Genomic DNA, 57,671 nt, shown 5'->3' with positions numbered 1-57,671 from the left:
ATTTACAATTGAAGGAACGAATGGTTCACCTGCTCCTTGAAGCAAGATATCGAGAAAACTATGATCAAATAACGCAGATCGCCAATCTACTGCGTTTTAATCTGCATTCCCCCCGTTTTGTAGCAGTTGTGAGGCTTGATTCCGTCTTAGAAAAAACTCTTAACCATTATGGAGCACATGAGCTTATTATCCCCCGTCTTGAGGAAGATCTAATCGGGCGGTTGGAAGCTGCGGAGCTTGTTGATAAAAATGATGTCTATGTTTTCAGGGAGAAGGAGCTTATTATTCTGAAACAGTTTCCGAATGATGCTATTGCTAGCGATTTTTATCTATGGGGCCATAAACTTTATTCTGTATTAAATAAAGAACAGCAATATAATTGTATAAAAACCGGAATCGGCAGCTTGACAACAACTCCCGCTGAATTATATTACTCTTACCAAGAAGCTGTTTTTACACACCAACATGCTGATGCCGATACGCCGGTTGCCTCTATCTATGATTATGACGTAATGTCGTCTTATCTGCTGGAAGTGCCCGGAGCAATCGAAAAATGTTTGGCCCTTAATTATGTCAGAAAAATTATAAAAAGCAAGCTTACGGCTAAATATGACATGGCAAATACCATTCGGATACTGTTAAGAAATAATCTGAATGTTTCGCTTGCGGCCAAAGACCTATATATTCATCGCAATACGCTTGTCTTTAGGCTTGCTAAATTAAAAGAACTAACCGGTCTTAGCCCCAGCCAATTTTTTAATCACGCTGTTTTGTGCAAGATCATTTTTAAATAACAAACGTTATAAAACGTTTTACGCTTTTTTATAACAGAAATGAAAGAAGTTTTGTTACATGAAGGATTATCTTTTATTCTGATATAAATTGTTATGTGGCAGGATTTTACACCAAAGATATGGAAAATTTTAAATTATGTTAAAATATTAAGTAAATTAATATGCAGATAGATACTTTACGTTTAGAAGCATAAAGAGTTTTTTGCCATAATCGATGGGGAGGAAACGCTGAATGAAAAGCCAGGATTTATTACAACATTTATTTGCCATGTTGCCTGTCATTGCCCGCATTTCCGGAGGATTCGCGACGATAACCGATGCGAATGGCCATAGATTAAAAACTGTGGATTCGACTGGGAAGGAAGAAGCAAATTGTATTGGGCAAGTTTATGATCTTGCCCTTAAAGCCGCGCAAATGGAGCTGCCTGTTTGTGGTGAGTCACAGTTTATTAAGGAGGCTGAAGCATGGGCAGTAGCTATTGGCGAATATGTTATTGCCTGCAGTAATATTGAACGTGTGGAAAGGGATAAGAAATTACTGGAATCCTTATCCAATGCCCTGCCGTTAATTGCCCGGGTCGCAGGCGGCGAAGCCGTCTTGTTTGATAAGCTTGGGCGCAGATTAGACAGTGTAGATCATAATGGCGTACATAAGAATAAGTTTAATGGAAAAGTCAGTGAAAGTGCTTATGAAGCTATGGCAACGCAAACCCCCATAATTGGCGCATCCATATCTGTGCCGGGAGCGATGGCGGTACGTATTCCTATTACGAAAGCATATGGATTGGGTTTTAATAATGAGGTATTCGTTTCACAAAAGCACAAGCTTGTTGACGAAATGAAAAAATATCAATATGCCCGTTACACTTTCGATGATATCATCGGCGAAAGTGACAGTATCAGACGCTGTAAAAACATGGCAAGGTACATTGCTCAGAATATCTCCTCCGTACTTATTCATGGTGAAACCGGCACGGGTAAGGAATTGTTCGCTCAAGCCATTCACAACGTCAGCGATCGCCGCGATCAGCCATTTGTGGCCATTAACTGTAGTGCTCTGCCCGCCTCGTTAATTGAGGGAAATTTATTTGGCTATGTTGAGGGTTCGTTTACCGGTGCTAAAAAAGGTGGCAGTCCGGGGATTTTTGAGGGTGCAAATCATGGAACGGTTTTCCTGGACGAAATCAGTGAAATGAATCTCGATCTGCAGGTAAAACTGCTGCGTGTTATTCAGGAACGCGAGGTTACGCGTATTGGCAGCACGAAATCAATTCCTATTGATGTTCGTATTATTTGTGCAACAAATAAAAATTTGCGCCGCCTTATTGAGGAAAAAACCTTTCGCGAGGATTTGTTTTACCGTATCAATGTTGTCGAGTTAAGAATCCCGCCGTTGCGGGACCGGGCTAAAGACGTTATTTTATTGGCTAAGTATTTTATGAAAAAGTACAATCAAGTTTTGGGGAAATATATTGCTAAAATTTCTCCGGAGGTAGCTGATATATTTTGTTGTTATAGATGGCCCGGAAATGTCAGGGAATTGCAAAATTGTATTGAAAGCGCGCTGAATATGGCAAGAGTCGGTGATAAAGCGTTAACTGTCAGCCTGCTTCCCTCGCAATTTCATTCTACTCAATATTTTACTAATCCCACTACCGCTAAAAGGGCGGATGTGAATTTGCGGATAGCGTTGAGAAATGCCGAAAAGCAAATTATTACAGGTGTTCTGCAGGAGGAAAACGGCAATCGTACCCAAGCCGCCAAACGCCTGGGAGTCAGTATAACGACACTTTGGCGGCGAATGAAAGATTTGGGATTGCAGGATTGAAATGATTATCCTGTAAAAGGACAGGTTTTTTAGACAAAAATAGCAAATTTAGTGATGTGGTTTTCAGATTTGAAAAGAATAATTTCAATATTGAAAAGTTTACAATTTTTTGGCGGTGCACTTGCTAATACGGATTAGCGGCGCCGCTATTTTTTTTATATTATCAGCAAATATAAAATCTTTCTGATAATAAGTAAGAATCCCTGGGGCTTCTGCCGGCACCCGGCGAGACTTGGTACAAGCCAGGTCTTTTTTACAATTTTCCTGCTGTAAGCTAGCTGTTTATTATAAGTTTATAAAAATTTTTTCTGGGTTATTGGCATGATAAATGCTTAGTCCCTAGGGTAAGCAGACTTGACAATTTATGAGGAGGCGAACAGTTTTTCTAAAAATACAAGAGGAGTGATTCTTTATGAGCTTCATATAGGTAGCTGATGATTGGTAATCAATGAGTACATCGGGTCTATTGGGCAGTTTAGGATTCTACAGAGATTCAACTCAGTAAAAACTTGATTGAGGTGTTATTATGAACAATTTTGGAACACCGGTTACAGTAGCGGCAAAACTTGATAGGCTGCCACTTTCCAGATTTCATTATAAGTTACTAACCATAAATGGCTTTGCCTGGGCGTTTGACGCCTTTGATGTTGGTCTGATAACTTTTATCGCCACCGCCTTGATTCAGGCTTGGCATTTAAGCCCCGCTCAAGTCGGAGTTTTACTTAGCTCGGGATTGTTTGGCATGATGGCTGGCGCTTTTATCTCAGGTCCGGCGGCAGACCGTTTTGGGCGAAAAGCGGTTTTCCAATGGACAATGTTGATATTTTCGGTTGCCTCCTTAGCCTGTGCCTTGGCTTGGGATTTTACATCACTAATTTGTTTTCGGTTTTTAGTTGGTTTGGGACTTGGTGGAGAAACTCCGGTTGTTACTGCGCTGATGGGAGAATTTATTCCCAAGGGGGACAGGGGAAAAGTTCAGGGATTAATCAATACCTTCTGGGCAGTTGGCTGGCTGGTCGCCGCCGCTCTTTCCTATTTTATTATTCCGGGCGTTCAGGAAGGTTGGCGCTGGGCCTTTGTTGCCGGAGCTGTACCGGCGTTATATATTTGGATTGTTCGCCGGCACTTGCCCGAATCTCCCCGCTGGCTTGCCCTGCAGGGACGAGACAAAGAAGCTTTGGAAATTGTTGAGCAGATTGAAACTGAGGTCGCGAAAACGAATACGGTCCCGCCGGTAACGGAAGCCGATATGGCGGCAGTTTCGATAGCAGGAAAAAGTTCGCTGGGAACGTTGTTTTCGCAAAGATACTGGCAAACGACAGTGATGCTCTGGGCTTTGTGGTTTTTGGGAATGTTCGGCTATTACGGGCTTTTTGCCTGGTTACCCTCATTATTGGTTAAAGCGGGGCATAGTATGGTCAAGTCGTTCCTGTATGTGGTTATCATGCAGTTTGCTTATATACCCAATCAAATTTTATGCGCTTACGGCATGGATAAATATGGGAGAAAACGTTTGCTGACCGTTAACCTGCTGTTTGCCGGCATCGCTACCGTCTTGTTCGGCTGGGCATTGGGGTATGGTGCTTTAGAAATTGGCCAGGTTGTACTGTTAGGAGTAATCACGTCCTTTTTTGTGTCAGGAGTATGGGGGATAACTTATACGTATACACCGGAGCTTTATCCTACCGGTATAAGAGTAACAGGAACAAGCATGGCAGCGACTTGTTCGCGACTGGGTTCCATGCTGGCTCCGCTAGTCATCGGCTATGCCCTTACTGCTGTTGGCGTTACCGGCGCAATCGCCATTGTTGCCGGTGCATTTATCATTGCCTGCCTGGCAGTCGCTATTTTGGGCAGGGAAACGCGGGGACAAAGTTTGCAATGAAGAAAAGAATAAGTTGAATAGTTGATAATAATCATGCCGGCGGCGGGAAAGTAATGCAGCTGATGGCCGATAAATGGCCGGCGGAGTCAACTGATAAGGGGTAGATTATATATGCGAGACAATAAGACTTCTCAGGCAGCAAATGAGTATGACGCAAACGTCCACAAAACGTTGCCGCGGTATCATTTGTTTCACACGGAAACTCTTGATTTAGTTAAAACAGTTGTGCCTAAACCGCAAGCCTGGCTGGATAGCGGTTGTGGAACAGGAACCCTTGTTTTACAAGCGATTGAATGTTTCGGGAAAATGAAAATTGTAGCCGCAGACCCGGCCGAAAGTATGCTAAGTATGGCCAAAGAAAAGTTGGCGAATTATGAGATCACATATATGCCGGCAGGCAGTGAAGAGTTATGCTGCCCAGATAGCTTTGATGTTGTGACCGCTATTATGTCTCATCATTATTTGCAGGATGAGCTGCGGATCAAGGCAACAAACAATTGTTATAAGCTGCTGAAGCGAGGCGGTGTTTACGTTACCTTTGAAACAATTAGACCAATAAGCAAGCAAGGAATACAAATAGGTCTTGAACGTTGGAAAAATGCTCAGTTGTTAAGTGGAAAAAATGCTGCTGCCGTAGAAAAGCATATAAGTCGCTATGGAATTGAGATTTTTCCCATTACTATTCAAGACCATATCAATATTTTACAGGCAGCCGGCTTTTCGACTGTCGAGATTTTGTGGGTTTCTTGTATGCAGGCAGGATTTTATGGTATAAAATAATGTTTATTTTTAGATATACCCTATACCTGCGCATACCGACAGAAAAAACTCAAATTATTGCAAAATTGAAATACTTTTACGGTAATTTACGATGTTTTGTTACAGAAATATAACAAAAGCGATACTATCTTTCATAATTGAAAAGAATCCTTTTCAATTATGAAAACATTGCAGATTTTTTTGCAATGTGGCTGGCAATGAAAGCAATGGTAAGCAAAATTTTTTTACTTACAAAAACTTCGATTTTAGCCTGTTTGGCATATTGAAAAAACGGTAATCGTCTATTGCGCTATTACTTGGCATGAAAAATGCTTAAGTATAGAATGACAGGTCAATATGGAGAACTGGACCTAAATTCGCAAGGAAAGTGTATGCTTTCCCAAACATAAAAGGAGTGATGTTTCATGGCAACCGTAGTAACCAACATTGGTATCCTTGTATCAGGGGACATCAATAATCCCATTTTAAAAGGAGATACCATTCTTATTCAAGATGGTAAAATTGCGGCAATTGGCGATAAAACGCTGCTGGATCAGGTTAACGGTGAAAAAGACGTTAAGAAAATTGATGTTGGCGGTATGGCAGTAATGCCGGGGTTTATTGACTCTCATGTTCACCCGGTTATTGGTGATTTTACACCCCGTCAAAACATGCTCGATTATATCGGCAGTGCATTACATGGCGGCGTGACAAGCATGATTTCAGCCGGCGAATGTCATACTCCCGGCAGGCCAAAAGATCCGGCGGGGGTAAAGGCTTTAGCCATTTTGGCCCATAAATCGTTTGCTAACGCAAGACCGGCCGGAGTCAAGTTGCATGGGGGGGCTGTTATCCTGGAAAAAGGGCTCACGGAAGCGGATTTTGTGGAAATGGCGGCAGCCGGTGTATGGCTTGTAGGCGAAGTTGGCCTGGGAGCAGTTAAAAAACCGGCAGAAGCTGCGCCGATGGTTAAATTAGCTCAGAAGCACGGCATGAAAGTTGCCATGCATACCGGGGGAACTTCTATTCCGGGAAGTTCGACCGTAACAGCAGATGACGTAATGAAAGTTAACCCGGATGTTGTTTCCCACGTAAATGGCGGACCTACCGCTATTTCTCCCGCGGAAATTGATAAACTTATCAACGAAACCAATCTAACGCTGGAAATTGTTCAATGCGGTAATAGCAAGATTGCCGATATGGTGGTGAAAAAGCTTGCTGCGAAAAAACAATTAAACCGCGTGATTTTTGGCAATGATGCGCCTTCCGGAACAGGGGTTATTCCCCTTGGCATCGTCAGAAATATCGCTCAGATTGCGGGTGTATCCGGAATTCCGGCAGTACAGGCAATCGCCATGGCAACCGGCAATACCGCTAAGACTTTTGGTTTGAATACCGGCCTGATTGCCGTAGGCAAAGAAGCAGATTTGGTTATTGCCGATAAGCCGATGGGCTCAGTCGGCGGTAATGCGCTTGAGGCGCTCGAAGCGGGTGACCTGCTGGGAATCTCGATGGTACTGATTGATGGAAAAATTATGTTTGCTAAAAGCCGTAACACACCTCCGGCCGAGCGTAAGGTAACGGTACTGTAAAATAGCTAAAAACAGTACGGAAATGCAAAACCATAAATTTAATAAACTAATTGGAGGTTTTACAATGAAAATTCGCAAGATCGTAACGATTGTGGAAGAAGTAAAAACGGAAATGGCTCAACCTTTGCCAAAACCATTACGCAAGGCAGCCGCAGTTGCTGTTTTTGAAAATCCGTTTGCCGGCAAATATGTTGAAGATCTCACCCCGCTTATCGACGCCAGTGTTGAGCTTGGTGACATGCTTACTAAGAAAGCTGTCGCTGCCCTGGGGATTGCTCCGAACGAAGTTGAAAGTTACGGTAAAGGCGTAATTGTTGGTGAAAATGGTGAGTTGGAACATGCTGCAGCTTTAATGCATCCCAAACTTGGCAAACCCATGCGGGACAATATTGGCGGCGGCAAAGCACTTATCCCTTCCGCTAAAAAAGTCGGTGGTGTTGGTACCGCTCTTGATGTGCCGCTTGGCTATAAAGACGCTGCTTTTGTGCGCAGCCATTTTGATGCCATGGAGGTTAGGGTTGCGGATGGGCCGCGTGCTAATGAAATTGCCTTGGCTGTTGTTGTTACAAGCGGTGGACGTCCGCTGGCACGCGTTGGCGGCTTGAAAAAAGAAGAAGCTAAATGTGAAGACGGGCTGCGCTGATTCATGTACTTATTTCTATTTGATGGGGGTACCTTATGCTAAAAGTTGGATTTGTCGGACTGGGCGCGATGGGCCGGCCAATGGCCAGTAACATCTTACAAGCAGGCTATTCTTTAACTGTATATGATATAGGCGCCGCCGCTGTTGAAGCTATGAAGGAGCAAGGCGCAATAGCTGCTGCTGGACCGCGGCAGGTAGCACAGAATAGTGATATGGTTATGATTTCACTGCCCAATAGTACGATCGTTGAAGAAGTGGTCAGTGGTAAAGAGGGGCTGTTGGCAGGAAGTCATCCGGGACAAGTCTTTATTGACCTGAGCAGTGTTACGCCGGGTCATACGAAAAAGATGGCTGCACTGGCAGCCGCCAAAGGTGTGGGGTATCTTGACGCACCGGTAAGCGGCGGCGTAGCCGGTGCTGCCGCCGGTACCCTTACAATTATGGTCGGTGGCGACAAAAGGGTTATTGATCAATGCCAACCGGTGTTGCAGGCAATTGGTAAAAAGGTTTATCACGCCGGACCGGTAGGGTCGGGTGATGCCGTTAAACTTGTTAACAATTTGCTGTTAGGTGTAAATATGGCAGCAGTCGCGGAAGCGATGACGCTGGGTGTAAAAGCGGGGCTTGACCCGGAAGTGCTGCTTGAAATTATCGGCAGCAGTTCGGGCCGCAGTTATGCATTGGCAGCAAAATTGCCCAATTTTGTACTTAAAGGCAATTTTGAGCCGGGATTTACCATTAATCTTCAGTACAAAGATCTGGAGATGGCCGTACAAACCGCGAAGGAATTGGGCATCCCGCTGGGAATGGCTAATTTTGCCCAGCAAATCTATGAAACCGCCAGGGCAAAAGGGCTTGGGCAAAAAGACATAGCGGCGGTTATCACCATCAATGAAGAATTGGCCGGAATTAAAGTAAGGGAAAAGAAGTAGGCGCCAGACTAGGCATACGAACCCGGGGTGCGCTTGATTCTTCATCTGCAATCAAGCGCAGCAAACGGTTTTGCAAAGTACTAGCGAAGTTAGGAGGCTGCAATATGGAGAAATTGATCAATTTAGCCCGGCAAAAAGGTTATCCGCTCGGCGGGTTTACTCTTGGACAATGTATTGACTTAGCCAGTGAACTCAATATGCGTGTTAGTGAGGTTGTCATTGCTGAGGCAGTTGTAGTGAACAAAATGACCAGAGAAGAAGTATTGTCAGCAATCATGTCTGTATTCAGCCATAACCTGTATGCTGTCGAGGTAGGTGCTACGCGGGGTGATAGTTTTCTTCTCGGGCGGGTAGGGCAAGAGCTTGCCGAAGGGGATATCAAATTAAATGAGGATCCCTTTATCAACAGAGCGCTCAGCTATACCCTGGCAGCGCAGGTGGGAAATCATTGTGTAGGTCTGCAGCCGTGCGCCGGTACCGGCGATTCTTGCCCTTATTCCGGGTTGGTCCGGGCGATGCTTGAAACCATAGATAGTCGAGAAACGGTAGCTTGTTTAACAGCACTTATGCTAAAAATAGGGACCATTTTCCGGGTAGGCAAAACTAGTACCGGTTGCAACCTGGAGGGGTTTGGCGCCGGTTCGGCGGCTACGGCAGGCGTGATGGCCGAGATGTTTGGCGGCACCCCCGAACAGGTTGGCAAAGCAATCGTCCTGGCATTATCGCCGACAGTAGCGGTCCCCTGCACACCAAGGGTTATGGTTGCCGGTTTATGTGCAACGCACATTGGCGGCGCAATTTTGAATGGCAACTTGGCAGCAAAACTGGCGGTAAAAACATCGATACCTGTAAATGTACCAGTGGACGTCATGGTATCTATGGCGGTAGCGGTACATCCCGAATCCGCAAAATATATAGTTCCGGTTGTTATTAAATATATGGAGCCTTTCTTCAGAACAAATGAGTCTGTTGAGGATTATGTTTCAGAGCAAGTAAAGGCTAAGGAAGCAGCCCAAATAAAAGCAACCATTGCCGAAGCTACGGCAGAAGCGCAAGATTTAGCTTTAAAGGCCAATTCCATAGTGAAGCCGTTCGGCGATGCCGTTGTCGGCGGCAGCAGCCAGGCGGTAGGCTCGCCAACCAATACGGCGCGTATAGCGCATGAACTGGTTAAAGGAGAAATTACCGGTGTAAAGATTGAACTGTACCCGGAATTATTTGCCCGCCGCGGTATAAACGTGCCGGGAATCCTTATGGCGGCAATATACGGTGCCGGAACGGACAATGCCAATTTATATCGGTGTATTATGGATAAGGTTAAAGAGCGGAAGCTCAAGATCGAAATCAGTGAGGTTAAGGAATATCAACTGCAGCGCATTACTGTTTTTGCCAGTGAAAAGGATGCTTTTGTGGAGGCTTTGAACCGGGGCGGCGGCAGGTTGGTTCTGCGCAGCGCTTCCTGTTCTATTGACGAAGCTAAGTCGATAGCCCGGAAACTTAATATTGACGTTGTCGACTAGAAGGGGTGGGAGCATTGAATGAAATTGAAAGGCATTTAGCACGGGCGGCCGGTGTGGACACTGTACAGGTAGGCCAGGATATTACCATTCATATCGACTTGGCCGCCGCCCACGATGTTACAGCGCCAATGGCTATTAGTCAATTTGAGAAAATTGGCGTAGATAAGGTATTTGATGAGAAAAAAGTTATGCTGGTAATTGATCATATTTTCCCGGCCCCTTCTATCCCCGCGCGTCAAAATCATCGCCAGTTACTGGCCTTTGCCGATAAGTATCATGTACGCTGCTACGGTAAGGGCGAAGGTGTTATTCACCAGCTAATAGCCGAACAAGGCGGTTTAACCAGGGGAGCAGTGCTGATCGGGGCGGATTCGCATACTTGTACTGCAGGTGCCTATGGAGTCCTGGCATTTGGCGTTGGTTCGACGGAAATAGCAGCCGCCATGGCTACCGGCACGCTTGATATCGAAGTGCCGCCGGTTCAGTTGATACGGCTGGAAGGCGAGACATCGCCGGGCGTTTATGCCAAAGATATTATCCTGTATCTTATTGGCAAGTTTGGTACGGACGGCTTTACTGACCAGGGTATCATCTTTGCCGGCAGCTGGGTAAAACAGGCTGACATTGAGGAAAAAATGACAATTAGCAATATGGCAATAGAAATGGGGGCCATGCTCAGTTATTTTTCGGAAAATGATGAGGTAGGTTCAGTAAGGGAATGTCATCTTATCGAAGTAAATAAGCTGGTACCGGTTATGGCCTGCCCATCTTCGCCGGGAAATGTTAAACCGATTGCCAAAGCTTTGCATACGGCGGTCAATCAGGTAGTCATCGGCAGTTGCACTAACGGACGGATAAGCGATATGCGGGCCGCGGCCAAGGTTTTTAGCCGGGCCAAGGTACATCCGCAAGTTACCTGTATTGTGCTGCCGGCTTCCAATAAGGTAGCTGAAACTATGGAAAAAGAAGGATTGACACGCATTATGCGGGCCGCGGGAGTAACGGTGATGAATCCGGGCTGCGGCCCTTGCTATGGTGGGCATATGGGGATTGTTACCGCCGACGATGTCGTTGTTGCCACCACGAATCGCAATTTTCCCGGACGGATGGGTGCCAAAGAAGCCAAGCTTTATTTGGCATCACCCCGTGCTGCTGCCGAAGCAGCTGTTTGCGGTCAAATAGTTGTTCCTGGTACGGCAGTACCATTAGGGGGTGAATGAGTATGGATGGTAAGCTGACTGTTTGCGGGCGCGTATGGTGCTTGGGGGATAACATTGATACTGACCAGATACTGCCTGGTTATGCTATGGCTTATCCGCAAGAACAACTTAAGTTTCACGCTCTTGCCGGCAGTGCTATTCCCGATTTTGCCAGCCGAGTAAACGCCGGTGACATTATTATTGCCGGAAACAACTTTGGGGCGGGTTCCAGCCGTGAACAGGCACCGGTGGCACTGCAAGCGGCAGGGGTCGGGGCGATTATCGCCCGGTCATTTGCCAGGATTTTTCGCCGCAATTCAATAAATATAGGACTCCCAATCATGGCTGCTGACATTATCGGCAAGGTAAAGAATGGTGACGAAATTATTGTAGATCTTGCGGCCGGTGAAGTTACCTTGCCTGATAAAACCGTTATCAGGGGACAGCGTCCGGGTGATAATGTGCTGGCTATCTTACAGGCCGGGGGGCTGATACCGAAGGTTAGACAGCAATTGCAACAAGAACGGGAGGAGTAGAACAAATGCAGAAAAAAACAAAAGAAATTATTATTGCCGATCAAGAACGCGTGCGTGCCTATGAGAAAGTTTTTCAGGTACCTATGCCGCAGGTGACTAAAAGCGGCGATGTAACCGGTCTGCCTTTAGCCTACCCGCGGATTGTAGCCGGCGTAGAACGCAGCGGTTATCGGATTTGGGAGTTGGCGCAAAAGGCGGCGCAGACAGGTATTCCCGTAATGAACCCCATTCTTGGCCGTAATTCCGCAGAGGAAACCTATAAAGAATCGTTGGCTATGTACGAGGGAGCCGAACAGTTCGGCGAGACGATCTTCCATTTTGTCCATTCGGAAGCTACCCGCCACATCGACCCGCTTGACGGGGAAGAACTCATTGAGCAGTCGCGCGGTAAAGGCGGCATTACGCCTGCAGGGGAACGAAAATTGGTACAATTGGGCGGCGGCAGCAAACATCCGATGAGGATCAACGCTACCGGCGATACACCGCATTTATCGATTATTAATGCTCTGATTGCCGGCTTTGACGGTACAGATATCGGTCCGGTAATTCACGTCCATTTTGGCGGACGGGGAATTCACGATTATAAAACAAAAGTTCTTAATGGTTACCGGGCGCTGCAAATTTGTGCGGAAAACAATATCTTTGTCCAGACCGATTCCCATAAACATTTGAATAATATCGGCGGGACAGACGGTATGGCTTTGGCCATGTGCCTATTGTCGGAAGGATTGGCAGTTTTGGCCGGCTTGCCCAAAGAACTGAGCGCCTTACAGATGAATGTTGCCGGTATTAATCTGTTGGCCGATCTTGCGGTGATGCGGGCTTTTAAAGAAACTATGTGGAGCGGTTCGTTGGTCGTCGTTCCGGAAACATTCCAAAATCCGCCGGCAGATCTTGTAGCCGAGCAGGCGCATTTTGCCCGTATGGCGATCAGTGCGCGCTTAGGCGGTGCTAATTTCTACCGCCCGAAAGCAGCGGAGTCTGTTGGTATACCGACAGGTGCTTCCATGGCCAAGGCCATTTGGGCTTCTCACAATGTGTTTACTAATACAGCCAGTATTGATATCCAGCATCCTGCTATCGATGCGCGGAAAGAAACAATCATTACCGAGGCAATGGCGGTGCTATCTGCTGTATTGCAGCGGGATGGAATGCTGGCCCCCCAAGATATTACACCGGATTTTTGGCGTAACTACGCTGCTGACGAGCTGATTGGCCTCATTGTTTCCGCAGGCAAAAATGGCATAATGGATGCACCGCGGGCCGGTGGCTGGGATCTTAAACGCGGCGTGCGTACTCACCGGGACAAAGATGGCATTCGCCGGTATGTGCCCGGTTATGGCCCAAACAGTATCGACGAAACCTATCTTACGTTTACAACCGAGCCGGTAGAGGTTGACAAGCCGGTACAAGTGAGCAAAAAGTCCAAGATTGTATTAGCAACAGTTGGGGCTGACGCCCATGTAGTTGGCATAAATACGATTCGCGAAGCGTTGGCAAAGGCCGGTTTCGAAGTGATTTATCTAAGAGGCATGAATTTGCCGGAAACAGTGGCGGAAGTTGCCGCGGAAGCCAAAGCCCAGGTTATCGGTGTGACAAACTTGCTTGGCTTGGGAACGGCGCTTTATCCACGGGTTAATGCCAGAATGGAACAGCTTGGTATAAGAAAAGAGACCGCCTTAATTTCCGGCGGACGAATTGCTGAAAAAGAGGAAGAACATGAGGCGGTAGAACAGAAAATTAAGCAGGAAGGTACCGATTTCCTGGGGGTGGATGCCTATTTTGGTCCCGGAACGGATCCGGCTGACGTTGTTCAATGGGTGCAAGAACATGTTGAGGAGGCAGATAAATAATGGGTCAGACGATGAAAGTACCATGTGTAATTTTACGGGGCGGCACCAGCAAAGGCATCTATCTGAAAGCCGCCGATTTGCCAAAGAATAACTGTGAACGGGATGACTTAATTTGTAAAATTTTTGGCAGTCCTGATGTCCGGCAAATTGACGGATTGGGCGGCGCTGACCCGCTTACCAGCAAATGCGCCATTATCGGCCCGCCTTCCCGTCCGGATGCGGATGTCGATTATACCTTTGGCCAGGTCAGCATTACTGCCAAATATATTGATTACAGTGGAAACTGCGGCAATATTTCCGCCGGGGTAGGTCCGTTCGCCATTGATGAAGGTCTGGTTACTGCCACGGAAGGCGTTACCAGGGTTCGCATCCACAATACCAATACCGGTAAAATTATTGTCGCCGAGGTACCAACGGTGGCGGGCAAGGCTGCGGTAACCGGCGAGCACGTGATTGCCGGTGTGCCGGGAACAGGAGCAAAGATTATGCTTGACTATTCCGATACCGCCGGCGCGGTTACCGGTAAATTGCTGCCCACCGGCAATAGTACGGACGTGCTTGTGGTAGAGGGGTTTGGCCAAGTGGTTGCCAGTATCGTTGACGCGGCTAATGTTGTTATTTTTGTAAGGGCGAAAGACATCGGCCTGACCGGAATCGAGACGCCGAAGGAACTGGGCAGCCGGCCGGATATGCTTAATTTGCTGGAAAAAATCCGCGGCACGGCGGCGGTAAAAATTGGCATGGCTAAAAATCTTGAGGATGCCTTACAACGTATTCCGGCTTTTCCCATGCTGGCTTTTGTCAGCCCGGCAACGGATTACCAGGATTTTACCACCGGTCAGATTATCAAAGCGGCGGAAATGGATTTTGTTTCCCGGTTAATGTTTATGCAGGTTATGCATAAAACCTACGCCGGGACCGGTACGATTTGTACGGGCGTAGCGGCCAAGATTCCCGGCACGGTTGTTAATGAACTTGCCAGCGCTAGTAATAAACCGGTTATCAAGTTTGGCCATCCGGCCGGTATTATTGAAGTTGAGGTTGCAACCGAAAAACGGGAAAGTAACTTAGTATTGACGCGGGCGGCAATGTCCCGGACGGCAAGGCGGATTATGGACGGCAATGTATATGTAGGTAGATAAGCGGGGGCTATGATGAGTATAGTGAACGAAAAGCTGATTGATACAATCTTGTTTGATGTTGGCAGTACTTTTACCAAAGCGACCGCAATGGATAATGTAGCGGGCGAATTGGTCTGGCTGGCCAGAGCGCAGGCCCCTACAACCGTAAAAGATATTAACCGGGGTTTGGGCGCGGCCTTGGACGGGCTGGCGGCGGCTCTTAACGCCAAAACCATTACGGCCCGTAATGTCCAGGCGACAAGCAGTGCGGCCGGCGGCCTGCGGATGGTAGCCATGGGTTTTATGCCCCGGGTTACGGCTAAAGCGGCGAAAGAAGTGGCGATGAATGCCGGAGCCAGGGTCTTAGAGGTCATGTCATTTGAAGACAAGCCGGAAAATAAACTGGAAATGCTATGTGAGATTCGTCCGGACATTATTCTGTTAGCCGGTGGTACTGACGGCGGCAATCAAGCATCTCTCCTGGAAGATGCGCGGTTGATTGTGGACAGTAAGGTTAACGCGGTAGTTGTGCTTGCCGGCAATGTCAGCATACAGCCGCAAGTCGAGGCGATTCTTCAGCAGGCAGGGATTCGTACAATTCGTGTTGCCAATGTTATGCCCACGATTCACAGCTTAAACGTTAAGCCGGCGCGCGAGGCTATTCACGAGCAGTTTATCCATCAGATTACGGAAGCCAAAGGGCTTGGCAAGTTAATGGAGCGTTTGACGGTTAAGAAGGTGATTCCTACCCCGGGAGCGGTGCTCTTAGCCACAGAGCTAATGGCGAAAGGCACGCGCGAGGAAAAGGGCATCGGTAATCTGGCCGTTGTTGATCTAGGCGGAGCAACCACCGATATTCATTCTGTTTTGCCTTATTTGGAAGAATTGTCGATAGAAGAAAAGGGCTTGATCGTCACCAATGAAAAGCAATTGTCCTATCGTACCGTGGAGGGTAACTTAGGGTTACGGGTAAGTGCACGGGGAATCCTTGAGGCTGCCGGGGAAAAGGCGATTCTCGCCCGTGCCGGCCTGGAAGGGGAGTCCTTGGAAAAATCTTTGCATGGCTATGCCGCTCAACTGGAGGCCAATCCGGAATACCTGGCTATGTCTAACCAGGATAAATTATTTGACCGGGCTATGGCCGGGGCGGCTGTGGAAATTGCCTTCAAACGCCACGCCGGTTATATCGCTCAGAGTTTTGATCCGGTCATGGGTATTGTACCGGGTACTCCGGTCGGGAGAGATTTGCGCAGAATCAAAGCAGTAATTGCGGTTGGCGGTATTTTTACAAGCTTATCAACTGACGAAGCAGCGGCCATTATCCGGGACGCTGTACATAATCCCGGCATATCTTTATTACCTAAGGAAAATATTAGGGTAATCATTGATAAAACTTATTTGCTATATGCAATCGGCTTACTGGCTGAATACAGGCCTACGCAAGCATTGCGTTTGGCCAAGCGGCATTTTGGACTGGCAGACTAAGCGATATAGAGGAGAAAAGTATGAAAAAAACTACACAATTACGACAATTATTAAGCAGAAAACAAATTCTTATCGCCCCGGGAGCGCATGATGCTCTAACGGCTAAAATTATTGCGAAGGTTGGTTTTGAGGCGATCTATTTTACCGGGTATGGTCAGGCGGCAAGTCATCTAGGGATGCCTGACGTCGGACTTTTGACCATGACGGAAATGGCCGAACGGGTCCGCAATTTTGTGCACTCGGTAGATATACCGGTAATCGCCGACGGCGATACCGGTTTTGGCAATGCCGTAACCTTAATGCGTACTGTCAGCATGTACGAGGAGAATGGTGCGGCCGCTATTCAACTGGAAGATCAGGTAGCTCCCAAAAAATGTGGCCATATGACTGGGCGTCAGGTTATACCCAGCGAAGAAATGGTTGGAAAAATAAAAGCCGCAGTGGCGGCCCGCAGGGATCCGGACTTTGTTATTCTCGCGCGCACTGACGCCAGGACAACTCTGGGTATCGAGGAAGCGATACGCCGGGGGAAGGCTTATGAAGAAGCCGGCGCCGATGTTCTGTTTATTGAATCACCGGAAAATATAGAAGAGATGAAAAGCATTACGTCCAGTTTCCAGGTTCCGGTATTGGCCAATATGGTTGAGGGGGGCCGTACACCGCTGCTGAATACCAGTGAACTGGAAAAGATCGGCTATAATCTGGTAATTTATCCTACGGCATCAACCTATGTTACGGCGCAGGCGATGTTTAATTTGATGAACGAACTGAAAGATAAAGGAACAACGCAAGAATTTATTGATAAAATGATTCCCTTTAGCCAATTTAACGAACTGATTGGTTTGCCGAAAATTCGTCAGCTGGAAGATGAATACTTACCTAAGCTTACTAAGTGAGCTTGTTTCAGCAAAGCTGAAACGTCGGGGGTTCAGGTGGAGAGGCAATTCCACCTGAACTGACGCCGTCTATAGAGGCGGGAGTCTTGACTCGCCGATTATGATGAAGAAGCTGTATACCATGGTGAAATGAGTAGCACTTTCTTACTGTCAGCTTTTCAATTATCTAATTATTTGCTATTGGAGAGGTGAAAATGGAAAAAAGCAAGATTAGTTTCAGCTTGAATGGTCAAAGGGTTTCGGCAGAAGTACCTACTGATCGGTTACTCGTAGACTTTTTGCGTGATGACCTCAATCTTACCGGCACGAAGAAGGGATGCAACGTCGGCGAATGCGGTGCCTGTACAGTGATTATGGATGGAAGTACGGTCAATTCTTGTCTGGTGCTGGCGGCAACGGTTGATGGGGCGGAAATTACTACGGTCGAGGGAATCAGTACAGGAGAAATTAGCGCCTTGCAACAAGCGTTTCTTGATTATGGCGCCGTACAGTGCGGCTTTTGCACTCCGGGAATGCTCATGTCGGCCAAGGCGCTGCTGGATAAAAATCCCCGGCCTACGCGGGAGGAAATACAAACAGCCATTTCCGGGAACCTGTGCCGGTGCACCGGCTATAAAAAAATAGTTGACTCTGTAGAAGCGGCTGCCAACGCTTAGAAAGGAGAATGATTAATGGAGGGAACGGGTGTTGGGGCTTCGGTTATCCGAAAAGACGCGCTGTACAAAGTAACAGGAAAAGCCATTTTTGCCGCTGATATTAAGCGCCCGGGCATGTTACATGCAAAAGTGCTGCGCAGCAAGGTCCCGCACGCTATGGTGGAAGCGATCGATACACGCCAGGCTGCGGCGTATCCGGGAGTAGTTAAAGTGTTGACGGCAAACGATATCCCGGGGACCAATAATAATGGAATTATTGTTAAAGATGAGCCGGTTTTGGTGAAAGACAAAATTTGTAGAATCGGTGACGCCATTGCCCTGGTTGCGGCGGAATCGGAAAAAGCGGCAGCAGAGGCTGTGAATTTAATTGAAGTTAAACTCAAAGAATTGCCGCCGGTGTTTGATCCGCTGGAAGCCATGCAGCCGGGAGCGCCTCTTGTTCATGCCAGCAATATTCTTTGTTTGCAAAAAATTCGCAAAGGAGATATCGAGGCAGGATTTGCCGCGGCAGATATCATTGTGGAAAATGTCTATCGCACGCAACAGGTTGCGCATTCCTTCATTGAGCCTGAAGCCGGCGTAGCGGAATACAATGGGACAGATATTACCCTGTGGGTATCAACCCAGAATGCTCATTACGACCGGGGCGAAGTTGCCCGGACAATGAACATGGATGCCAGCCGTGTGCGGATTATCCAGACCGTTACCGGCGGGGGATTCGGCGGTAAATTAGACATATCGGTGCAGTGCTATATCGCCTTGCTCGCTTACTATACGGGGCGTCCGGTAAAACTTGTTTATGACCGGGAAGAATCGATGATATGTTCCAGCAAGCGGCATCCCTACTATATGGAATATAAAACCGGGGCAACGAAGAATGGTAAACTTACGGCACTTAAGGCTAAAATTGTCGGCGATACGGGGGCCTATGCGTCGTATGGTCCCGGCGTCCTGACACGGGCGGCCGTACATGCTACCGGACCTTATGAAGTACCTAACGTATGGGTAGATGCTTATGGCGTTTATACGAATAATCCTATGGCGGGCGCGATGCGTGGTTTTGGGGTGCCGCAGGTAGCTTTCGCCCATGAATCGCAGATGAATCTGCTGGCCGAAAAATTAGGAATTACGCCTTTGGAGATTCGCTTGCGCAATGCCCTTGTCCGTGGCAGCCTTACGGCTACCGGACAATTGATGCAGGATAGTGTGGGGATCATAGAAACCCTTAAGCAGGCCGTGAAACAGGCAGGCATACTGAGTCCGGCGGTTAAGCAGGAGGGGAAGCCATGAAAAAAAGAGGTGTAGGAATTGGCTGTATGTGGTATGGCATCGGCAATACCGGGCTGCCTAATCCGTCAGGTGCCTACGTGGAATGGCATAGTGACGGGTCCGTTAATGTTTTGTCGGGTTGCGCCGATATAGGACAAGGATCGGATACCGTATTAGCGCAAATCGTCGGCGAAGAATTAGGCGTTCCCTACGACATGATAACCGTTATTTCTGCCGATACATTTGTGACGCCGGATGGCGGCGCGACATCGGCGAGTCGCCAAACTTACATTTCCGGCAATGCGGTTAGATTAGCCGCAAAAGAAGCTAAAAGAAATGTTGTCAGCGAAGCCGCGCAAGCATTAACGGTACGTGAAGCCGAAATTAGCTTTGCCGATGGCTATGTCTGTGTGAACGGCCATAAAACCGAATTACTAGTTAAAAATGTTATCGCGACATGCCGGAGCAAGGGGATTTTAACACTCGGCCATGGCTGGTTTAACCCCGATACAACCAGGCTTGATCCGGAAACCGGGCAGGGACGGCCTTTTGGTACGTATGCTTTTGCCACTCAGGTTGTGGAGATTGAGGTTGATACCGGAACCGGCAAGATTGATGTTACCAGAGTAGTGGCGGCCCATGATGTGGGGAAGGCCATCAATCCGCGGCAGGTTGAAGGGCAAATTGAAGGCGGCGGCTTGATGGGCATGAGCTTTGGTGTTCTTGAGGAAATTCATGTACAGAACGGCATGATAAAGAATGCCAATTTTGATTCCTATCTGATTCCGACAGCGCTGGATGCCCCGGAAATTGAAACCATTATTGTTGAAGAACATGAGCCATCCGGCCCGTTCGGCGCTAAGGGTGTGGGGGAGCCGGCACTGATTCCTACGGCGGCTGCTATAGCCAATGCAGTATATGACGCTATTGGCGTCAGAATTTATAGTTTGCCGATTACGCCGGAAAAAGTATTGGCTGCTTTGGCGGAAAAAGGGCGGCAACCTGGGAAGCACGATGAATGTTGAGTTAGAAATGCAATAAAAGGGGGAGAGAAAAAAATGGCAAGTGTTACACAACGTTTAGAAAACCTGCCATTAGGGAAATGGCACTGGCGTTTGTTAGGTATTATTGCTGTGGGCTGGGCATTTGATGCGATGGATACGGGGATTGTTTCCTTTGTGCTGCCCAAATTGATGGCAATTTGGCAGCTTAGTTCCGCCCAAATAGGCTTTATCGGCAGCATGGGCTTAGTAGGCATGGCCGTGGGTGCCGCTTTGGCCGGTACGCTGGCGGATTACATGGGGCGCAAAAAAGTGCTGGCGGCAACTTTGCTTATATACGGTCTGGGAACCGGCGCCTGCGGGTTTGCCTGGAGCTATGAATCCCTATTGGTATTTCGCTTTATCGTTGGTTTTGGTCTTGGCGGCCAGGTGCCGGTTGCTGTAACGTTAATGAGTGAGTATTCACCGACCAAATATCGCGGCCGGATGATTGTCTTGTTAGAAAGTTCGTGGGCGTTCGGCTGGCTGGCAGCGGCAATTATTTCCTACCTTGTTATTCCTAAATACGGCTGGCAGCTTGCCTTCTATGTCGGCGCGTTCCCAGTAATTTGGGTGTTTTATTTGTGGTGGCATGTGCCGGAATCGGCCCACTATCTTATCAAAAAGGGCCAACTCCAACAAGCACACGAATTAGTGTGTAGTGTTGAACGCTCACTGGGCGTGCCCTGCGGCGAGCCTCCGCAAGAATCCGACGTGGCGGCACCTGCTAAAAGTGTATTTTCCCTTGCCAAATTGTTTACGGGTCCTTATCTCAAAAAAACAATATGTCTGTGGATTTTGTGGTTTGGTGTCGTATTCTCTTATTACGGAATTTTCATGTGGCTGCCTACGCTGCTTGTTAAAGCGGGGCACAGTATGGTTCAGTCTTTCGAATTCGTATTGTGGATGACTTTAGCCCAAATTCCCGGCTATTTTACTGCGGCCGCACTTGTTGATAAGATTGGCCGTAAGCCAACGATATCGGCCTTCCTTATTCTATGTGCCGGTACGGCCTATATGTTTGGGACGGCAGCTACCTGGAACGAAATTCTGATTTGGGGCTGCCTGATGTCGTTCTTTAACCTGGGTGCCTGGGGGCTGATGTATACCTATACACCGGAATTGTATCCCACCGAGGCCCGTGCTTCCGGTACTGGCTGGGCCGGTGCGTTCGGACGTATTGGCGGTATGCTGGCACCGCTGGTAGTTGGTGCGATGTTTACCGGTCCGGACAAGTTCTCGCTGGTGTTTGCGATGTTTGCCGGTGTATTAATCTTTATTGCCTTAAATGTACTGGTCCTGGGTGAAGAGACCATGAACAAGTCCCTGGAAGCGACAGATCAGTCAAAATCTTGTTGAAAACATCAATAGTCTGTCTGGGCAGAGAAAAGATTCTCTGCCCAGCCTATACACACTATAGGAAATTACAAAGTTGATTCAGAGAGGAGCTGTATGATGTTAGTTGATAAAGAACTTTGTAAAGGCTGTGGAATTTGTGTAAAAAACTGTCCGGTGGGAGCCATTGGTCTTGTCGATAAAAAAGCGGAAATTTATGAAGCCTGTGCAAGCTGCGGTGTTTGTCTAAGGGTCTGTCCGGCTGGCGCTATTACTAGAAGGGAAGAGCCTGCTGCTCAGGCCGTCAAATGCCGTTCCTGTCCTGTTGAATGTGAAATTAAGCCGGAGTTTCAGGGCGCTTGTCGGCGTTATACTAATGTTGACGGTAGACTTGTTCGGAACAGACCGCTGGCAATTACGAATACAAATTCCGGCGCTGCGCACCCGGAAGTTCCGGCTAAGCCGCTCATCACGGCGGTCGGTTCCGGGACCGAATATCCGTGCTGTAAGCCGGCGCCGCACATTGTCGCCGATTCCGTGGACGGTGTCGAAGTGGTAACGGTCGTCACGGAAGCACCGCTGAGTTATAGCGGGATTAAGGTGAAAATTGACTGTAACCGTCATATTGGCGCTGAGGGGGCTAAGGTGCGTCGCGAAGGCCAAGTAATTGGCATGGTTGATACGGAAGAATATGGAGCAAAAATGCTGTCAATCGGCGGTGCCAATATTTTAAGTAGCGGCAGAGCCGGTTTCATGGCCGCCAGAACAATCGTACAAATTGCCAATGGTGAGCGGGTAACGCTGCAGGTTGAGCAAGGCAGCAAACTGGAATTGCAGGTCGGCCATGCGCCAATCATTGATGATATAGCCGAAGAAAAAATGCGGGTAGGCTGCGGCAGTGCGACAATTGGGATGTTTGCCGGCCAGTTGTCCAAAGTAGTGGATGAGGCTATTATTTTAGATTATCATGTCATTGGCTTGTTGTCCGAGCACCGTGCCGGGGAAGAAGTCGGGATGAAATTCAGCGGGGTTGTAGTCAATGGACGGAAAAGTACCCGCGGACGTTATTTTGGTGAGGCGGGACACGGCTGGGGCGGCACCCATATCGAGACTCCGATTCAGGCGGTTAAAGCCGTTGACATGCATCTAGCGCAGGCGGGCATGAAAATTCTTGTTACGGAAACTACCGGTCAAAAGGCGGGATTATTAGAAGTACAAGCTGACGGGTCGGTAAAAGAAGTCGCGATGACGTCTGATGTGCAGGCGGCTGTTGACCTAATTGCCGCTAATTGTGAAGATGCCAGAGTGGCCGCTGTTTATGTCGGCGGCACAGGCGGCAGTGCCCGGGCGGGTGTTACAAACTATCCGATTAAGCTGTCAAAAGCGGTTCACGCTAATGAAGCCAAGCTGACAATCGGCGGGGCACCGACATTTATTTTGCCCGGTGGCGGTATTAACTTTATGGTGGATGTGGAAAAGGTCGTTCCTAAGGCTTTTACCTGGGTGGCTACGCCGGCTACAGTTGTGCCGGTCGAATATACGCTCACCAAAGAAACGTATCAGAAAATTGGCGGCCATATGGGACATATACGCCCTGTGGGTGAGGTTGCAGCGGAGCAGAAAGAATGATCGAGACGCTAAAGTCCAATCTGGTAAAATTGGATTATGGTCCTATACAAATGACGATTCAAGCCAGTTGCCACGGACAGCCGCTCATTAAGCAGCAAAGGGTGGCTGCCCGCGAGGCGATGAGACTCCTTGATGAATTAGCTAAACATAAGCATATTGCAGCTCTGCCACAGGCTGAAGTCGGGGATATAAGCGAGCTTCCTGCCATTTTGCAAAAAATGGTAGCCGCCGTCCGGGAATCAGGGGATGAAACTCTTACGCCGATGGCGGCTGTTGCCGGTTCCTTTGCCGATCTTGTTGCGGATTATTTGGTTGCGCAAGGTGCTACCAAGGTAATTATCAATAACGGCGGCGATATAGCTGTCCGACTGCGGAACAATGAAAGTGTGGCGGTAGGCTTGGCGCCGGCGCTGGCGGCGCCCTTTACTCATGTTAAGCAAATAACTGCCCAGGATGGTATTGGCGGCATTACAACCAGCGGGCTGGGCGGGCGAAGTTTCACAAAGGGCATAGCGACCGCTGCTGTGGTCGCGGCAGGTTCGGCTGCTTTTGCGGATGCTTGCGCAACAAGTCTGGGCAATGCAACGTATGCGCCGCATCCTAATATTCAGAGGGTACTTGCCGAAACGCTTGATCCTAATATTGATATAAAAGGCCACTACGTTGTTGCCAGTGTTGGCGCTTTGCCGCAGGAAATTATAGAAAAATCCTTGCGCAACGGCTGGCAAAAGGCACAAGCGTGGCTTAGCAGAGGGCAAATTAAAGGAGCGGCAATTTTTATTAATCATTACGGAGTGTTTATTCCTAACGATTTTGCTCAGCCGGCCGAAAGAACAACTATAGGAGAGGTGAATCATGGAACCGAAAAATTATCTGGATTATTATCATTGCGTATTACCGATGATCCACACGCTTTTCGGCGGTCAAATTGGTGTAACACTTACTGACTGTGAACAAATACGCCTGTATCTGCCTGCTAACAAACTTGATTTAAAATGTCAACAGGGCGATAAACTTTTAGCCGGAACGGGAATTTACCGGGCGGTGCATGAAGGTCGCCGCGTAGTTGGTCATGTAGATAAGTCGCATTATGGTGTACCCTATACCACCATGTCGTTGCCAATCACATCGGAAACAGGAGAAATCATTGGTTCGATTGCCGTTACCCAGACGATTGAGCGGGAAGAATTACTACGGGATATGGCCGGAAAACTGGCAGAAAACCTTGAGGTATTAGCAAGCAATACCGAGGAAATTTCCGCGCAAACCGAGGAAATTTCCGCGGTTAGCTGTACACTTTCGCAAACGGCAAAAGATTCTCAGATTCGGGTCGGGGAAACTGATCAGGTAATTGGCTTTATTAAAGATATTGCCAGTCAAACGAACTTGTTAGGCTTAAATGCAGCCATCGAGGCGGCCAGAGTTGGTGACGCCGGCCGTGGTTTCGGTGTTGTTGCCGAGGAAATTAGGAAACTTGCGGCAAACAGTGCGGAGTCTACCAAAAACATTAGTACTGCGTTACAGCAATTACAAAAAGACAGTGGCAGTTTGTATGAACAGCTATCCCACGTCAATGACTTAATTGGACAGATAGCTCAGGCTTCCACCCAGGTTGCGGGGGTCGTGCAGCAAGTGAACGGCACAGCGCAGCAACTGAATGATCTGGCTGAAAATCTATTTGAGGAAGAGTAGATCAAGGCCGGGGCAGTGATTTTTATTGAGATAATCGGTCTACCAAGAAAAGTTTAGGAGGTAAGCATGGATGAAATTGCTGACTTACTATGCACCTAAAAATATCAAACAATTAACAGAATTCTTATCCACGAAAAAGACCGGAGCAAAAATTCTTGCTGGTGGTACTGACGTTGTAATTCAGTTGCGCGAGCATAAGATTGACCCTGAATGCATTGTTTCCTTGAAATTTATTCCGGAACTAAAAGGCATAACAGAGCAAGCTGATAAAATTATTGTTGGGCCAATGACCACCTTTACTGAATTAGCTGAATCCCCTTTAATTCGCTCCAAAGCCTTTTTACTTGCCCAGGCGTCGGCCTCTGTCGGTTCGCCGCAAATCAGAAACACCGGAACAGTGGGGGGCAATATAGCCAATGCCTCGCCGGCCGGGGATACGCTGCCGGCTTTAATGGCGCTTAACGCTGTGTTGACAATAACTAGCGATCACGGTGAACGGCAAATACCGCTTAAGGATTTTTATTTAGGTATTGGCAAAACGAAACTGGCAGCTGATGAATTTGTTAAATTGATTACAGTTGATGCGCTGCCTGCTACTGGCGGCAGTGCTTTTATCAAGCTCGGCCGGCGCAATGCCTTGGCAATTTCCCGCATCAGTATGGCAGCGGTAGTCGGGTATTCACGGGAAAGCAACACCGTTACCGATTGCCGGATTGCAGCCGGTTCAGTGGCTCAGAATCCTTTTAGATTGCATAAAGCGGAAAATGTTCTGGTGGGGGCTGACTTAACCACTGCCGCAGTAGCAAAAAGCGTACAGGCAGCATGTGAGGAACTTAGCGCAACGCTTGGCCAGCGTGCTTCGGCCGCATATAAGAAAACGGCGGGTCCTGTATTAGTGCACAGGGCGCTCAATCAGGCAATAAGTCAGGTATATGATAATTGGACGCAACAAGCGTGAACAAAATATGATAACGGATAAGGGTTAACCAATGAGAAAGCTGGTCGTTGTTAAAGGTGGCGGAGATATTGCAACCGGTATTGTGCACAGACTTTTCCGCAGTGGGTTTGACGTTGTTATTACTGAATTGACCAAACCGACAGTTATTCGCTATACGGTAGCGTTTGCCGAAGCAATCTATGCCGGGAATGCTTTGGTTGAAGGTATGGAAGCGAAACTTGCGAAGAAAGAAGACATAAGGAAACTATTGTCGTTGGGGAAAATACCCGTACTTATAGATCCCCAGGCAACCGTAGTGCGGTTGCTTAAACCGTGGGCAGTCGTTGATGCAATTTTAGCCAAGAAAAATACCGGAACCTTTCTTACTGACGCCGGTATAGTGATTGGAACCGGCCCCGGATTTGTGGCTGGTCAGGATGTTCACGCTGTTGTTGAAACGATGCGCGGACATGATCTTGGGCGAGTGATAACGCAAGGTACGGCTTTACCTAATACCGGCGTTCCCGGAAATATCGGCGGCTATACGCAGGAACGGGTCATAAAAGCTGCTACCGATGGCATATTTCAAGCCAAAAGAAAGATTGGCGACATCGTTAGCCCCAATGATATTGTTGCCTATGTGGATAAGATACCGGTTAAAGCAAAAATATCAGGTATATTGCGCGGCATACTGCATGATGGGCTAACGGTCAAGCAAGGAATGAAGGTGGGCGACGTTGATCCGCGTTGCCGTTTGGAACATTGTTTTAGCATTTCTGATAAAGCCAGGGCTATCGGTGGGGGTGTACTGGAAGCTTTGCTTTGGTTGGGGGGAAAGATATGAACTTATTTTCGCAGTTATACAACGCGGTCCAAAATGGTATAGCAGTGTCGTTGATTACGTTGGTCGCCTGTCCCCATTGCCGCAAAGGCAATGAAGGGCAAATGCTGCTGCTTTATGCCGACGGTAGAGCAGAAGGCCTGTTGATTAACGAATCCTTCACTGAGTATGTGGTGAGAACCGTGGAACAGCTTACCTGGAAACAGCCTACGGTTATTGATTTAGATTATGAAAACTTACAAGGTTATCAGCTCTTTTGGGATCAGCCTTCTAAAACGCATAAAGTACTGATTTTTGGGGCAGGCCATATAAGCCGCCACCTTGTAGAGGTTCTGGCGATGCTCAACTACGAGATAACCGTGGTAGATGATCGCCCCGATTTTGCTAATAAGCACAGATTTCCTAAAGCCAATCAAGTGTTGCTGCAAAGTTTTAAACAGGCGCTGGCGGAGCTTTGCCCTAATGTAGATGCTCATACGGCTATCATCATTGTTACTCGTGGTCATCAGTATGATTTGCAATGCTTGCGAGCCGCTATTAACACAAGAGCCGGTTATCTGGGGATGATTGGCAGTAAGTCGCGTGTAAGGGAAACACTAAGGCTTTTGTATGAAGAAGGCGTAGCGGAAGCAAGCCTAAAAAAAATCCGCGCGCCAATCGGTCTAGATATAGGTGCGCAGACTCCGACGGAGATAGCTTTGAGTATAGCAACCGAAGTAGTAAGTGTATTTAACTGCCGGCCAGGTAGGCCAATGAGCATAACCGGGGGGATTAGGCATGAATGGCAAATTGTTGCCGATAATCAATAAGCTTTTGTTGGATGGCAATAAGGCAGCGCTGGTTACTATTATTGCCAAAAGAGGATCGACTCCTAGCAAAGTGGGCAGTCAAATGCTGGTGACACCTGACGGACGTATCATTGGCACAATTGGCGGCGGATGTGCCGAGGCCGAGGCAAAACAGAGGGCGTTATTAGCCATGGATGAAGGGAAAGCGTCAAGTTGCATCGTCACTTTGCTTAATAGCGTTGCCGGTAATGAGGGAATGGCCTGCGGGGGAATTATGAATTTATTTATACAGTTAATCTGAAAAATACTGATAAACCGTGGAATATCATGATTAATCCCGCGGCGCAGCTTAATGGAAAATCCTGTTTCTATAGAAAGAAATATAGAAACAGGATCTTTAAAATTTTCATAGTATTCGCTTAATAACAGGCTTTGTCCGGTAATGGAGAAATTTTTTGTCTAATTAGTATTCAAGGCGTGAACACAATCTATCAAACAATTGATTGTGTTTATTCCACCACCTTTGTTAAAGCATCTAGATTTTTGATTTTTATGGAGGAGCGGTAATATTCAATCAGGCCTTCGTCACGCATTCTGCCCATTTCTCTAGAAAGAGCCGTCCGGGAAACGTTGAGAAAATCGGCCAAATCATTACGATTTAACATTATAGTAAAAGTCTGACTGGCCGTTAACTTGTACTGCTCAAGTAAATAGGTACTTATTTTTTCGCGCATGCCTTTAATTGCAAGATACTCAACCTTCCGATTTAGTGTGATTGCTTTTTCCGATACAATCGTTAACATATTGGAGATAATCTGTTTATGGTTTGCACAAACTTTAGAACAAGTTCCTATAATTTTTATTGACGGCCAAAACATTACTTGACATTCATCCTGACTAATAACTGATAAGGGCCAGATCTTGCTTGTGGAAAATACAAACATTTCTCCAAACATGTCGCCCGGTGTAAGCAGTGACATAACAATTCGGTTTCCTGCCGCATTTTCCTTTATTACTGACGCCTTACCGGTTAGCAGGATACCTAATCCGGTAAAACGCTCACCTTCAACAGTAACGTAACTGCCTTTTGAGTAGGTATAAACTTTAGGTTGTAGACAATGAATCACAGCTTCTAATGCATCAGCGGTAATACCATAAAATAATGGTGACTGCATAAGAACTTCTAAAAATTTCCTATTCAAAAATATCCCAACCTTATTTTGGTAGCCATGGCTACCGATTTTTATTCTATATTATAATACAATAAAATCAGAAAAAACAAGATCCAACTTGCTGGCATCATAAAACAGGTTTTGGTGGAATCCAGAGTGAACCATCAATAAATTTTGGAAAAGTATAGAAGACTGCTGAAAAAATTTCAAGCTTAGGGAGGAGAAAAAAATGTCAGACATGTTTTGTTTTCAATGTGAACAAACTGCCGGAGGTAAAGGATGTACTAAAGTAGGTGTATGTGGTAAAAAGCCCGAGGTGGCCAATAAGCAAGATGAACTTACGTGTGCACTTGTTGGCCTCGGACGTGCCGCCGTTAAGAAAACGCCTGATAAATTGGCTGATGAACTGATGATGTTAGGGCTGTTTGCTACGGTGACCAATGTAAATTTTGATAATACACGTATCTCCGAACTAGTTAATCTTATCAGGAATGAAAAGAACAAATTAGATGCCAGCGCCAAAGACTTTCCTGTGAACGAGTTATGGACAGGTAACGAGGACATTGTATCTTTGCGATCCACACTGTTGCTGGGATTGCGGGGCATGGCAGCCTATGCATGGCATGCCTATGTACTGGATAAAAAAAATGATGAAGTAACCGCATGGTTTTATAAGGGAATGCGTGCTCTCGGCGAACCCCATACCGCGGAAGAATGGCTGAATTTATTGATGGAGTTCGGTCAAATCAATCTAAAATGTATGGGCTTGTTGGATGAGGCAAATACAACGACTTTCGGACATCCAGTCCCGACTAAGGTTTCTACCCTTGTAGAAAAGGGACCGTTTATCGTCGTAACAGGCCATGATCTGCATGATCTCAAACAGCTTTTAGAGCAAACCGACGGAAAAGGGATCAACATATACACCCATGGTGAAATGTTACCTGCTCACGCCTATCCGGAACTCAAAGAATATGCGCACCTCAGAGGAAATTTCGGAACAGCCTGGCAAAATCAGCAAAAAGAATTTGACAACATTCCCGCGCCCATTCTTTATACCACCAACTGTCTGATGCCGCCCAAGTCATCTTATGCCGACCGTATTTTTACAACCGCCGTAGTTGGCTATCCGGGATTAAAACATATACCTGACGCGGCAAGCAATAAAAAAGATTCTACTTCGCTTATTGAGAAAGCTTTAGAACTTTTTGGACTTGCAGCCAAAGAAAGAGGTACGTCGCAAAAAGATTTTACGCCAATTATTAACAAAGCTCTGGAATTAGGTGGATGGAAACAAGATAAGCAATTTACCGGTATTAATGGCGGAACGGAATTAATGACAGGGTTCGCCCGTAATGCTGTACTAGGGGTTGCTGATAAAGTTATTGAAGCTGTCAAGGCTGGCGCCATTAAACATTTTTTCCTGGTTGGAGGCTGCGACGGTGCCAGACCGGGACGGAATTATTATACGGAATTTGTACAGCAGGCACCAAAAGATACGGTGATATTGACTTTGGCTTGCGGCAAATATCGGTTTAATGATCTTAACATTGGGGATATAGGTGGAATTCCCCGAATTCTTGATATGGGGCAATGTAATGATGCGTACTCAGCCATCCAGGTCGCTGTGGCGCTTGCCAATGCCTTTAAATGCGGCGTGAATGATTTGCCCTTGACCTTGGTCCTTTCCTGGTATGAACAAAAAGCAGTCTGCATATTGCTTACATTGCTCGCGCTTGGCATCAAGAACATCTATATCGGACCTTCTCTACCGGCTTTCTTGTCGGGTACTGTTTTGAACATCTTGGTTGATAAGTTCAATTTAAAGCCAATCAGTACACCAGAGGATGACCTCAAAACTATTCTTAGCCGCTAAAATAGCTTATAAGCTGAATTGCGATAGAAATTTTCTGAAACATAAACCGGCGGTGATTTTGTCACCGCCTTTTATGTTTAGCAAAATTTAAAAGTATTGTCGGTGTGGAGGTTGCTTGTTTTGATAATTCGTCGAATTATGCAATTTTATTTCTTAGTTTTATATTTGTGGGCAGGTTATCAATTTTATTCTTTAGTGGAATTAACTCTGGCTGGCAATACGGCTGACTTTTCGCTGCGCTTTCCGCTCATTGAGACTTTTTTACCGCTATCCGCTATGGTCGGACTCAAGCAACTGATCAGTACAGGCGTGTTTGATCAAGTTCATTCGGCAGGTTTGTCTATCTTGCTGATTGCTATTTTTTCGGCATTGATCTTGCGGCGAGGCATTTGCAGCCACATCTGCCCGCTTGGCACATTAACAGAGTTGCTGACGTACGGGCGGAATCATTTAGTAAAGTTTAGAGTCAAAATTCCCAGAAACGTACATTATTTTTTTATGGTGCCCAAATATATGTTGCTTTTCTTCTTTATCGAGGTTATTCTGGTGCAAATGTCAGGAGCAGATGCCGCGGCCTTTATTTATTCTTCTTATAATATTGTAGCCGATGTAAAAATGCTGACATTTTTTTTGAATCCTTCGCCACTTACAGTAAAAGTGGTCAGTTTATTGGTTGTTATGACAATCATAATTCCTTTTTTTTGGTGCCGTTATCTTTGTCCTTATGGTGCGTTACTTAATTTTGCTGCTGTTTTTTCGCCACTGCAGATTAGGCGGCAGCAGGCTGTATGCGATTCATGCGGAATTTGCGACAAGCAGTGCCCGACGAATATTCAAATATCAAGATCAGCAAGAATCAGTTCCCCTGAATGCACTTGTTGCCAGCGGTGCATAACTGCCTGTCCAACCCAAGCTATCAGTTTGCATAACCGTATTACAGCAAAGATACTAAAACCGGCGCATTATTCCCTGGCACTACTATTGTTGTTTGCCATTGGAATCGTGAGTGCTCAAGTCAGCGGTCACTGGAATTCACCAGTATTGCCACTTCTCTGGACAAAATATTTATCGCAGGTTTCTGTAATTGTTCATCCATAATGATTTTTCATAACAGAGGCTACGGTTAAAAGAACAAGTCGGTTTGGCGTAACCAACAATACGGAACGGAATGACCCGATTGCCAATGCACGAACGCTGACCGGTTTGACGCTATTTTCCAGTAATACTTCAGATGAAAATAATGCAGCGGCGCGGGTATTAATGGGAGCCGATCCTTCAGTTGGCGGGTTAAGTGCCGAAAATCACGGTATGTTGGCTGGACATGCCTTTTCGGTTATAGTATTTGCTTCCGAAGAGCGTACTGAAGAAGTGGTGAATATTCTAAAGCAAAATGGTGGTATGGTATAGTAAAAACGAGATTAGGCCGCAGCCTAATCTCATTTTTCAAATCCAGATTGAACAATAGATCACTTACAACGGGGTAACCGTACGTTAAACTCTTGGTTGGGCAATGCTTTGATACTTTGCGTAAGCCTATCTTGCTTTTATTTGTTTTTTCCGCTATACTTAGCGCTTGCTAATTCTGAGGCCTTATCTATTTTTGCATTGAACTGTTCGGTGACGGCGCCTGAATTCTGATAGTGTTTGCCTTCAAGCGCTTTAGCTGCGGTATCGGTCGCCTCATCCATCAGTTTAGCTGCATTCTTTTTTTCCGGCATAGTGAATCACCTCCTTGTTAAAAGTGTGCTCCGCTTTAAAATTCGTAAACCCGTTAAAATTTATATTATTGAACTTTTTTTGTATTTACCGCCTATATGTAAGTAGCTCGCTGAATATCTGTAGATAGAGATCTTGAAAAAGCCCATCGGGTAAAGAAGTTGGCTTTGTAAAAAAATAAAAAAGTTTTCCAATTAATATTTCAATTATTGACACGCGGGATTTTTATGCTATAATTACGCTTAATAGCAATTGACAAATGCAATGACTGAGAAAAGTAGGTTTGTTATGCTTTTCAGAGAGCCGGTGACTGGTGCGAACCGGTAAGCAGATTAACTGAAATACACTCATAAGCAGCAGGTTGAAAAGAAATGAGTAGACCGCGCCGGTGTGCCACCGTTAACAAGGCTAGGGTATCGGACGCAGTTCCCGTACCTGAAAAAGCGGCTTGCGATAAAGCAAGCAGGGTGGTACCACGGATTATTAAATCCCGTCCCTGTAGAAATACAGAGACGGGATTTTTGTATTTGTTCAAAATGGGTAATAGGGAGGAGAAAAATAGGTGCTAATAACGGAAATACTTTCTCAAAATGCGAGGCTATATGGTGATGATATTAGCCTGGTTGAAATTAATCCGGAACTACAGGAGCGGCAAATCGTTCCCTGGAGTGAATATGAACTTATTGAACCAAATCCGGCGGCAGGTTTTCGGCAAGAAATAACTTGGCGTGAGTTTGAGGAAAAGGCAAATAAATTTGCTAATCTTCTTATGAACAGCGGTATCAGAAAAGGTGATAAAGTTGCGATATTATTGATGAATTGTCTTGAATGGCTGCCAATTTACTTCGGTATTCTTAAAACCGGTGCTCTGGCAGTGCCTCTGAATTTTCGTTATACTACGGAAGAAATAAAATACTGCTTAGAATTAGCGGAAGTTACAGCCTTGGTATTCGGACCGGAATTTATTGAACGGGTGGAACCCATTAACGATAAAATTTCAGGAATTAAATTGCATTTTTTTGTAGGGGAAAGTTGTCCGTCATTTGCTCAAAATTATAAGCAGCTTGTGTCCGTGTGTTCTGATGAAGCCCCGCAAATTCCTATAACAGAAGAAGACGATGCGGCTATCTATTTTTCTTCTGGGACTACAGGTTTTCCCAAAGCCATTCTTCATTCCCAGCGGAGTCTCGTATCCGCTTGCTATACAGAGCAAAACCATCACAGACAGACCCGGGGGGATAATTTCTTATGTATTCCGCCATTGTATCATACCGGTGCCAAGATGCATTGGTTTGGTAGTTTGCTGGTAGGCGGTAAAGCGGTTTTGCTGCGGGGGGTCAAGCCCAAGTGGATACTAAAAGCTGTTTCTGAAGAAAAGATAACAATAGTCTGGCTCCTTGTTCCCTGGGTACAGGATATCCTTGACGCCATTAGCAGCGGCGAGGTGGATCTAAATGATTATAATCTACAGCAGTGGCGGTTAATGCATATTGGTGCGCAGCCGGTTCCACCCAGTTTAATTCAGCGCTGGAAAAAATATTTTCCCAACCATTTGTACGATACCAATTATGGCTTGAGTGAATCAATAGGTCCAGGTTGTGTTCATCTTGGAATGGATAACATTCACAAAGTTGGGGCAATTGGTAAGCAGGGATACAACTGGGAAGCCATGATTATTGACGGCGATGGTCATCTTGTGCCACAGGGACATGTTGGTGAACTGATTGTAAAAGGGCCGGGGGTTATGAAATGTTACTACCGTGACCCGGAAGCGACTGCTGCCGTATTGAAAGATGGGTGGCTTTTAACCGGTGATATGGCGCGAATGGACAAAGACGGCTTCATTTATTTAGTTGATCGTAAAAAGGATGTTATCATTAGTGGCGGTGAGAACCTGTATCCTGTACAGATTGAGGATTTTCTCCACAGATATGATGCAATTAAGGACGTAGCGGTAATTGGTCTGCCGGATCAGCGCCTTGGCGAAATTGCGGCGGCGATTATAGAGTTAAAGCCTGATTGTCTATGTTCAGAGAGAGAGATAAGGGAATTCTGTTCGTCGTTGCCGCGATATAAACGTCCGCGTAGGATTATTTTTGACGTAGTTCCGCGCAACCCCACAGGCAAGATTGAAAAGCCGAAACTTCGGAAAAAATTTTGCGCAAGCAATTTGGTAGCGGTTCAAACGCAAAATTGAAAACATCTGCTTATTTTCTCCAAAATGTCCCTTCTTGAGAAGGGACATTTTGGCATTTATGCCGTATGACATAATGGTTGCTTTGCTTAAAGTACTGCTTGGCTACAGTTCGTCAGAAGCAGTGCAAAATATAGCATAAAATGTTTTTTAGGTAGTGGTAAAAAACAAAAGGTAATTACTTCCAAATAATAGAATATGTATGTAAAAATATGGAAGGTGATTGCTTTGAAAATTACTAAGGTTGTTCCGATATGTCCAAGCTCTAAGACATATATAAGAAGTAAAAATAGCGAAATTTCTTATTCTCCGGGGAAAAAGGGAAGCACTTCTTTTGAAAGTTTGTTAAAAAAGGAACTGCAGTCTAAAGCGGATTCCAATATTAATATATTGTGTTAACTTCGACTGATGTCGAACTCTTAGGGGTTTCACCATTTACTCGGGGCTATGGCGGAAAGTATCATAGATTTTGCCGGCATCTAAACTTTTTTGTTGTCTACTTTTATGGATAAGTTTCTCCAATCCGGCAGCAAATTTTATATTATCTGACTGGGTACGTTTTTTAGGGCCTTTTGTCCGTCCACCGCTGCGACGGAATTTAGCCTTGATTTCCCGTTCTTCCAACAGAAATTCTATCTTTTCCGGGCAGTATTCTACACCGGTTGGACCAAGACAATAGGCTGACTTGGCTATTACTATTGCGGCAACTCCCCAATCTTGTGTAATGATGATATCACTTGGTTCAGTCAGATTGATAAGCTTAATATCAGCTTCCTGGGATGCATTGCCTACTGTTACATGATGATCCGATACAATATTATGGTTGAAGCTGGCAACTGTCCAAACCGGAATACCATATTTTTTCCCTGCTTCCAGGCATTGCCGTAGGGCTGCCTGCGGGCAAGCGTCGGCATCAATTAAAATTTTCATGCTTCTCCTTTATTATTTTATTGAACGCAAAATTGAAATTGATTTTTTGAAGGCTCTCTATTTATCTTGGGATAGAGGGCCTAACTTTAAGAAGAGAAAATTATCGGTGAGAAGCTTAAGAATTATTTTAATGGGGATAATAGTACTAATTTTTAAATGGAGGGAATGCTATGTTGAGCAATGCAATATGGTTCTTAATTACGGGAGCCGTAGCTGGATGGTTGGCCGGCCAATTACTTCGGGGACATGGCTTTGGCTTTTGGGTAGACATGATTGTTGGTGTGATTGGTGCCTATGTTGGCGGATTTTTGCTCTCGGTAATTGGGATTAGCACCTATGGGCTAATTGGGCAACTAATAGCGAGTGTGGTTGGTGCTGTAATTTTTGTTTGGATTGTGCGAGCGTTTAGCGGCAACCGGGCGGAAACTAAATGATTGTTGTATAAATTATAGCAGATAGAAAATAAAAGGAAGCACATAGCGGCAAGCGCGCGGTGATGCTTCCTTTTTATATTCTTCTTTTGACAGATAGTTTTTTTCATAAATTTCTCCATGAGGCAGGAGAAAAACAATATATGGCGTATATGTATTATGCAGAACACAATATATAGTGTTGAGATTAATGCCTATAAGTTATTATAACATACTCACCGGAGTAATCAAGGAGTGGGTGAATTTGCGTTGTCCGTTTTGTGGAGTAGCTGATAGCAAGGTTATTGATTCACGAGCCGCCGATGAGGGAAATTCTATCCGTCGACGAAGAGAGTGCTCTGCCTGCGCCCGTCGTTTTACTACCTACGAGGTCATTGAAGAAATACCGTTAATGGTTATAAAAAAAGACGGACGGCGAGAGATTTTTGACCGGAGTAAGCTGCTCGGCGGAATTTTAAAGGCGTGTGAAAAGCGGCCGGTTCCCATTAATGCAATTGAAACAGCTGTCAATAAAGTCGAACGGGATCTGCATAATAGTGCAGAGCGAGAAGTTTCCTCACGGCAGATTGGCGAGTCTGTGATGCAACACTTACGGGAGATTGACCAGGTTGCCTATGTTCGATTTGCTTCAGTGTATCGGCAATTTGCCGATATTAATAACTTTATGCAGGAACTAGAAGTACTTATGAAAACACAACACAAAGATTAATCAGCATGGGGGAAAAGAATGTTTGCAAGAATAAAGAAACGTGATGGCCGGGAAGTAGCATTTGATGAAAGTAAAATAACGGAGGCTATATATAGAGCGGCTAAGGCCGTCGGTGGAGCAGACCGGGAATTGGCATTAGAACTTACGCTTAATGTTTTAAAGTTTCTGAAGCAACAATATAACGGCGGTATATTTGGTGTGGAAGATGTTCAGGATGCAGTTGAAAAGATGTTAATTGAAACAGGTCATGCTAAAACGGCTAAGGCTTATATTTTATACCGGGACAAGCGTAATCGCATGCGAGAGGCAAAATCCGATCTTATGGATGCGGTGGGGGAAATTCTGGTAGAAACTAACCGTGAGAACGCCAATGTCTCTAATTCGCCGTCAGCTAAAATGCTACAGATAGCCAGTGCTGCCAGTAAGGCTTACTATTTAAACCGGTTAATTCCGGAAAAGATTGCCCAAGCCCATATAAAGGGTGATTATCACATTCATGATCTTGATTTTTACGGAAAAACACTGACTTGTGTACAAATTCCTTTGGGAAAATTACTTAATAACGGCTTTAATAACGGTCATGGTTATATTCGCTCTCCCAAACGTCCGTCGTCTGCCACTGCCCTTGCCGCTATTATTTTGCAGAGTTCGCAGAATGATATGCACGGAGGTCAGTCTTTTGCCTTTTTTGACCGTGATATAGCACCATTTATGGAAAAGGCTAGCAATGAAGAAATATACCAAGCGATGGAAGCTTTGATCTATAATTTAAATAGTATGCACTCCCGGGCAGGTGCTCAAGTGCCCTTTTCCAGCCTTAATATAGGGACTGAGACCTCACCAGCCGGACGCGCCGTAATAAAAAATTTGCTTTTGGCTTACGAGAAAGGTCTAGGGCGGGGGGAAAACCCTATTTTCCCTAATATTATTTTCCGACTTAAGGAAGGGATTAATTTTAATCCTGGCGATCCAAATTATGACTTGTTTAAACTGGCCATCAGAGTGGCTGCTCAACGTCTTAACCCTACTTTTAGTTTTATGGATTCATCATTTAATAAAGCCTATGGAGATCAAGTGGGGTACATGGGATGCCGCACCAGGGTGATGTCAAATCGTTGCGGCCCGGAAGTAACTGACGGACGCGGCAATTTAAGTTTCACTACGATCAACTTACCTCGTTTAGCGATCAAGGCCGAGCGTAATTTTATGAAATTTTATGAAAGCCTGGCGGAACTTATTGATTTAACCTGCGAGCAGCTTTATCACCGCTTTCAGGTGCAAGCTAAGCTAAGGGTTCGTGATATGCCGTTCTTGATGGGACAGGGGCTTTACATAGATTCGGACAAGCTTACTCCCAGTGATTATATTGAAGAAGTTATTAAACATGGGACATTATCAGTAGGTTTTATTGGCTTAGCTGAAACGCTTACTGCTTTGACAGGGAGCCATCATGGTGAAAATGAAGAGGCACAAATCATGGGAGAAGAAATTGTCGCTTTTATGCGGGATAAAGTCGATCGTGCCGCCGAACATTATGACTTGAATTATACGTTGCTGGCTACACCGGCTGAAGGCCTATCAGGGCGGTTTGTAAAAATGGATCGTAAAGAATATGGCATTATTCCCGGAGTTACGGACAAAGAATATTATACCAATTCTTTTCACGTTCCTGTTAATTTCCCCATAAGTGTATTTGATAAAATTCGTATAGAAGGTGTATATCATAAATATACGAATGCCGGCCATATTAGTTATGTTGAATTTGCCGCACCGCCTGTAAATAATTTGGGTGCGTTAGAAGAAATTATCCGTTATATGCGGGAATGCGATTTTGGCTATGCAGGTTTTAACTATCCGGTGGATTTTTGCGAAGGGTGTGGACATATTGGCGTAATTGATACCGATGAATGTCCTTCCTGCGGAACTACCAGCGTTCGTCGAGTTCGTCGCATTACTGGTTATTTAAGTACTGTTGACCGGTTTAATGACGCTAAGTTGAATGAATTAAATGAGCGTGTGCGGCATATTTAGGAGCGGAATTAAGGATGGATATTAGACTTTCGGGAATAACTAAGGAAAGTATTGTGGACGGACCTGGGCTACGATTAGTAGTATTCACCCAGGGATGTCCGCACAAATGTCCTGGATGTCATAACCCGGACACTCATGATATAAATGGTGGCTATTCTACAGATGCTGAAAGCCTTTTTCGCTATATTGTGGAAATTGCTACCCGGAATAAATTGTTAAAGGGAATAACTTTTTCAGGAGGTGAGCCTTTTCTCCAGGCTGAACCGTTATCTCTATTGGCTAAGCAATTAAAGTCTTTAGGCTTACATATTGTTACTTATAGCGGTTTCACCTTCGAGCAGTTAGCGGCAATGGCTATAAAGCGCAAGAGTGTTGGGAACTTACTTGAACAGACAGATCTCCTAATAGATGGTTTATATCAGGCAACTGAACGCGATTTAGGACTAGCCTTTCGCGGTTCCCGCAATCAACGATTGGTTGATGTAAAAGCCACACTCAGTGCCGGACGGGTGATAATTTGGGAAGACAGTTCGCAAAAGCTCTGGACATACGGCAATAAGTAACCCTAATCAGTTACTAGTATTATCCAGGCAAGCAGTTTGCAGCAATATGTCAGATGTTACAGGTGGATGTGATACAAATGTCGTGGCTTTTAAAAGAACAGCTACAAAAAGTTGTAGCTGCCGAGCGGGGAGCACTGGTTTACGCGCCAGGTTCCCGCCGCTCTATGGCTCTGGTTTATCCTAATACTTATCATGTGGGAATGTCTAATCTTGGCTTACACATTATCTATGAACAAATAAACAGCCGGGGCGATACCGCCTGTGAACGGCTGTTTTTGCCTGATAAAAAAACATTAGCTGAGTATGTCCGGACAAACACGCCTTTACTAACGTTAGAAACTCAGTTACCATTATACGAATTTCCCCTGATTGCTTTTGCTGTTTCTTTTGAAATGGATTATTTTAATCTGCTTACTATTCTAATGTTAGGTAAGGTTCCGGTCTTGGCGTCTGAACGGGGGGACGCTGACCCGCTGGTTATTATTGGCGGGCCTTGCGCCACCTTTAATCCCGAACCGTTGGCAAACTTTGTTGATGCCTGTATAATCGGCGAGGGAGAAGAAGTAATACAAGAATTTCTCGATAGTTATTACGATAGTTTGGAACAGGGGCTGGCAAAAGAGGAACTGTTACTGCGTTTAGCCCAAATAGAAGGGGTATATGTTCCTCGTTTTTATCAGCCGATTTATGATGATGACGGAACGATTGAAAAGTTTGAACGGCATTCGGCAGTACCAATTGACAAGGTAAGACGGCGGTATATTAAAAATCTGGAGAGATACCCCGGTCAGACAGTGATTGTTACCTCTGAGACTGAGTTTAGAAATATGTATTTGATTGAGGTTGCCAGAGGTTGCGGCAGACATTGCCGGTTTTGTATGGCCGGTTACTGTTTTCGTAATCCCAGGGTTAGACCGTTAACGCAAATTGCTGAAGGTGTGAAGAAAGCAAAAGAATTTAGAGCGAAGGTTGGCCTAATGGGGGCGGCTATCTCTGATTATCCTGAAATTGATCAATTATGCCAACTCATTTTACATGAAGGACTTACCATGTCGGTTGCATCCCTTAGGGCTGATTCGTTGTCGGCCAGTTTAGTAGATTCACTGGCTGCCAGCGGGCACAAAACCATAACGCTGGCGCCGGAAGCAGGCAGTGAGCGGCTGCGAAAAATAATTAATAAAAATATTAGCGATAAAAATCTGTTTGACGCAATAACGATTGCGACTGCGGCGGGCATTCCTCATGTACGCTTATACATCATGGTAGGGCTGCCGGAAGAAGGTAATCAAGATATTGAAGCCATCGTAGATATGGCGCATAATGTTAAAAGTTATATGGAATCCTTGGGGAATAAGGGAATGCTAACCTTTAGTATTAACCCATTCATACCTAAACCGTTTACACCTTTTCAATGGTTGCCTATGGCGCCGCTGGAAGAAGTAGCTTCCAGACTAAAGTATATTCAAATCACTCTAAAAAAGCGAAAAGGCATAGAGGTTATCATTGAACAACCCAGAGAGGCTTATATTCAGGGTGTATTAGCCCGGGGTGACCGTAAATTAGGAGAAGTATTGCTTACTGCCGTGTTAAATGGGGGCGTAAAAGGCTGGAAGAAGGCACTCAAAATCCATAATATAAAGGAAGAATTTTATTTGTATCGTACACGAGAAGAAACAGAGATTTTTCCATGGGGCAATTTGAATATGGGGTTTGAAGAGACTTATTTACTAGCCGAATATCATCGGGCACAGGCAGGACAATATACTCCGCCGTGTAGTGCGGGGTGTAAAAGATGCGGTGTTTGTAAATGAAAGAAAAAATTAAAGCAGAGCAATCGCTCTGCTTTGTTTATTATTGTTTATTAATTTTCGGGATTTATCTGGTCGGGGCGACAGGATTCGAACCTGCGGCCTCTTGGTCCCGAACCAAGCGCGCTACCAAACTGCGCTACGCCCCGGCTCACAGTTATTAAGTATACACATTCATAATAATGTTGTCAACAGTAAGACTGTGTATTTTTTTCGGACATATTATAAGCCTTTAGTCCTACAGGAATTTTGCTGGAAATGTCGAAATAAAGGGAAACCGGCAGAACAACTGGGGGTGTGTATTTGCAGTTAGTTAAAATTATTTTTTTTACAACTTTATGTGTATTTTTATTTCAATTAAATTCAGCATTTGCTTCAGAAAATAATATGCCAGTGTTGAGACAAGGAGATGCAGGTGATTCAGTCTATATGTTGCAAGCAGAATTAAAAAAAAGGGGATTCTATCAATATGAAGTAGATGGTAATTTCGGTTCAGGTACTAAGCGGGCTGTAATTGAGTTCCAACAGGCTAACGGTTTAGAAGATGACGGAATTGTTGGTCTAAGAACATGGCATATATTAAGAAATGCTACTGGTATTGGTGAGGTAAGCCGTGGTAATGGCGATAGAAAACTTGGTCAGCGACTAGCCGGGTTTGCCCAGCGGTTTTTAGGAGTTCCTTATGTATGGGGGGGAGCATCTCCGGGAGGATTTGATTGCTCCGGCTTTGTCTACTATGTATATAGTCAATATGGCGTTTCCTTGCCAAGAGTGGCTGATGAACAATATCATTTTGGGCAAAGAGTGCCTTTAGCGGATATTCAGCCAGGTGATTTGGTTTTTTACAGTACATATATTCCCGGTCCTTCGCATGTCGGTATATATGTAGGAAATGGACAGTTCATCCATGCTAGTTCCGGAGCGAATGCAGTAACAATGACTCCCATGTCTAAAGATTACTATCAAACAAGATTTTTAGGCGCTTTCCGCGTTTTTAGATAATATTAACATTAAAAAATAGCCGGGCAGCCGGTTATTTTTTGTTTGCAGAGAGTGGCGATGGAAATAATAATAAAAGAAATGCACATTATTTTTTGCAAAAAGTGCTACAACTGCTTAAATGTGCTAAAATATTTATGTTAAACTTGAAATTCAAATCACTTTTTGAGGTATGTATGCGAATTATAACAGGAATTGCCAAGGGAATTAAGCTTAAAGTTCCTAGGGGTCTTGATGTCCGTCCTACTGCTGACCGGGTTAAGGAGTCTATTTTTAATATTCTCGCGAATCTGGAATTGCCTAATGGCCGAAATGCACTAGCAGAGGCCACAGTCTTGGATTTATTTGCCGGTACCGGTAATTTGGGATTAGAGTCACTTAGCCGCGGGGCAGCACACACACTATTTGTAGATCATAGTTTAGCAAGTCTGGCTGCAGTCAAAGAAAATATTAATCATGCAAATTTTTGTAAGATGGCTGAAGTTCGACGTGGTGATTCGCTCAAAGTGCTAGATGCATTAAATAAGTCAGGGAGGCTGTTTACACTTGTATTTGTTGACCCCCCTTATAACCGGGGATTAGTAAATACTGCACTTCAAAAACTTGATATGAGTGATGTTGTCGAACATGGAGGAGTTATTGTTGTTGAACATTCGAAACATGAGCAGATCAATACTGACTGGCATTATTTGAAGCTGGTTCGGAGCGAGCGTTATGGAGAGACATTGGTGGCTTTTTTGATACAAGATGAAAAAACTACTTTAGGAGGCAGTTGATATGCGGATAGGAGTTTGCCCTGGCAGTTTTGATCCAGTTACGAATGGGCATATTGATATATTTTCGCGGGCCAGCAACATGTTTGATTTAGTTATTGTAGCGGTATTTCATAATCCTAATAAAAAACCGTTATTTACTATGCAAGAACGGGTAGAAATGTTAAACATGGCGGTTAAGGATATCCCCAATATTAAAGTAGACAGTTTTTCCGGTTTATTAAATGACTATGTACGGCGTCAGAACAGTAATTTTATTATTCGAGGCCTGCGGGCCTTAAGTGACTTTGAATACGAGTTCCAACGGGCTTTGCTCATAAAAAAAATTGATCCACAGATGGAAACGATTTTTATGATGACAAGCAGTGAGTATTCCTTTATAAGTTCAAGTGGAATTAAAGAATTAGCTAAATTTGGCGGCCCTATTAGCGAATTTGTACCTGAATGTTTACAAGATAAAATTATAAAAAGAATTCGTGAAAAAAGTTAGATTTTTGTGTAATGGGAAGGGAGAAGATTATGGATATTGAAAAGCTATTGGATGAAATGGAAACATTGTTAGTAGAAGCTGCTCGTGTACCTTTTACGAATAAAAGAGTGGTGGAAGAAGATGACTTGGCAAAATTTTTAGACGATTTTCGCGAACTTTTGCCTAAAGAAATTTCGGAAGCTAAAAGGATTATTACCGAGCGTCAGCGTATTCTCGACGAAGCGCAGAAAGAAGCTCAAAGTATTGTTGAACAGGCAAAAGCTTATGTTATCAAGCTTACAGATGATAACATAATTAATAAGCAGGCGCAGGAACAAGCAAATGAGTTGATTGCACAGGCGCGTAAATCAGCAAAAGACTTGCAAGTTGATGCGGTTAACTATGCGGATGAAGTATTTAAGCATGTTTTAAATAATTTAGAGCAAACTCTGGAAGTAGTTCGTCAAGGACACAGGGATTTACAACAAAATAAAAATGAATAGGGATATAATCTGAGGAATAATTTATTTTTTTACATAGTGGTAGATCCCTTTTGATATATGGATGGCAATTGATAAAATAATCATCATGCACAGGATGATCCCGATTTGATAGGTAGTTTGTTCCATTCTGGTCAACCAGAAGTTTATGCCGTTACTTTGGCTTAGGCTAATTGATACTGGAATAGCTATCAGTTTGGTTATGCTTTGTCCTGATCCAAGAAATAGCACGGTCAGGATTGCGGCAAATACGGCATGAAGTAGTCTGCCTACCATGTAGGGAGTCATACGGATGCCTGATTCGATAACAATACTGGCTACTTGACCGTGAACGGAAAGACCACTCCAGGCGATAATAGCGCTGGCAATAGCAACTTTTTCAATCAGGGGAGCGTTGGCTTGACTGGCTGCCAATGTTCCTAAATCTATTTCGAAAAAGCCGCTTACTAAAGCTGGTGTCAGATTAGTGCTGTAGGTAATGCAATTTAGCAAGGATGCAAATAGATGAGATAAAATATCGGTAACGCCAATGACGGTCATGATGCGAATAAATACTGAAAAAACAATAATGAAGCCACCAATTAGTATGATGGTATTCATTGATGATTTTACGGCATCACCAAGCAGTTGCCCCGCTGAACGCTTATCTTCCTGGCGAGCTTTGTATAGAGCTCTAAAGGCACGAATGATAATATTGCTTTTGGCTATCGGCGCGTCGGTGATATAGTTATCCCGGTTCCGACCGTGGAATCTGAAAGCAACCCCGACAAGAAAACTTGAAATATAGTGGGAAAGAGCTATCGTTGCTCCTAACTCCGGCATGCCAAACATACCCACTGCTACTGCGCCAAACATAAAGAGTGGATCAGCAGTATTCGTAAAGGATAACAGACGTTCGGCTTCCACAGCAGTACAAAGTTGATTTTTTCGGAATCTGCATGTGATTACAGCATCCATGGGATAACCTGAAGCTAATCCCATGGACATTGCGAAAGCGCCAACTCCCGGGACATTAAATATGGGTCTCATTAGCGGTTCCAGTAAAACACCAATAAAATGAACAACGCCAATCCCCATCAGAATCTCGGATAAAATAAAAAAAGGCAGTAGAGAGGGAAAGACTACATTCCACCACAAATTCAAGCCCATGATTGCCGAATCAAAAGCATCTTTTGGGTATATTACCATTGCAATAGTAATAAAAACAGTACAAAAGGCCATAAAATAAGTTAGTAACCGTGAACGATAACGTCTGCCACTGCCCCAAATCCGCATATGTTAATCTCCTCCTCCAAGCCGTGCGGTTTGATAATATATATATGGATAGGCCGGAGGTAATATAACTAAATATGAAATACCAAATACACTTAGTTGTATTGGAGGGGATAGATCGTGCCACCAAAAATCGGTTTAGCTTTAGGTTCGGGCGGTCTAAGAGGAATTGCTCATATCGGGGTTTTAAAAGTACTAAAAACTCATCATATCCCGATAGATTATATTGCCGGCTGCAGCATTGGCAGTTTGATTGGTGCGTTATACGCCTCGGGGCTTGATCCGGAAATTATGTTGAAATTAGCGCAAAACTTAAAGAAACGTCATTGGTTGGATTTTGTTATTCCGCAAATGGGGATTGTTTCAGGGGAGCGCGCGTTGGCAACGATCCGTCTGTTAACAAGACAAAAAAATTTTTCAGAACTTAAGATACCTTTAGCAATTGTAGCAACTGAATTGAATAGTGGACACGAATTTGTTTTTACTGAGGGAGATGTTGCCCAAGCGGTAAGAGCCAGTATTTCTGTTCCGGGAATTTTTATTCCTTTTGCTATCGATGACCGATTGTTTATAGATGGTGCGGTATTAAACCCAACGCCGGTTGATATTGTCCGCAATATGGGAGCAGACATTGTTATTGCAGTTGACTTGGCACATGCAGGGACAATATGCAATATTACCAATATGTTTGATGTGATTATTCAAGCTATTGATATTATGGAAAGAGAATTATGTAAACATCGCCAGCATCATTGCAATATTCTTATTCAACCTGACGTAGGAAATTTTCCACCAAGTTCATTTGCGATGATGGATGAGTGTGCTTTAGCGGGAGAAAGAGCTGCTGAGGCGGTTATTCCCCAAATTAAGGAGCTTATGTCTGATTAAACATATTGAGGAGATATGTGATAATCCTGACCGCCTGCTTTCCATTGGTGATTCGGTGAACCAAGCATGTAGATATCTGTTGCGGCAATATCATAGGCTAGCATTTCTTGCAACGTAGATAAGTTTTTATGTTGACGTTGCTTACTTGTAAGAAACTGGGATGTTTTGGTTATAACAGGAACAAGAGCTTGCTTGCGGATCTCTTTTAATAATTTTCGGCCGTTGTCGTTGAATGCCAGGATACGAATATACAGCGGACCGGTCTGATCAAATGCAGATAGCTTTTCTTTGGTTATTCCCAGAAGTGCGTAGATGATAATTCGTTGTAAGCGAGTTAATGTGTAGCGCTTGCTTTTTATTTGGAACAGTAATTGCTGAGCGGTTGTTGCTTGTAAAGCGGCAGCGCTTATTTTATTATGCAGGCCTTCATTTACTTCTGGTAGGGCAGCAATCTCATTGATGTTCATAGTTCTGATTTTTGCTAAAATAATATCACTTAAGGCTGTTAACGTTACCGGTGCTTTACCAAGTAAAACCAAATCGTTAATTTGTTTGGCACTACCCGGAGGGACAGCCTTCCAGGCCGGGCTGCCAGGAATTAAAATTCCATCTTTCAGAAGGGTTGTTCGTACGGCGGTGGCACTAGCAATAGAAGCATTAATACCTGTATCATGATAATTGGCAGATAAACGTTGTATGGGAAGCGGTTGCAGACTGGGAGCATAGGTTTCAATGGCTCGCAAGTACTCAATGGCTAAGAGATTATTCGGAGTTTGAGCCAGGCTGGCGGCATCTGTTGTCAACGCTAAGGCTGCTGCCAGGCTGGCGGCATATGTCTGTCCTGTTTTCATATTTTCGCGCATGATACGGATAACATTTTTTTTGTTTAAAGCGTGGGCGACGGAAATAAGTCCGGCCAAATCAGGAGTTTCGGTTCCAAAACAGACATGGCTGACGATCCCCAGGCGAGCAAGCAGTTGAATACCGCCTGTAGCAAAATATTGGGCGCTGCGCACAGAAAAAACAGTGGGTAGTTCGATTACCAGATCAACCCCGGCCTGAACGGCCATGTTGGCTCGCGACCATTTATCCAGGATTGATGGTTCACCGCGCTGCAAAAAGTGTCCGCTCATAACGCCAATCGCAAATTGGGCACTGGCAATTCGTTTGGCTTCGGTCAAATGCCATAAATGACCGTTGTGAAAAGGATTATATTCGACAATCATACCAACTACATTCATTTTGTTCACCCAGGTGTTATTGTAACCTATTTTTGCTGTTTGTGAAATTTTTTATTAAATAATTTTGATAGTTGAAGGGAAAATAAGTCAGGTGTCGAAAACATAAAAAACAGTTAGTAAAACAAGGGTATATATGCGGTTGCGTTTTCTGACTGCTGTGTATCTCCCAAAATAAGGAGGATTCTGTTGTGAAAGTTTTAGTCGTTAACTGTGGTAGCTCTTCAATTAAGTACCAACTGGTTAATATGAATGATGAGTCGGTTTTGGCTAAAGGCCTGGTTGAACGTATTGGAATAGAGGGTTCGGTGCTGACGCATCAGCCAGCCGGCAAAGACAAAGTTGTTATTAACGCCGCTATCAGCAATCATAGCATTGGTATAAAACTTGTTATTGACGCTTTAACTGATCCTAAACATGGTGTAATTTCCAGTATGAAAGAGATTTCGGCAGTTGGCCACCGGGTTGTACATGGTGGTGAAAAATTTGCCGATTCCGTATTAATTACTCCTGCTGTAATGAAAGCATTGGAAGAATGCATTGAAATGGCACCACTGCATAATCCGCCTAATATTATGGGGATAAATGCTTGCTCAGAAATTATGCCTGGTGTTCCCCAGGTAGCTGTTTTTGACACTGCATTCCATCAAACGATGCCTAAAGAGGCATTTCTTTATGCGATTCCCTACGAAGCCTATGAAAAATATGGTGTGAGACGGTACGGCTTCCATGGTACATCCCATAAATTTGTATCACAACAAGTGGCTGAACTTATGGGTGAAAAATTATCCGATTTGCGGATTATTACTTGCCACTTAGGTAATGGCGCCAGTATTGCGGCCATTAAAAACGGTAAGTGCATAGATACCAGTATGGGCTTTACTCCCTTGGAAGGTTTAGTCATGGGGACCCGTTCCGGCGGTCTTGATCCTGCTATTGTTCCTTTTATCATGAAAAAAGAAAATTTAAGTGCCGATCAAGTGGATAATTACCTGAATAAAAAGTCAGGTGTGCTTGGCGTTTCCGGAGTATCAAGTGATTTCCGGGATGTTGAGGAAGCTGCCAATGCCGGTAATGAGCGTGCTGCGCTGGCTTTGGATTTGTTTGCCTATAGGGTCCGGAAATTTATCGGTTCTTATGTTGCTGCTATGGGCGGCGTTGATGTTATTGTGTTTACTGCGGGTCTTGGTGAAAATTCCATTACAATGCGTGAAAAAATTGGCAATGGTCTTGAGTTCTTGGGAACCCGTATTGATCCTGCCAAAAACAACGTTCGTGGTAAAGCACAAGAAATCAGTGTCGATGGTGCTAAAGTCAAAATGTTTGTCATCCCGACAAATGAAGAACTTGTTATCGCTCGTGATACCAAAGCGATTTGCGGTAACCTTGCATAACTGTCGTCCAACCTTCGCATGATAGCAGGGGGCACTTTGTTCCCTGCTTTTCTTATTTCTTGACAAACACTGAGCGTGTCGATATAATAGATGAAGGTTGGTGGAAAATGATAAAAATTACTATAACACAAATAAGAAAAGAGCTTGGGAAAAACCAACCCTTTTCTTTTAAAGTTTCAGCCGAAGAGTTAGGCCTTAACGAAGAGCAGTTTTCTGTAGAAGAAGATGTGCTTATTGACGGTCTGATAACAAATAAGGGCACTGTTTTAGAGGTAACCGGCAAAATTAACGCCCGTTTGGAACAATGTTGTAGCCGTTGCCTTGAAAATATGGTTACAGTACTTACCATTCCCTTCAGTGAGGAATATCGAGAAATTGAGTTAAAAAGAAACGAAGAAAATTCTGATTCCGAAGAAATTAATTATTTTAGCGATGATGAAATCGATATTACCGACTTGATTCGTGAAAGTATTTTGTTGGCCGAGCCCATTAAACCTGTGTGTAGTGAGACTTGCCGCGGGCTATGTCCTAAGTGCGGAGCCAACTTAAACATAAATACCTGCGGCTGCAACCCGACTAAAATTGATCCAAGGCTTGCGGTTTTAGGAAAACTCTTGTCAAAGGACTGAGATATGCAGGTTGGTCAATTTGGTTAAGGAGGTGGAAATAAATGGCGGTACCTAAGCGCAAAATGTCAAAATCTCGCCGCGATAAGCGTCGTGCTAATTGGAAGCTTACTATTCCCGGTTTAGTTGAGTGTCCTCAGTGTCACGAAAAGAAAATGCCTCACCGTGTGTGTCCTGAATGTGGTCATTATAATGGTAAAGTTGTGGTTCAAGCAGAATAAAAAAATAAGCAGTGAGCAAGATAAAAGGCGATTAATTTTATCTTGCTCACTTTTTTACTTGCATAATTGGTACTAACTAGCTATAATTAATACTATTAATTGATATTATTACTTGCTGATAAAACTAGGTGATGTTATGGCGCGAGTTCAAAAAAAAATACGTCAAAAACAGTTAAAAGAAAAGTTGCTCAATACACCTTTTCTTACTGATGAAGAATTAGCGGCACATTTAAATGTTAGTGTGCAAACGATTCGACTTGACAGGCTGGAACTTGGTATACCCGAGCTTAGAGAACGTACTAAGCAGATGGCGGAGGAAGCCCGGAATAAGCTGAAAGCCATCTCCAGTGCCGACGTTGTTGGTGAATTAATTGACCTTGAATTGGGAAAATCGGGTATATCGTTAATGACGATAACGCCTGATATGGTATTTGAAAAAAACAAGGTGGCACGGGGACATTATGTTTTTGCCCAGGCAAATTCACTGGCGCTGGCTATTATTGATGCACCTCTGGCTGTAACCGGGGTTGCTAATATTAAGTACAAAATTGCCGTGCGTGAAAGCGAAAAGCTGGTTGCTAAAGCTGAGATAGTAAAAAAAAGGGGCAATAAATATTTTATTTGGGTAAAAACTAGGAATGATAGTCAGGAAGTATTTCGCGCTAAATTTATTATGGTATCACTTGAATCTGAATTACATTAATTGTAAAGCTGAGAAGTATGTGTGTATTTTTGCCGGTTTGGTGAAGGGAGATATTGAATGAAGGTTGCCGTTGATGCTATGGGAGGAGATTATGCGCCTGACGAGATTGTTTTAGGTGCATTACAAGCCGCCAAAGAATATAAGGATGCAGGCATTGAAATTGTTTTAGTCGGCGACCAAGCTCAAATTACTCAAGCGCTTGACCGTCATGGCAATTGGAAAGCTGCAAACATAACGGTTCATCATGCCAGTGAGGTTATTGATATGCATGATTCGCCGGGGGCTGCAGTAAGAAAAAAAAAGGATGCCTCAGTTGTCGTTGCCACAGGGTTAGTGAAGCAAGGCCTGTGTGATGTGGTAATATCAGCTGGAAGTACTGGTGCCGCGGTTGCCGCTGCATTATTTGGGTTAGGGCGTATTAAAGGCATTGAGCGACCTGCTATTGCGACACCGATACCAAATCTTACAGGTACAACTGTTTTGCTGGATTCAGGTGCTAATGTTGATAGCAAACCGAAGCAGTTAGTACAAAATGCAATTATGGGTGCTATTTACGCTGAGTATGTACTGAATACTCCGAGGCCTAGGGTAGGTCTTTTAAATATCGGTGAAGAGGAAAGTAAGGGTAACGAGCAAGCACTGTCAACATTTCCGTTGTTACAACAACTGAGTACGGTTAATTTTATTGGCAATGTCGAGGGACGGGATATTCCCAAAGGGACAGTTGATGTTGTTGTTTGTGATGGCTTTGTAGGAAATATTGTCTTAAAGTTTGGTGAAGGACTTGCTGGCGCCATTTTGCAGCTGGTTAAAGAAGCAGTAAAAAACAGCGGCTTTTGGGCGAAAATGGCCTCGATGCTTATCTTACCGGCTCTAAAAGGATTAAAGAAAAAACTCGATTATGCTGAGCATGGTGGTGCGCCGCTGTTAGGTGTTAACGGTGGTTTTATTATCTGCCATGGCAGTTCGCGCGCAAAGGCAATAAAAAATGCGATACGGGTAGCTAAAGAATTTACCGAACAAGAGGTTGTTGCTCATATTCGTGAAAATATTGCCAAAGAGGAGGTTGTGACCAATGAGTGAAAATAAAGCTGTAGGTATAATTGGTATAGGTACATATGTTCCTGAGAAAGTAATGACAAATAAAGATTTGGAAAGTATGGTGGAAACATCTCATGAATGGATTGTGGAGAGAACAGGCATTCATGAACGGCGAATAGCTTCTCCCGATATGGCCACCTCTGATTTAGCCAGTAAGGCCGCACAAAGAGCGTTAGATGACGCAGGCGTTACTGCCGAAGAGATTGATCTTATCATCGTTGCTACGGCAACACCGGATATGTTTTTTCCGTCAACTGCGTGTTTAGTTCAGGCAAATATCAAGGCTACAAATGCTGCGGCTTTTGATTTGGCAGCAGGCTGTTCCGGTTTTGTTTACGGAATGGTAACCGGCAGCCAATTTATTAAAGCCGGGTTATATAAAAAAGTTTTAGTAATTGGTGCGGAAACCCTTTCCAAAATATTGGATTGGACTGATCGCAATACTTGTGTATTATTCGGCGATGGCGCAGGTGCAGCCGTACTGGCGGAGACATCAGCCGGATACGGTATTTTGGCGTCCCAGTTGGGGGCTGATGGCTCAGGCGGAGATCTTTTAAAGCTTCCTGCTGGCGGTTCACGCAATCCTGCCAGTGCGGAAACTGTTTCGCAAAGAATGCACTTTGTTCATATGAACGGTAATGAAGTATTTAAGTTTGCTGTAAGAGTAATGGGCGAAGCGGCGGTTAAAGCTTTAGAAGATGCTGGACTTAGCGCTGACGATGTGGATTGTTTAATTCCGCATCAGGCCAATATTCGCATAATCCAGTCTGCAGCTAAACGCCTTAAACTGCCGATGGATAAAGTTATGGTCAATGTTAACAAATATGGGAATACTTCGGCCGCTTCTATTCCGATTGCTCTGGAAGAGGCAGTACATAGCGGCAAAATCAAACAGGGTGATATTGTTGTACTTGTTGGCTTCGGCGCTGGACTAACATGGGCATCTTCAGTTATAAAATGGGGCAAGGAGGCCAACACTAATTGTTAAATAACAAAATTTGCCAACTTTTAAATATACAATATCCAATCTTACAAGGTGGAATGGCTTGGGTAGCTACAGCTGAATTGGCGGCAGCGGTGTCTAATGCCGGCGGTTTAGGGATTATTGGTGCGGGGCATATGCCGCCGGACGCATTAAAGGCAGAGATTGTTAAGGCCAAAAATTTGACCAGTAACCCTTTTGGCGTCAATATTATGTTAATGTCGCCATTTGTTAAAGAAGTTATGCAAGTTGTTATTGAGGAACGCGTAGCTGTTGTCACAACCGGGGCAGGCAATCCGGGAGAATATATTCCGGCTTTAAAGGAAATCGGAACAAAAGTAATACCGGTAGTTGCTTCGGTGGCACTTGCCAAACGATTAGAACGGGTTGGCATTGACGCGATTATTGCTGAAGGGATGGAAAGCGGCGGTCATGTAGGCGAAGTAACCACCATGGCTTTAGTACCGATGGTTGTTGATGCCGTGGATGTACCGGTTATTGCCGCAGGGGGGATCGGCGATGCACGCGGTGTAGTTGCAGCACTAGCCCTAGGTGCTCAAGGCGTCCAATTGGGCACTGCATTTGCGGCTTCGACCGAATGTACCGCTCATTCGAATTACAAAGCAGCAATCATAAAAGCTAAAGAACGTTCAACAGTAGTGACCGGTGCCCTGACAGGGCATCCTGTTAGGGTTATTGCCAATAAGTTGACACGTGATTTTGCGGAATTAGAAAAAAACGGTGCTTCACCCGAAGAATTGGACAGATTGGGTGCTGGCAAGCTAAGAGCAGCAGTACGTGACGGTGACATTGATTATGGATCTGTCATGATTGGGCAGATAGCTGGTATGATTGCTGAAGTGCGCCCTGTCAATGAAATAATGCAGAGTATAGTTCAGGGCATTCCCAAAGTAATGGCTGAACTTTCTTCGAGAATATAAATAAATTTATTATAGATACAACAAGATGCATAAGGAGGGAAAGAAATGGGGAAACTCGCTTTTGTTTTTCCAGGACAAGGTTCTCAATCCGTAGGAATGGGCAAAGAGTTATTTGATAAATATGATGTGGTTCGGGCAATATTTAAATCTGCAGATGAGGCGCTTGGTTTTTCAATTACCGAGATGTGCTTCAACGGCCCTGAAGACGAGCTAAAGAAAACATATAATACCCAACCGGCTATTCTGACCGTTAGTGTAGCGTGTTATGAAGTACTTAAGCAGTATAGCATTAAACCGGATATTGTAGCCGGTCATAGTTTGGGCGAATATTCGGCGTTAGTCGCTGCAGGGGCATTAGCTTTTACCGATGCTGTACAACTGGTAAGAAAGCGCGGACAGTTGATGCAAGAGGCAGTGCCGCTGGGAGAAGGCAGCATGTCTGCCATCTTAGGATTGGAGCGCAGCAAGGTGGTTGAGATTTGTCAGCAAGTGGAAGCAGAGTTAGGTGCTGTTCAGGCGGTAAACTTTAATTGTCCGGGTCAGATTGTTATCGCCGGTAAGACAAACGCCGTTGACAAAGCCAATGAATTGCTCAAAGCTGCTGGGGCTAAAAGGGCAATTCCCTTACCGGTAAGTGCTCCTTTCCATAGTACACTCATGCAGCCGGCAGCAGCAAAGTTAGAAACTGAACTTGCAAAAGTTAACATCAATGATGCTCAAATTCCGGTTGTCGTCAATGTAAATGGCCAGATTATAACCAAAGGAGAAGCCGTTAGGGGCTTATTGGTCAAACAGGCAGCCAGTCCCGTACTTTGGGAAGATTGCGTTGCGCAAATCGTGAATTTTGGAACTACTACATTTGTTGAAGTTGGTCCAGGAAAAGTTCTTACCGGCTTTACCAAGAAGATTGCAAAAGACATGGAAACATTAAATATCGAAGATGTGACTTCTTTGGAAAAAGTTCTTGATTATTTCAAGGAGGTTCGCTAAAATGCATTTAGATGGACAAGTGGCGGTTGTTACCGGGGCATCTAGAGGAATTGGCCGGGCAGTAGCGATTGCTTTAGCCAAAGCAGGTGCAAAGGTTGTTGTCAACTATGCGGGTAACGCAGAGGCTGCCGAGGAAGTTTGTAAAATTATTGCCAGTGATGGCGGTCAAGCAATTACTGTGCAAGCTGATGTTGCGGATAGCGGGGCAGTAGAAGCCCTTGTAAAAAAGGCAACTGAAACTTTTGGCAGAATTGATATATTAGTGAATAACGCCGGAATAACGCGGGATGCACTCCTCATGCGAATGAAGGAAGAAGATTTCGATGCTGTCATAAATACGAATCTCAAGGGCATATTCTATTGCACAAAGGCAGTAGCGAAGCTTATGATGAAACAAAGAAGCGGCAAAATAATCAATATGGCATCAGTTGTCGGTATTATGGGGAATGCCGGACAGGCAAATTATGCTGCCGCTAAAGCCGGGGTTATTGGTTTTACTAAGTCCATGGCCAGGGAATTGGCAGCAAGGGGTATTACGGTCAATGCGATCGCACCGGGTTTTATTGCTACGGATATGACCCATGGCTTAACTGAACAAGTGAAAACTGATTTGGCAGCTAAAATACCGTTAAATCGTTTAGGAACAGCCGAGGATGTTGCTGCAGCCGTAGTATTTTTTGCATCAAATTCTGCAAATTATATTACCGGACAGACTTTAAATGTTGATGGCGGTATGGTAATGTAATATATGACTTTGAAAATAAGCGTATGCCTTGGAAGGAGGTGAACACCATCATGACAACTTTTGACAAGGTTAAAGAAATTGTCGTTGAGCAGCTCGGCGTTGATGAAGCTGACGTTGCAATGAATTCTACTTTCATTGACGATCTTGGCGCTGATTCACTGGATATTGTTGAACTGATTATGGCCTTTGAAGAGGAATTCAGCATCGAGATTCCGGATGAAATAGCTGAAAAAATCAAAACAGTAAAAGACGCTGTGGAGTACATAGACAAGGAAAAACAAGCGTAACGACTGCTTTTACTGGTGTCGTGATTAACGACATTACCTTAAGCAAACGAAGAAAGTCCCGTGGAAACTTTTTTCGCGGGACTTTCTTAAAGGTAATGACAAAATTGTTAGTTAAGGGTAGGGGTATTGATTGGAGGAGTTGTTACTTGAAACTTCCGGAGCTTAAAATTGGCCAACATGTTGCTAAGATTCCTATTATTCAGGGTGGTATGGCGATAAGACTGTCAACTGCACGCTTAGCAGCAGCAGTGGCTGAGGCTGGCGGCATCGGACTTATTGCAGCATCGGGCATGGGCTTTGATGAGTTGCGCCATGAAATTCGCTTGGCACGTAGCTTAACTAAAGGAATAATTGGTATAAATATTATGGTGGCGGCAAGACAATTTGCACGCTATGTCGATACGGCTATTGATGAAGGAATCGATTTGGTAGTAGCAGGAGCCGGTTTTTCTCGGGATGTATTCCCTATGGGGAAAAAGTCTGGGACTCCAATCGTGCCTATTATATCAACCGTTAAAGGAGCCAAAATTTCGGAAAAATTAGGAGCTGCGGCCATCATTGTTGAAGGAAAAGAAGCTGGCGGACATTTAGGTACTGATAAATCGTTAAGAGAAATTTTACCGGATATTAAAAAATCTGTGAGTATTCCTGTTGTTGGGGCCGGTGGAATCATATCCGGGCGCGATATTGCTGAAGTAATAAAACTTGGAGCAGACGGTGTACAAATGGGTACAAGGTTTGCAGCTAGTGTTGAGTCTAACGCCGCTCCGGCTTTAAAAGAATTTTACTTAAAGGCAAAACCTGAAGATGTAGTGTTGATCAAAAGCCCGGTAGGTTTGCCTGGGCGGGCCATAAAAAATCCTTTTGCTCAGAAAATTCTTGAATGTACTGCCGATGAACCCCAAAATTGTGGAGCCTGTTTAAAGCATTGTGCACAAAATTTTTGCATAATTAATGCATTAATTCGGGCTCAGCAGGGGGATGTTGATACGGGGCTGGTTTTTACCGGCGAGTATATTCATAAAATAGATGAAATACTACCTGTTAAAGAAATTTTTGCAAGACTTCTGAAGGAAGTTGTAGAAATAAACTAGTGAGGTGACTTTGTTGAAGAGACGAGTTGTAATTACAGGTATGGGAGCCATTACACCTGTAGGTATCGGAACAAATACTGTTTGGCAGTCTTTAATTGCAGGAAAATCAGGGATTGATCGTATTACCCATTTTGATCCTAGTGAATACAGTACGCAGATCGCGGGTGAAGTAAAAGACTTCGACCCCACCCAATATATTGATAAAAAAGAAGCAAAGCGGATGGATAGATGTACGCAATTTGCTGTTTCGGCCGCTAAAATGGCATTTGAGGATGCCGGAATTGACTTTGATAAAGAGGACCGGAGCCGGATGGGTACTTTGATAGGTACAGGAATTGGCGGCATTGATACCTTACATGAACAATATAAAACTTTATTTGAGAAGGGTCCTGGACGGATTAGTCCGTTCTTTGTGCCCATGATGATTGCGAATATGCCTGCAGGCCAAACCTCAATTACGTTTGGCTTAGAGGGGCCTTGTAGTTGCGTTGTTACTGCCTGCGCAACAGGAACTAACGCCATCGGCGATGCCTTTAAAATCATTCAGCGTGGGGATGCAGATGTCATGGTCGCGGGCGGAAGTGAAGCGGCCGTATCGCCTGCAGCCGTTGCCGGATTTTGTGCCATGAAAGCAATGTCTACTCATAATGATGAGCCGCAGAAAGCTTCTCGCCCATTTGATAGTGGCCGTGACGGTTTTGTTATGGGGGAAGGCGCCGGTATTGTAGTTATGGAATCTCTTGACCATGCCGTAGCGCGTGGGGCAAAAATTTATGCCGAAATTATCGGTTATGGATTAAATGCGGATGCTTATCATATTACTGCTCCTGCTCCTGAAGGCGCTCAGGCAGCTAAATGTATGGCAATGGCAATCAAAGATGCAGGAATTGAGCCGGATGAGGTGGATTACATCAACGCTCATGGTACTTCCACTCCGCTTAATGATAAAAATGAGACCCTGGCCATAAAGTCACTGTTTGGTACACATGCGAAGAAACTTAAAATCAGCTCGACAAAATCGATGACAGGACATCTTTTAGGTGCAGCCGGCGGTGTTGAAACAATTGTGGCTGTGCTTACTATCACCAACAATGTCATTCCACCAACAATTAACTTGGAAAATCCAGATCCCGAACTGGACTTAGACTATGTACCTAATAAAGCTCAGGAACATGTTGTAAATGTGGCACTTTCGAATTCTTTTGGTTTCGGTGGTCATAATGCAACTATCCTGGTGAAAAAATATCAGGAATAAGAGAATGGTTTTTTTATGAAAGGAGCTAAAGGAAAGCTGGATGCTACTCGCCTGCAGGAATTAACTGAATTATGTAAGACGTTAAATGTTGTATTCAGCGATTATAAACTATTGCACCAAGCTCTTATCCATACCTCGTATGCTAATGAAACCAAAGGTGCCAATATCAGACATAATGAGCGTCTGGAATTTCTTGGTGACGCAGTTTTGGATCTGATTATTACTTCTTATTTATTTAGTCAGTGTCCACAATTGCCAGAAGGTGAACTTACTAAAGCCAGAGCTCAGGTTGTATGTGAACAAACGTTAGCTAAACGGGCATTGGAATTAGGGATAGGTGAATATCTCCTTTTAGGCAAAGGGGAAGCTTTGTCAGGTGGTCGGGAACGGATATCAATTCTTGCAGATGCATTTGAGGCTATTATCGGTGCTGTGTACCTTGACTCAGGTTTTAGGAGTGCGGCCAAATATGTTTTGCATCAACTTAAATCCGAATTAGTCTTAGTTGAACGCGGTGATTATCTAAAAGATTA

The 57,671-nt window shown here is 44.8% G+C and carries 57 protein-coding genes, 1 tRNA gene and 1 other annotated feature (2 of these 59 running past the window's edge); of the genes, 52 read left to right on the top strand and 6 right to left on the bottom strand.

Features of this window, described 5'->3' with window-relative positions; genetic code table 11:
- The 25 genes from BLR65_RS02130 to BLR65_RS02015 all read left to right on the top strand — a co-directional run.
- Nucleotides 1–794, top strand: partial view of a CdaR family transcriptional regulator gene (locus tag BLR65_RS02130; protein ID WP_169716853.1) — the 3' portion only. It extends 373 nt beyond the left edge of the window; the window shows 794 of its 1,167 coding nt (coding positions 374–1,167); its start codon lies off the left edge, out of view; the stop codon is at nucleotides 792–794.
- Between the two features lie 232 nt (nucleotides 795–1,026).
- Entirely contained in the window at nucleotides 1,027–2,622 is a 1,596-nt protein-coding gene (locus tag BLR65_RS02125) for a sigma-54 interaction domain-containing protein (protein ID WP_093791949.1), read from the top strand.
- Nucleotides 2,623–3,148: 526 nt separating this feature from the next.
- Nucleotides 3,149–4,507: an MFS transporter gene (locus BLR65_RS02120; RefSeq protein ID WP_093791947.1), complete on the top strand. Its 1,359-nt coding sequence runs from the start codon at nucleotides 3,149–3,151 to the stop codon at nucleotides 4,505–4,507.
- Between the two features lie 111 nt (nucleotides 4,508–4,618).
- Complete coding sequence (locus BLR65_RS02115; RefSeq protein WP_093791945.1) at nucleotides 4,619–5,287, top strand: class I SAM-dependent methyltransferase; 669 nt, start codon at nucleotides 4,619–4,621, stop codon at nucleotides 5,285–5,287.
- A gap of 404 nt (nucleotides 5,288–5,691) precedes the next feature.
- On the top strand, nucleotides 5,692–6,858 hold the full coding sequence (locus tag BLR65_RS02110) for an amidohydrolase family protein (protein ID WP_093791943.1): 1,167 nt from the start codon (nucleotides 5,692–5,694) through the stop codon (nucleotides 6,856–6,858).
- Between the two features lie 64 nt (nucleotides 6,859–6,922).
- Entirely contained in the window at nucleotides 6,923–7,501 is a 579-nt protein-coding gene (locus tag BLR65_RS02105) for an amino acid synthesis family protein (protein ID WP_093791941.1), read from the top strand.
- Between the two features lie 35 nt (nucleotides 7,502–7,536).
- Nucleotides 7,537–8,433, top strand: coding sequence for an NAD(P)-dependent oxidoreductase (locus BLR65_RS02100; protein WP_093791939.1), 897 nt, complete (start codon nucleotides 7,537–7,539; stop codon nucleotides 8,431–8,433).
- 104 nt (nucleotides 8,434–8,537) lie between these two features.
- Nucleotides 8,538–9,953: a serine dehydratase alpha family protein gene (locus BLR65_RS02095; protein ID WP_093791937.1), complete on the top strand. Its 1,416-nt coding sequence runs from the start codon at nucleotides 8,538–8,540 to the stop codon at nucleotides 9,951–9,953.
- A gap of 14 nt (nucleotides 9,954–9,967) precedes the next feature.
- On the top strand, nucleotides 9,968–11,173 hold the full coding sequence (locus tag BLR65_RS02090) for a 3-isopropylmalate dehydratase large subunit (RefSeq protein ID WP_093791935.1): 1,206 nt from the start codon (nucleotides 9,968–9,970) through the stop codon (nucleotides 11,171–11,173).
- Between the two features lie 2 nt (nucleotides 11,174–11,175).
- Entirely contained in the window at nucleotides 11,176–11,688 is a 513-nt protein-coding gene (locus BLR65_RS02085; protein ID WP_211285135.1) for a LeuD/DmdB family oxidoreductase small subunit, read from the top strand.
- A gap of 5 nt (nucleotides 11,689–11,693) precedes the next feature.
- Nucleotides 11,694–13,541, top strand: coding sequence for a cobalamin-dependent protein (locus BLR65_RS02080; protein WP_093791931.1), 1,848 nt, complete (start codon nucleotides 11,694–11,696; stop codon nucleotides 13,539–13,541).
- Nucleotides 13,541–14,683: a 2-methylaconitate cis-trans isomerase PrpF family protein gene (locus BLR65_RS02075; protein WP_093791930.1), complete on the top strand. Its 1,143-nt coding sequence runs from the start codon at nucleotides 13,541–13,543 to the stop codon at nucleotides 14,681–14,683. The genes BLR65_RS02080 and BLR65_RS02075 overlap by 1 nt, the downstream gene beginning before the upstream one ends.
- A 9-nt stretch (nucleotides 14,684–14,692) precedes the next feature.
- Nucleotides 14,693–16,147: a glutamate mutase L gene (locus tag BLR65_RS02070; protein WP_211285136.1), complete on the top strand. Its 1,455-nt coding sequence runs from the start codon at nucleotides 14,693–14,695 to the stop codon at nucleotides 16,145–16,147.
- Nucleotides 16,148–16,167: 20 nt separating this feature from the next.
- A complete protein-coding gene (locus tag BLR65_RS02065) occupies nucleotides 16,168–17,043 on the top strand; it encodes an isocitrate lyase/PEP mutase family protein (protein WP_093791927.1) in 876 nt (291 codons plus the stop codon).
- 194 nt (nucleotides 17,044–17,237) lie between these two features.
- Complete coding sequence (locus tag BLR65_RS29385; protein ID WP_169716854.1) at nucleotides 17,238–17,699, top strand: (2Fe-2S)-binding protein; 462 nt, start codon at nucleotides 17,238–17,240, stop codon at nucleotides 17,697–17,699.
- 15 nt (nucleotides 17,700–17,714) lie between these two features.
- Nucleotides 17,715–18,989, top strand: a complete 1,275-nt coding sequence (locus BLR65_RS31280; protein ID WP_169716855.1) for a xanthine dehydrogenase family protein molybdopterin-binding subunit — start codon at nucleotides 17,715–17,717, stop codon at nucleotides 18,987–18,989.
- Nucleotides 18,986–19,993: a xanthine dehydrogenase family protein molybdopterin-binding subunit gene (locus tag BLR65_RS31275; RefSeq protein WP_093791925.1), complete on the top strand. Its 1,008-nt coding sequence runs from the start codon at nucleotides 18,986–18,988 to the stop codon at nucleotides 19,991–19,993. The genes BLR65_RS31280 and BLR65_RS31275 overlap by 4 nt, the downstream gene beginning before the upstream one ends.
- Nucleotides 19,994–20,026: 33 nt before the next feature.
- Nucleotides 20,027–21,367: an MFS transporter gene (locus tag BLR65_RS02050; protein ID WP_093791923.1), complete on the top strand. Its 1,341-nt coding sequence runs from the start codon at nucleotides 20,027–20,029 to the stop codon at nucleotides 21,365–21,367.
- A 93-nt stretch (nucleotides 21,368–21,460) separates the two neighbouring features.
- Complete coding sequence (locus tag BLR65_RS02045; protein ID WP_093791921.1) at nucleotides 21,461–22,972, top strand: DUF362 domain-containing protein; 1,512 nt, start codon at nucleotides 21,461–21,463, stop codon at nucleotides 22,970–22,972.
- On the top strand, nucleotides 22,969–23,919 hold the full coding sequence (locus tag BLR65_RS02040) for a hypothetical protein (protein ID WP_093791919.1): 951 nt from the start codon (nucleotides 22,969–22,971) through the stop codon (nucleotides 23,917–23,919). Before BLR65_RS02045 ends, BLR65_RS02040 begins: the two co-directional genes overlap by 4 nt.
- A complete protein-coding gene (locus BLR65_RS02035) occupies nucleotides 23,828–24,664 on the top strand; it encodes a methyl-accepting chemotaxis protein (RefSeq protein ID WP_093791917.1) in 837 nt (278 codons plus the stop codon). The genes BLR65_RS02040 and BLR65_RS02035 overlap by 92 nt, the downstream gene beginning before the upstream one ends.
- A 70-nt stretch (nucleotides 24,665–24,734) precedes the next feature.
- Nucleotides 24,735–25,622, top strand: coding sequence for an FAD binding domain-containing protein (locus BLR65_RS02030; RefSeq protein WP_093791916.1), 888 nt, complete (start codon nucleotides 24,735–24,737; stop codon nucleotides 25,620–25,622).
- A gap of 31 nt (nucleotides 25,623–25,653) precedes the next feature.
- On the top strand, nucleotides 25,654–26,445 hold the full coding sequence (gene yqeB, locus BLR65_RS02025; RefSeq protein ID WP_093791914.1) for a selenium-dependent molybdenum cofactor biosynthesis protein YqeB: 792 nt from the start codon (nucleotides 25,654–25,656) through the stop codon (nucleotides 26,443–26,445).
- On the top strand, nucleotides 26,442–27,251 hold the full coding sequence (locus BLR65_RS02020; RefSeq protein WP_093791912.1) for an XdhC family protein: 810 nt from the start codon (nucleotides 26,442–26,444) through the stop codon (nucleotides 27,249–27,251). The genes yqeB and BLR65_RS02020 overlap by 4 nt, the downstream gene beginning before the upstream one ends.
- Nucleotides 27,220–27,531 (top strand): XdhC family protein, encoded by a 312-nt coding sequence (locus BLR65_RS02015; protein WP_093791910.1) that lies wholly within the window; start codon nucleotides 27,220–27,222, stop codon nucleotides 27,529–27,531. Before BLR65_RS02020 ends, BLR65_RS02015 begins: the two co-directional genes overlap by 32 nt.
- Nucleotides 27,532–27,739: 208 nt before the next feature.
- Here the strand turns inward: BLR65_RS02015 and BLR65_RS02010 are convergent, their stop codons facing one another.
- A complete protein-coding gene (locus BLR65_RS02010) occupies nucleotides 27,740–28,405 on the bottom strand; it encodes a Crp/Fnr family transcriptional regulator (RefSeq protein WP_245692302.1) in 666 nt (221 codons plus the stop codon).
- A 226-nt stretch (nucleotides 28,406–28,631) separates the two neighbouring features.
- On the opposite strand from BLR65_RS02010, the gene hcp reads away from it, so the two are divergent.
- The 3 genes from hcp to BLR65_RS01995 all read left to right on the top strand — a co-directional run bounded on the left by hcp (nucleotide 28,632) and on the right by BLR65_RS01995 (nucleotide 31,685).
- A complete protein-coding gene (gene hcp / locus BLR65_RS02005) occupies nucleotides 28,632–30,278 on the top strand; it encodes a hydroxylamine reductase (protein WP_093791906.1) in 1,647 nt (548 codons plus the stop codon).
- Between the two features lie 120 nt (nucleotides 30,279–30,398).
- Nucleotides 30,399–31,376 (top strand): 4Fe-4S binding protein, encoded by a 978-nt coding sequence (locus tag BLR65_RS02000; protein ID WP_093791904.1) that lies wholly within the window; start codon nucleotides 30,399–30,401, stop codon nucleotides 31,374–31,376.
- A 105-nt stretch (nucleotides 31,377–31,481) separates the two neighbouring features.
- Nucleotides 31,482–31,685: a hypothetical protein gene (locus tag BLR65_RS01995; protein WP_093791902.1), complete on the top strand. Its 204-nt coding sequence runs from the start codon at nucleotides 31,482–31,484 to the stop codon at nucleotides 31,683–31,685.
- A 137-nt stretch (nucleotides 31,686–31,822) separates the two neighbouring features.
- Here BLR65_RS01995 and BLR65_RS29380 read toward each other — a convergent pair whose 3' ends face one another.
- Nucleotides 31,823–31,996, bottom strand: a complete 174-nt coding sequence (locus tag BLR65_RS29380; protein ID WP_169716856.1) for a hypothetical protein — start codon at nucleotides 31,994–31,996, stop codon at nucleotides 31,823–31,825.
- A 253-nt stretch (nucleotides 31,997–32,249) separates the two neighbouring features.
- Nucleotides 32,250–32,495: a binding site (T-box leader), on the top strand.
- Nucleotides 32,496–32,556: 61 nt separating this feature from the next.
- Here BLR65_RS29380 and BLR65_RS01990 point away from each other — a divergent pair.
- The gene (locus tag BLR65_RS01990; RefSeq protein ID WP_093791898.1) at nucleotides 32,557–34,191 is read left to right on the top strand and encodes a class I adenylate-forming enzyme family protein; all 1,635 of its coding nucleotides are present in this window, start codon (nucleotides 32,557–32,559) and stop codon (nucleotides 34,189–34,191) included.
- Nucleotides 34,192–34,623: 432 nt separating this feature from the next.
- Here the strand turns inward: BLR65_RS01990 and BLR65_RS01985 are convergent, their stop codons facing one another.
- Complete coding sequence (locus BLR65_RS01985) at nucleotides 34,624–35,118, bottom strand: YaiI/YqxD family protein (RefSeq protein ID WP_093791896.1); 495 nt, start codon at nucleotides 35,116–35,118, stop codon at nucleotides 34,624–34,626.
- A 170-nt stretch (nucleotides 35,119–35,288) separates the two neighbouring features.
- Here BLR65_RS01985 and BLR65_RS01980 point away from each other — a divergent pair, with 170 nt between their 5' ends.
- The 5 genes from BLR65_RS01980 to BLR65_RS01960 all read left to right on the top strand — a co-directional run bounded on the left by BLR65_RS01980 (nucleotide 35,289) and on the right by BLR65_RS01960 (nucleotide 40,663).
- Nucleotides 35,289–35,552, top strand: coding sequence for a GlsB/YeaQ/YmgE family stress response membrane protein (locus BLR65_RS01980; RefSeq protein ID WP_093791894.1), 264 nt, complete (start codon nucleotides 35,289–35,291; stop codon nucleotides 35,550–35,552).
- A gap of 241 nt (nucleotides 35,553–35,793) precedes the next feature.
- On the top strand, nucleotides 35,794–36,258 hold the full coding sequence (gene nrdR / locus BLR65_RS01975; RefSeq protein WP_093791892.1) for a transcriptional regulator NrdR: 465 nt from the start codon (nucleotides 35,794–35,796) through the stop codon (nucleotides 36,256–36,258).
- An 18-nt stretch (nucleotides 36,259–36,276) separates the two neighbouring features.
- On the top strand, nucleotides 36,277–38,289 hold the full coding sequence (nrdD, locus tag BLR65_RS01970; RefSeq protein ID WP_093791890.1) for an anaerobic ribonucleoside-triphosphate reductase: 2,013 nt from the start codon (nucleotides 36,277–36,279) through the stop codon (nucleotides 38,287–38,289).
- A gap of 14 nt (nucleotides 38,290–38,303) precedes the next feature.
- Nucleotides 38,304–38,852, top strand: a complete 549-nt coding sequence (gene nrdG, locus BLR65_RS01965) for an anaerobic ribonucleoside-triphosphate reductase activating protein (protein WP_093791888.1) — start codon at nucleotides 38,304–38,306, stop codon at nucleotides 38,850–38,852.
- A gap of 77 nt (nucleotides 38,853–38,929) precedes the next feature.
- Nucleotides 38,930–40,663 (top strand): TIGR03960 family B12-binding radical SAM protein, encoded by a 1,734-nt coding sequence (locus BLR65_RS01960; RefSeq protein WP_093791886.1) that lies wholly within the window; start codon nucleotides 38,930–38,932, stop codon nucleotides 40,661–40,663.
- 69 nt (nucleotides 40,664–40,732) lie between these two features.
- Here the strand turns inward: BLR65_RS01960 and BLR65_RS01955 are convergent.
- Nucleotides 40,733–40,809: transfer RNA gene (locus BLR65_RS01955), tRNA-Pro, on the bottom strand.
- Nucleotides 40,810–40,963: 154 nt separating this feature from the next.
- Here BLR65_RS01955 and BLR65_RS01950 point away from each other — a divergent pair.
- The 4 genes from BLR65_RS01950 to BLR65_RS01935 are packed head-to-tail and all read left to right on the top strand — an operon-like array spanning nucleotide 40,964 to nucleotide 43,404.
- Nucleotides 40,964–41,662, top strand: coding sequence for a C40 family peptidase (locus BLR65_RS01950; RefSeq protein WP_093791884.1), 699 nt, complete (start codon nucleotides 40,964–40,966; stop codon nucleotides 41,660–41,662).
- A gap of 38 nt (nucleotides 41,663–41,700) precedes the next feature.
- Nucleotides 41,701–42,435, top strand: coding sequence for a 16S rRNA (guanine(966)-N(2))-methyltransferase RsmD (gene rsmD, locus BLR65_RS01945; RefSeq protein ID WP_245692299.1), 735 nt, complete (start codon nucleotides 41,701–41,703; stop codon nucleotides 42,433–42,435).
- A 1-nt stretch (nucleotide 42,436) separates the two neighbouring features.
- Nucleotides 42,437–42,922: a pantetheine-phosphate adenylyltransferase gene (gene coaD / locus BLR65_RS01940; protein ID WP_093791882.1), complete on the top strand. Its 486-nt coding sequence runs from the start codon at nucleotides 42,437–42,439 to the stop codon at nucleotides 42,920–42,922.
- A gap of 29 nt (nucleotides 42,923–42,951) precedes the next feature.
- Nucleotides 42,952–43,404 carry an ATP synthase subunit B family protein gene (locus BLR65_RS01935; RefSeq protein WP_093791880.1) on the top strand — a complete coding sequence of 151 codons (453 nt, stop codon included), beginning with the start codon at nucleotides 42,952–42,954 and terminating at the stop codon, nucleotides 43,402–43,404.
- Nucleotides 43,405–43,425: 21 nt separating this feature from the next.
- On the opposite strand, the gene ylbJ is transcribed toward BLR65_RS01935, so the two are convergent.
- Nucleotides 43,426–44,676 carry a sporulation integral membrane protein YlbJ gene (gene ylbJ, locus BLR65_RS01930; protein WP_093791878.1) on the bottom strand — a complete coding sequence of 417 codons (1,251 nt, stop codon included), beginning with the start codon at nucleotides 44,674–44,676 and terminating at the stop codon, nucleotides 43,426–43,428.
- A gap of 117 nt (nucleotides 44,677–44,793) precedes the next feature.
- Between ylbJ and BLR65_RS01925 the strand changes: the two genes are divergently transcribed.
- Nucleotides 44,794–45,561 (top strand): patatin-like phospholipase family protein, encoded by a 768-nt coding sequence (locus BLR65_RS01925; RefSeq protein ID WP_093791876.1) that lies wholly within the window; start codon nucleotides 44,794–44,796, stop codon nucleotides 45,559–45,561.
- Here BLR65_RS01925 and BLR65_RS01920 read toward each other — a convergent pair.
- Nucleotides 45,558–46,802 carry a nucleotidyltransferase gene (locus BLR65_RS01920; RefSeq protein WP_093791874.1) on the bottom strand — a complete coding sequence of 415 codons (1,245 nt, stop codon included), beginning with the start codon at nucleotides 46,800–46,802 and terminating at the stop codon, nucleotides 45,558–45,560. The genes BLR65_RS01925 and BLR65_RS01920 overlap by 4 nt on opposite strands.
- 188 nt (nucleotides 46,803–46,990) lie before the next feature.
- Between BLR65_RS01920 and BLR65_RS01915 the strand changes: the two genes are divergently transcribed.
- The 13 genes from BLR65_RS01915 to rnc form a co-directional block, all read left to right on the top strand.
- Nucleotides 46,991–48,193, top strand: coding sequence for an acetate/propionate family kinase (locus BLR65_RS01915; protein WP_093791872.1), 1,203 nt, complete (start codon nucleotides 46,991–46,993; stop codon nucleotides 48,191–48,193).
- A gap of 59 nt (nucleotides 48,194–48,252) precedes the next feature.
- Nucleotides 48,253–48,822, top strand: a complete 570-nt coding sequence (locus BLR65_RS01910; RefSeq protein ID WP_143122467.1) for a YceD family protein — start codon at nucleotides 48,253–48,255, stop codon at nucleotides 48,820–48,822.
- Between the two features lie 41 nt (nucleotides 48,823–48,863).
- On the top strand, nucleotides 48,864–49,040 hold the full coding sequence (gene rpmF, locus BLR65_RS01905) for a 50S ribosomal protein L32 (RefSeq protein WP_093791868.1): 177 nt from the start codon (nucleotides 48,864–48,866) through the stop codon (nucleotides 49,038–49,040).
- Between the two features lie 136 nt (nucleotides 49,041–49,176).
- Nucleotides 49,177–49,743 (top strand): transcription factor FapR, encoded by a 567-nt coding sequence (gene fapR, locus BLR65_RS01900; RefSeq protein WP_093791866.1) that lies wholly within the window; start codon nucleotides 49,177–49,179, stop codon nucleotides 49,741–49,743.
- Between the two features lie 57 nt (nucleotides 49,744–49,800).
- Nucleotides 49,801–50,826: a phosphate acyltransferase PlsX gene (gene plsX, locus BLR65_RS01895; RefSeq protein WP_093791864.1), complete on the top strand. Its 1,026-nt coding sequence runs from the start codon at nucleotides 49,801–49,803 to the stop codon at nucleotides 50,824–50,826.
- The gene (locus BLR65_RS01890) at nucleotides 50,819–51,832 is read left to right on the top strand and encodes a beta-ketoacyl-ACP synthase III (protein ID WP_093791862.1); all 1,014 of its coding nucleotides are present in this window, start codon (nucleotides 50,819–50,821) and stop codon (nucleotides 51,830–51,832) included. The genes plsX and BLR65_RS01890 overlap by 8 nt, the downstream gene beginning before the upstream one ends.
- Entirely contained in the window at nucleotides 51,826–52,767 is a 942-nt protein-coding gene (gene fabK, locus BLR65_RS01885) for an enoyl-[acyl-carrier-protein] reductase FabK (protein WP_093791861.1), read from the top strand. The genes BLR65_RS01890 and fabK overlap by 7 nt, the downstream gene beginning before the upstream one ends.
- Nucleotides 52,768–52,812: 45 nt before the next feature.
- Nucleotides 52,813–53,757 (top strand): ACP S-malonyltransferase, encoded by a 945-nt coding sequence (gene fabD, locus BLR65_RS01880; RefSeq protein WP_093791859.1) that lies wholly within the window; start codon nucleotides 52,813–52,815, stop codon nucleotides 53,755–53,757.
- A gap of 1 nt (nucleotide 53,758) precedes the next feature.
- Nucleotides 53,759–54,502: a 3-oxoacyl-[acyl-carrier-protein] reductase gene (gene fabG / locus BLR65_RS01875; RefSeq protein ID WP_093791857.1), complete on the top strand. Its 744-nt coding sequence runs from the start codon at nucleotides 53,759–53,761 to the stop codon at nucleotides 54,500–54,502.
- 50 nt (nucleotides 54,503–54,552) lie between these two features.
- Nucleotides 54,553–54,789, top strand: coding sequence for an acyl carrier protein (locus BLR65_RS01870; RefSeq protein ID WP_084575468.1), 237 nt, complete (start codon nucleotides 54,553–54,555; stop codon nucleotides 54,787–54,789).
- A 146-nt stretch (nucleotides 54,790–54,935) separates the two neighbouring features.
- On the top strand, nucleotides 54,936–55,883 hold the full coding sequence (locus tag BLR65_RS01865) for an NAD(P)H-dependent flavin oxidoreductase (RefSeq protein WP_093791856.1): 948 nt from the start codon (nucleotides 54,936–54,938) through the stop codon (nucleotides 55,881–55,883).
- Nucleotides 55,884–55,896: 13 nt separating this feature from the next.
- Complete coding sequence (gene fabF / locus BLR65_RS01860) at nucleotides 55,897–57,138, top strand: beta-ketoacyl-ACP synthase II (protein WP_093791854.1); 1,242 nt, start codon at nucleotides 55,897–55,899, stop codon at nucleotides 57,136–57,138.
- A gap of 15 nt (nucleotides 57,139–57,153) precedes the next feature.
- Nucleotides 57,154–57,671: the 5' portion of a ribonuclease III gene (gene rnc, locus BLR65_RS01855; protein WP_093791852.1), read on the top strand. The gene runs 217 nt beyond the window's last position; the window shows 518 of its 735 coding nt (coding positions 1–518); the start codon lies at nucleotides 57,154–57,156; the stop codon falls past the right edge of the window.

The sequence above is a fragment of the Sporomusa acidovorans genome, from assembly GCF_900101845.1.
GTDB classification, from domain to species: domain Bacteria; phylum Bacillota; class Negativicutes; order Sporomusales; family Sporomusaceae; genus Sporomusa; species Sporomusa acidovorans.
This window is presented reverse-complemented; position numbering and strand designations above follow the sequence as displayed.

Excerpts from the sequence above, each read along its gene's own strand:
- BLR65_RS02125 (WP_093791949.1), top strand. The coding sequence starts at position 1,027 with ATGAAAAGCCAGGATTTATTACAACATTTATTTGCCATGTTGCCTGTC.
- BLR65_RS02120 (WP_093791947.1), top strand. The coding sequence starts at position 3,149 with ATGAACAATTTTGGAACACCGGTTACAGTAGCGGCAAAACTTGATAGG.
- BLR65_RS02115 (WP_093791945.1), top strand. The coding sequence starts at position 4,619 with ATGCGAGACAATAAGACTTCTCAGGCAGCAAATGAGTATGACGCAAAC.
- BLR65_RS02110 (WP_093791943.1), top strand. The coding sequence starts at position 5,692 with ATGGCAACCGTAGTAACCAACATTGGTATCCTTGTATCAGGGGACATC.
- BLR65_RS02105 (WP_093791941.1), top strand. The coding sequence starts at position 6,923 with ATGAAAATTCGCAAGATCGTAACGATTGTGGAAGAAGTAAAAACGGAA.
- BLR65_RS02100 (WP_093791939.1), top strand. The coding sequence starts at position 7,537 with ATGCTAAAAGTTGGATTTGTCGGACTGGGCGCGATGGGCCGGCCAATG.
- BLR65_RS02095 (WP_093791937.1), top strand. The coding sequence starts at position 8,538 with ATGGAGAAATTGATCAATTTAGCCCGGCAAAAAGGTTATCCGCTCGGC.
- BLR65_RS02085 (WP_211285135.1), top strand. The coding sequence starts at position 11,176 with ATGGATGGTAAGCTGACTGTTTGCGGGCGCGTATGGTGCTTGGGGGAT.
- BLR65_RS02080 (WP_093791931.1), top strand. The coding sequence starts at position 11,694 with ATGCAGAAAAAAACAAAAGAAATTATTATTGCCGATCAAGAACGCGTG.
- BLR65_RS02075 (WP_093791930.1), top strand. The coding sequence starts at position 13,541 with ATGGGTCAGACGATGAAAGTACCATGTGTAATTTTACGGGGCGGCACC.
- BLR65_RS02070 (WP_211285136.1), top strand. The coding sequence starts at position 14,693 with ATGATGAGTATAGTGAACGAAAAGCTGATTGATACAATCTTGTTTGAT.
- BLR65_RS02065 (WP_093791927.1), top strand. The coding sequence starts at position 16,168 with ATGAAAAAAACTACACAATTACGACAATTATTAAGCAGAAAACAAATT.
- BLR65_RS29385 (WP_169716854.1), top strand. The coding sequence starts at position 17,238 with ATGGAAAAAAGCAAGATTAGTTTCAGCTTGAATGGTCAAAGGGTTTCG.
- BLR65_RS31280 (WP_169716855.1), top strand. The coding sequence starts at position 17,715 with ATGGAGGGAACGGGTGTTGGGGCTTCGGTTATCCGAAAAGACGCGCTG.
- BLR65_RS31275 (WP_093791925.1), top strand. The coding sequence starts at position 18,986 with ATGAAAAAAAGAGGTGTAGGAATTGGCTGTATGTGGTATGGCATCGGC.
- BLR65_RS02050 (WP_093791923.1), top strand. The coding sequence starts at position 20,027 with ATGGCAAGTGTTACACAACGTTTAGAAAACCTGCCATTAGGGAAATGG.
- BLR65_RS02045 (WP_093791921.1), top strand. The coding sequence starts at position 21,461 with ATGATGTTAGTTGATAAAGAACTTTGTAAAGGCTGTGGAATTTGTGTA.
- BLR65_RS02040 (WP_093791919.1), top strand. The coding sequence starts at position 22,969 with ATGATCGAGACGCTAAAGTCCAATCTGGTAAAATTGGATTATGGTCCT.
- BLR65_RS02035 (WP_093791917.1), top strand. The coding sequence starts at position 23,828 with ATGGAACCGAAAAATTATCTGGATTATTATCATTGCGTATTACCGATG.
- BLR65_RS02030 (WP_093791916.1), top strand. The coding sequence starts at position 24,735 with ATGAAATTGCTGACTTACTATGCACCTAAAAATATCAAACAATTAACA.
- yqeB (WP_093791914.1), top strand. The coding sequence starts at position 25,654 with ATGAGAAAGCTGGTCGTTGTTAAAGGTGGCGGAGATATTGCAACCGGT.
- BLR65_RS02020 (WP_093791912.1), top strand. The coding sequence starts at position 26,442 with ATGAACTTATTTTCGCAGTTATACAACGCGGTCCAAAATGGTATAGCA.
- BLR65_RS02015 (WP_093791910.1), top strand. The coding sequence starts at position 27,220 with ATGAATGGCAAATTGTTGCCGATAATCAATAAGCTTTTGTTGGATGGC.
- BLR65_RS02010 (WP_245692302.1), bottom strand. The coding sequence starts at position 28,405 with ATGCAGTCACCATTATTTTATGGTATTACCGCTGATGCATTAGAAGCT.
- hcp (WP_093791906.1), top strand. The coding sequence starts at position 28,632 with ATGTCAGACATGTTTTGTTTTCAATGTGAACAAACTGCCGGAGGTAAA.
- BLR65_RS29380 (WP_169716856.1), bottom strand. The coding sequence starts at position 31,996 with ATGCCGGAAAAAAAGAATGCAGCTAAACTGATGGATGAGGCGACCGAT.
- BLR65_RS01985 (WP_093791896.1), bottom strand. The coding sequence starts at position 35,118 with ATGAAAATTTTAATTGATGCCGACGCTTGCCCGCAGGCAGCCCTACGG.
- BLR65_RS01980 (WP_093791894.1), top strand. The coding sequence starts at position 35,289 with ATGTTGAGCAATGCAATATGGTTCTTAATTACGGGAGCCGTAGCTGGA.
- nrdD (WP_093791890.1), top strand. The coding sequence starts at position 36,277 with ATGTTTGCAAGAATAAAGAAACGTGATGGCCGGGAAGTAGCATTTGAT.
- nrdG (WP_093791888.1), top strand. The coding sequence starts at position 38,304 with ATGGATATTAGACTTTCGGGAATAACTAAGGAAAGTATTGTGGACGGA.
- BLR65_RS01960 (WP_093791886.1), top strand. The coding sequence starts at position 38,930 with ATGTCGTGGCTTTTAAAAGAACAGCTACAAAAAGTTGTAGCTGCCGAG.
- coaD (WP_093791882.1), top strand. The coding sequence starts at position 42,437 with ATGCGGATAGGAGTTTGCCCTGGCAGTTTTGATCCAGTTACGAATGGG.
- BLR65_RS01935 (WP_093791880.1), top strand. The coding sequence starts at position 42,952 with ATGGATATTGAAAAGCTATTGGATGAAATGGAAACATTGTTAGTAGAA.
- ylbJ (WP_093791878.1), bottom strand. The coding sequence starts at position 44,676 with ATGCGGATTTGGGGCAGTGGCAGACGTTATCGTTCACGGTTACTAACT.
- BLR65_RS01920 (WP_093791874.1), bottom strand. The coding sequence starts at position 46,802 with ATGAATGTAGTTGGTATGATTGTCGAATATAATCCTTTTCACAACGGT.
- rpmF (WP_093791868.1), top strand. The coding sequence starts at position 48,864 with ATGGCGGTACCTAAGCGCAAAATGTCAAAATCTCGCCGCGATAAGCGT.
- fapR (WP_093791866.1), top strand. The coding sequence starts at position 49,177 with ATGGCGCGAGTTCAAAAAAAAATACGTCAAAAACAGTTAAAAGAAAAG.
- plsX (WP_093791864.1), top strand. The coding sequence starts at position 49,801 with ATGAAGGTTGCCGTTGATGCTATGGGAGGAGATTATGCGCCTGACGAG.
- BLR65_RS01890 (WP_093791862.1), top strand. The coding sequence starts at position 50,819 with ATGAGTGAAAATAAAGCTGTAGGTATAATTGGTATAGGTACATATGTT.
- fabD (WP_093791859.1), top strand. The coding sequence starts at position 52,813 with ATGGGGAAACTCGCTTTTGTTTTTCCAGGACAAGGTTCTCAATCCGTA.
- fabG (WP_093791857.1), top strand. The coding sequence starts at position 53,759 with ATGCATTTAGATGGACAAGTGGCGGTTGTTACCGGGGCATCTAGAGGA.
- BLR65_RS01870 (WP_084575468.1), top strand. The coding sequence starts at position 54,553 with ATGACAACTTTTGACAAGGTTAAAGAAATTGTCGTTGAGCAGCTCGGC.